The organism is Reyranella sp., from assembly GCF_036558665.1.
Lineage (GTDB): Bacteria > Pseudomonadota > Alphaproteobacteria > Reyranellales > Reyranellaceae > Reyranella.
Genome location: NZ_DATBFE010000063.1, coordinates 54,577 through 112,247 on the forward strand (window position 1 = coordinate 54,577; position 57,671 = coordinate 112,247).

The window sequence follows — 57,671 nt, forward strand, 5'->3', positions numbered from 1 at the left end:
GCGCCATAGAGCTTGCGCTGACGGTTCTCGCTCTGCCGCTGCTTCTGCCTGCGCTTGGCGCGGTCGCCCTCCTTGTCCGCCTCGACAGCGCGGGACCGATCTTCTTCCTGCAGCCGCGCGTCGGCCGTCGCGGCCGGGTCTTCCGGATGGTCAAGTTTCGCACGATGTACCACGGCGCCGCGGGTCCGAGCTTCACGAGCAGCGCCGATCCGCGCGTGACCCGCATCGGCGCCTTCCTGCGGCGCTGCCGGCTCGACGAGTTGCCGCAGCTCGTGAACGTCCTGCGCGGCGACATGAGCTGGGTCGGACCACGGCCGGAGGCTTTGGTTCTCGATCAGCAGTATGTGCGCGACATTCCGCACTTTGCGCTGCGTGGCATCGTACGGCCCGGCGTCACGGGATGGGCGCAGATAAACCAGGGATATGCCCATGACCACGACGAAATGCGCTCCAAACTGGAGTATGATCTCTTCTATCTGAAGCATTGCTCGCTATGGCTGGACATCGTGATCGTGCTCCGCACCTTCGCCGTGATCCTCGGCGGTGCCGGCGCCCGCTGACGGTCACCCTCGCTTTTCGTTTCGTGCCAGTTTCGCCTTCGACATGTGCGGTATAGCCGGCATTTTCGCCTATCTCGACGTGGCGCCTCCGGTCGATTGCGGCGAGCTCGCGCGCATCAGCGCCCGCCAGGCGGCGCGCGGCCCGGACGGCAGCGCGGACTGGGTATCGCCGGACCAGCGGGTGGCCTTTGCCCATCGTCGTCTCGCCATCATCGATCTCTCGGAGCGCGGTTCGCAGCCGATGCACAGCGCCGATGGCGTGCTCACCATCACCTTCAACGGCGAGATCTACAATTATCGCGAGCTGCGTGCGGAGCTGGAGCGTAAGGGATGCACGTTCCGCACCGAAAGCGACACCGAAGTGCTGCTCCAGCTCTATGCCGACCGCGGCCCGGCCATGGTCGGGGCGCTGCGCGGCATGTTCGCCTTCGGGCTTTGGGACGCGCGCGCGCGTACGCTGCTGCTGGCGCGCGATCCGCTCGGCATCAAGCCTCTGTACTATGCGGACGACGGCTGGACGCTGCGCTTTGCTTCGCAAGCCAAGGCCTTGCTGGCCGGCGGCGCCGTGTCGCGCGAGCCGGACCCGGCAGGCATCGTCGGCTTCCATCTTCTGGGCAGCGTGCCCGAACCCTTCACCGTCTGGCGGGGAATTCGTGCGCTTCCGGCCGGCACGACGCTCGAGGTCGATGCCGTCGGGCCGGACTCGCCTGCCCGCTACTATCAGGTGGCGAGCTCGCTCGAACGCCGGGCGGCGGAGGCAGGCGACCCGTCCGGCGCGCGAACAAGGCTCGGCACCGCCGTGCGCGACTCGGTCCGCTATCATCTGGTGGCGGACGTGCCGGTCGCGGTCTTCCTGTCGGCCGGCCTCGATTCGGGGGCCTTGCTCGGCACCATGGCGGAGCTCGGCGTCCGCGACATCTCGGCGCTCACGCTCTCGTTCGCGGAGTTCCGCGGCAAGCCGAACGACGAAGCGCCGCTGGCTGCCGAAGTAGCCGCGCGCTATGGCGCGCGGCATATCGTTCGTACCGTCGACCGCGCCGAATTCGAGCGCGATCTGCCCGCCATTCTCGAGGCGATGGACCTGCCCACGATCGACGGCATCAATACCTGGTTCGTTGCCAAGGCCGCGCGCGAAGCGGGCATCAAGGTGGCGCTGAGCGGGCTGGGTGCCGACGAGTGCTTCGGCGGCTACCCGTCGTTCGCCGAGCTGCCGCGGGCAGTGCGCCTGCTGCGGCCGTTCCACTTCGTGCCGGGAGCGGGCCGGCTGCTGCGCTGCGCCATGTCGGCGGCCATCGGGCTCGGAGCCGGTTGGCATCCCAAGGCCGCCGGTCTGTTCGAGTATGGCGGCCAATGGGCCGGCGCCTATCTGTTGCGCCGGGCCGTCTACATGCCGTGGGAACTTGCCGCTCTCCTCGACTCCGACCTCGTCGAGGAAGGGATGCGGCGGCTGGCCCCGGTCAGTCGCATCGCCGCCGAGTTGCGGGCCGGACGCCCGCTCGGCGCGTTCGACCGTGTGTCCACGCTCGAGACATCGCTCTACATGCGCAATCAGTTGCTGCGCGATGCCGATTGGGCGGGAATGGCGCACTCGGTCGAGATCCGCGTTCCCTACGTCGATCCGTTCTTCCTGTCGGCGTTGCCGCCGGGTGATGTCCTTGAGGCCATCGACGCAAAGGCAGCCGTGGCCGACATCCCGCGGCCACCGCTGCCCGATCCCGTGCGCGGCCGCGCCAAGACCGGTTTCACGACGCCGGTCGGCCAATGGCTTCGCGCCGCGGCGGGCGCGGCGGAGGACGTGTCGTTCTCGGCTGCATCGCGTGCCTGGTTGCGGCATGTCTGGCAGGCGGGCTGGACAGGCGTCGCGTTGGCTTGAATGACAGGGAGTCCTCGGCTCTTGGCCTTGTTGACCGATGGCTACGGCACGCGCGGCGGCATCGCGCGCTATAACCAGGACCTGTTCGATTCGCTGGCCGAAGGCGGGGCGCGTGCCTTCATCCTGCCGCGCCTGGGCGACGCCACGGGCCTCGCTCTGCCGCCGGGAGTAGAGCAGGCGCGCCCGACCTTGGGCCGCGTCCACTATTTCGTGCGCTCGATTCTGACGGCATGGCGACACGGCCCGTTCGACGTCGTGTTCTGCGGCCATGTCTACATGGCGGTGCTCGGCTGGACGATTGCCCGGCTGCTCGGCGCGCGCCTCTGGCTGCAGGCGCACGGCGCCGAAGTGTTCGAGGCCCCGGATCGCTGGACGCGGCGCGCGGTGGAGGCGGCCGACCTCGTGACCGTCGTGAGCCGGGCCACACGGCGCGCGTTGCTGGAATGGGCCGACGTCGCGCCCGAGCGCGTGCGCGTCCTGCCCGATACGGTCCGCGACATGTTCGTGCCGGGTCCACCGTCCGAGGCGCTGCGGACACGGCTCGATCTTGGCCCCGGGCCGATCCTGCTCACGGTGGGCCGCCTTGCCGCGAGCGAACGCTACAAGGGACACGAGCAGGTCTTCGCAGCGCTGCCGGCTTTGCGCGGCGAATTTCCCGGTCTTGTCCATGTCGTGGCCGGCGACGGCGACGACCGTGCCCGCCTCGAGGCGCGCGCTGCCGAGATTGCCGGCGACAGGGCGGCCGTGCGGTTCATCGGCTTCGTGCCGGAAGAAGATCTTCCCGACCTTTATCGCACGGCCGACCTCTACGTCATGCCGAGCAGCAAGGAAGGCTTCGGCATCGTCTATCTCGAAGCGGCGGCCTGCGGCCTGCGCGTGGTCGGCGGGCGGGGCGGCGGCAGCGCCGATGCCGTCGGCGGGCAGACCGGGATGCTTGTCGATCCCGACGACAGCGCGGCCTTGGCCCAGGCGATCAAACGTCTGCTGGGCGAGGGCAGGGGCGACCCCAGGACGATCGAGCCGTACCGGCGCAAGCATTTTGCCGTCGCCGCGCGCCGGCTCCTGGCTCGCCTGATGGCTGCCCCGCGGCACGCGAAGGACGCCGCATGAACTCCTCCGACCGCCCGTTCTCGACGCGCCTCGTGCTCGAGGCGGGCCGGGCCGACCGCCAGTACTGGCAGGATCTCTGGCGCTATCGCGAGCTGCTGCTGATTCTGGCCTGGCGCGACGTTTCCGTCCGTTACCGGCAGACGGTGGTGGGCATCGTCTGGGCCTTCATCCGGCCGTTCCTGACGATGGTGGTCTTCACGGTCGTCTTCGGCCACATTGCCAAGATCGCGACCGGCACGACGGTGCCCTATGCGATCGTGGTGATCGGCGGCCTGCTGCCGTGGACATTGTTCTCGTCCGTCCTGGGCGAGGCCTCGACGAGCGTGATCGCCAACGCCAACCTGATCAACAAGGTCTACTTCCCACGGCTCATCGTGCCGCTGGCGACGGTGCTCGTCGTCGTCATCGATTTCGCGGTGAGCCTGTCGATCCTCGCGGCCTTGATGATCTGGTACGGCGTCGTTCCGGGCTGGCAGATCCTGCTCCTGCCTCTGTTCGTGCTGCTCGCGCTGCTCGTGAGCCTGGGCCCGGCGATCTGGGCAGCCGCGATCGTGGTCAAGTACCGCGACTTCCGCTTCGTCATCCCCTTCGTGCTTCAGTTCGGGCTCTATGTATCGCCGGTCGGGTTCCCGAGCTCGGTCGTGCCCGAGCGCTGGCGGCTGCTCTACAATCTCAACCCGATGGTCGGCATCATCGACGGCTTCCGCTGGTGCATCGTCGGCGGCGACAGCCCGATCTATCTGCCCGGCTTCATCCTCAGCCTCGCGGTGGCCGCCTTCTTCCTCTGGTGGGGTGTCAGGACCTTCCGCCGCATCGAGCGCAGCTTCGCGGACGTGATCTGACATGACCGATACCGTCATCCGCGCCGAAGGACTCGGCAAGAGATTCATCATCGGTCACAAGGTCGAGCGCGACGGGCTGTTGCGCGAGGCCATGACGACCGGTGCCCGCTCGCTGTTTCGCAGGGGCGCGGAGTTCCTGAAGGGACGCGCAAGCAACACGCCCGGAGAGACCGAGGAGTTCTGGGCGCTGCGCGATCTCAACTTCGAGATCAGACGGGGAGAACTGGTCAGCATCATCGGCCATAACGGCGCGGGCAAGTCCACTCTTCTGAAGGTCCTGTCGCGGATCACGGAGCCGACGCGGGGGCGGGTGGAGATCAACGGTCGCGTCAACAGCCTGCTCGAGGTCGGCACCGGTTTCCACCCCGAGCTGACCGGCCGCGAGAACATCTTCCTCAACGGCGCCATCCTGGGCATGAGCCGCGCCGAGATGCGGCGCCGGTTCGACGAGATCGTCGCCTTCTCGGGGGTCGGCAAGTTCATCGACACGCCGGTGAAGCGCTATTCGGTCGGCATGTACGTCCGCCTTGCTTTCGCCGTGGCCGCCCATCTCGAGGCGGAGATCCTGGTTGTCGACGAGGTCCTCTCCGTGGGCGACGCCGAGTTCCAGTCGCGCTGCATCAACCGCATGTCCGAGGTCGCGGGCAGCGGGCGCACCGTGTTGTTCGTCAGCCACAACTTCGCGGCGGTGACGGCGCTCACACGCCGCAGCATCGTGCTCGAAGGCGGCGTGCTCACCTTCGACGGTCCCGTCGATGCCGGCCTCGCCCACTATACCGCGTCGCTCGGCAAGCCCGAGCGGATACGGCATTGGGGACGCGGCAAGGACGCGACGCTGATTTCCGCCAAGCTTGTCGATGCCGACGGCGCGGCCACCGAGAACTTCACGCCGGGCACGCCGTTGCGCCTGAAGGTGGTCGTCGAGACGACGGGCATGCCCGGAATGTCGCTGGTGGCGATACTGCGCGATCATCACAATCTGCCGGTCGGCCTCTACTCGTCGGCGAGCTTCAGCAACATCCCGTTGCCGACCACGGCAGGCCGCTATGAATGCCTGCTGTCGCTCGATCCGCTCTATCTGGCAGCGGGCGAGTACAATATCGATCTCCAGACGACCAGCACCGCGATCGTCGTCGATCATCGCGTCGACGGGGCGGTGCAATTCTTCGTCAACGCCTGCAACCCCGGGTCCGTCGGTTACGATTTCCGCCAGGATCAGGGCGCCGGTCATCTGGCGCTGCGGCTGAGCGCACCGCTGCACTTCGAGTCCTTGTCGACCGAGGAGGCGCCGAGCCTTCACTCCGACCGACGTCTCGGATAGCCGGATGCCGCGCAGGATATGCATCTTGAGCCCGGGCAATCTGTCGTCCAATCCGCGCCTGGTGAAAGAAGCCGACGCGTTGCAAGAGGCGGGCTACGACGTGACCGTGATCGCATGCGACTACACCGGCGCGTTGAAGGCGTTCGACGACGAGATCGCGGGGGACGCGCCGTGGACAGTCATTCGCCTGCCGCGACGGCGGAGCGAAAGGTACCTGAACGCCATCGCGCGGCCTGCTGCGCGGGCGCTGTCGGCTGCGCGCCTTCCGGTTCCGATTCCGGTTGCAGCCAACGCCTATGGCGGTCCGAGCGCGTCACTGACCGCCGCAGCGGCGGCCGTGCATGCCGATCTCTACATCGCACATTATGTGCCCGCGCTTCCCGCGGCCGCAGCGGCCGCGCGCCGGCATCGGGCCACGCTGGGCTTCGACGCCGAGGACTTTCATTCCGGGGAAGGCACGGACAGTCCGGCAACCAGCCTTCAGACGGAATTGGTGATGCGGATCGAGCGCGCTTGCCTGCCGCGATGCGCTTACATAACTGCGTCTTCCCCCCTGATAGCGGAGGCCTACGCCAAGCGGTATGGCGTCGCTCCGACGACGGTCCTGAACGTATTTCCAAAGACCATGGCGGCTTCCATCGAGGCTGTCGCCCCGCCGCGTCAGAACGACGGCCTCACTGCCTACTGGTTCTCGCAGACCATCGGACTGGATCGCGGCCTGCAGAGCTTCATCCAGGCCATGGCGCGCTCGCGCGCGCACGTCACGCTGGACATACGCGGCAGCAATCGCTGGGGCCACGGCGACAGGCTGGTCGAGATGGGCCGCCAGCTGGGCGTGGCGGAACGCATAAGATTGCTGCCGATGGCGCCACCCGGGGAGATGGTGAAGCTGGCGTCGCCCTACGATATCGGGCTGTCGCTGGAGACGGACGTCTCCGAGAACCGCCGCCTCTGCCTCACCAACAAGGTGTTCACCTATTTGCTGGCGGGCGTGCCGACGATGATGAGCGATACGCCGGCGCAACGGGCGCTGGCGCCCCAGCTCGGCGCCGCTGCCGCATTGGTCTCGCTCTCGGATCCGGACGCCATGGCGCGCACGCTCGACGAGCTGGCCTCATCGCCGCAAGCGCTCGCCGGTGCCAAGGCGACGGCGTTGGAACTCGGTCGCCGCCGCTACAACTGGGACGTGGAGAAGGGCATCCTCGTCGATGCGGTAACGGCCGCCCTCGATCGCGCCGCCGGAGGCAGCAGGTGTCGGCACTGAAGCAGCGGCTCGGCAAGTGGCTGATCCCGCGGCTGCCGGTCAGTCCCTGGGTGTTCGGCATCTTCCGGCGCGAGCTGAATGCGATGACCGTCCGCTTGCTTGGCCGCGTGCACCCCGGCTGGATTGCCAGGCGGCGGGCCATCGGGCGACAGCGAGGATTGCTGGTCAATATCGGCTGCGGGCCGTTCGGTCGGGAAGGCTGGATCAATCTCGATCTGTTCGCGGCTGCCCATGTGACGATGCGCGCCGATTGCCGCCGCCGCCTCCCGCTGGCCGACGCCTCGGCACGCGGGATCCATGTGGAACACTATTTCGAGCATCTCGAGCCGGCGACCGAACGCCCCCGCTTTCTCGCCGAGTGCCGGCGCTGCCTCGAGCCCGGCGGCGTGCTGCGCATCATCGTGCCGGACATGCGCAAGTATATCGACGCCTATATCGCGCCGGGTTGGGAAGCGATCGATGCCGTGGGCTGCGGCGGCGAGAAGCCGCAAGCCGTCTTCGCGACCAAGATGGAAGCGCTCAACCACGTGTTCGTGCAGGACGGCGAGCACTATGGCGGTTTCGACGCGGAGCATCTTCGCCGCACCCTTGTGCAGGGCGGCTTCTCCGAGGTCGAGAAGGTCGAATGGCGCCAGGGACGCTTTCCCGGCGATGCCATAGATCGCGATCAGCACAAGCCCTATTCGCTCTACATGGAAGCGATCCGCTGATGCGCATTCTTCTCACGGCCGACCCTGAGATAGAGGTCCCGCCAAGACTCTATGGCGGGATCGAGCGCATCGTCGATGGCCTGGCGCGGCGATTGCGCCACCGTGGCCACACGGTCTGCCTGGTGGCGAAGCCGGGATCGACCTGCCCGGTCGATGTTCTCCGCGGCTGGCCCGGCCGCAGATCCCAAGCGCGGCCGGATACGCTGCGCAACACCTGGGCACTGCGCCGAGCAGTTCGCTCGTTCCGGCCCGACGTCGTCCACAGCTTCTCGCGCATCGCCTACCTCACGCCGCACCTGCGCGGTCCGGTTCCGCTCGTCATGACGTATCAGCGCGATCCCACGCCACGGACCGTGGGACTTGCACTGAAGCTCGCGGCCCCCGGGATGCTCAGCTTCACGGGCTGCAGCGACTATGTTGCCGCCTGTGGACGCCGGGCCGGCGGCAACTGGCGGGGCATCCCGAATTTCGCCGACATGGAGGCGCTTCAATTCAGCCCGGCCGTCGCGCCCGACGCGCCGCTGGTGTTCCTGAGCCGGGTCGAGAGCATCAAGGGCGCGCATTGGGCGATCGAGATCGCACGGCGGACGAGGCGCCGTCTCCTCATCGCCGGCAATCATGCCGCGTCGGGGCCGGAGGCGGACTACTGGAAGCAGCAGATCGCGCCCCGGATCGGTCGCGAAGGCATCGAGTATGTCGGACCGGTCGACGACCTTCAGAAGAACCGCATCCTGGGCCAGGCCCGCGCCATGATCGTCCCGATCCAGTGGGACGAGCCGTTCGGCATCGTCTTCGCCGAGTCGCTGGCCTGCGGCACGCCCGTCATCTCCTGTCCGCGCGGATCCTTGCCCGAGATCGTGCGGCAGGGCGTCGATGGGTTTCTGATCCGGTCGATCGAGGAGGGATGCGCCGCGGTCGAGAAGGCGGGCGCGCTCGACCGGGCGAGCTGCCGGCGCAGGGCCGAAGAGCAGTATGCGCCCGATGTCGTGGTCGCCCGCTATCTCGATCTCTATGAAGAAGTCCGCCGCGGCGTGGGACGCCGGTGACCAAGACCGTCGCCCTGGTCAGTGGACACTTTCCGCCGAGCAACCTCGTCGGTGCGCATCGCGCGCGGCTCTGGTCGCGCTACCTGCCCGAATTCGGCTGGACGCCGATCGTCGTCACCGGCGATCCGGCCTGCTACGGAGAGAGGCCGGATCCCGATCTTGAACGGCTGGTAGCGGCAAACCTGCGGGTGATCCATGCGCCGACCTTGTCGAACCGGCGGCTTCGTCTCGTCAACGACATCGGCGTGCGCGCCTTCCTCGGCTGCTACCGCGTGCTGGCCGGACTTGCGGCGCGGCGCGAGATCGACTTCGTGCTGGTGACGATTCCCTCCAACTTCCTGGCTCCCGTCGGTCGGCTGATTCACCTTCGCCATGGCGTCCCGTTCGGAATCGACTACCAGGACCCCTGGATCAATCGCTGGCCCGGCGTTGACCGCCCGCTCACGAAGGCGTGGGCGTCTTATCGGCTGGCCGGCCTGCTGGAACCCTGGTCGGTGCGGGATGCAGCGCTGATCACCGGCATGGCGCCGGGCTATGCCGCCGGCATGCTCGATCGCAATCCCGATGTCGCACGGAGCGCCATCCTCGCCTTCATGCCGATGGGGAGCGCGCCCGAGGATTTCGATCTGGTGAGAACGTTGCACCGGCCGAGCTTCCTGTTCCAGCCGGACGACGGTCACTTCCACATGATCTATGCGGGAGCGCTCCTGCCGGCCGGACTCGACGTGCTCGACGCTTTTCTCGGCGCACTGAAAGAGCTGCAGAAGCTCGCACCCGGCGTCGCCAGCCGCCTTCGGGTCCACTTCGTCGGCACCGGGACATCGCCCGACGATCCGCAAGGCCATCGCGTGCTGCCGCGCGCACGGATGCTCGGCGTCCACGGCATGGTGACCGAGCATCCGCATCGCATCGGCTATGTCGACACTCTGAACCATCTCGACAAGAGCGACGCGATTCTGATCCTTGGATCGAGCGAGCGGCACTACACGCCGTCGAAGGTCTTCCAGGGGATGCTGTCGCGTCGGCGGATCTTCGCGATGCTGCATGCCGACAGCAGCGCCGTGGATATGATCCGCTCGGCAAGAGCGGGATGCGTCCTCTCCATGGTGCAAGCAGCTCCGCCGGCGCCGGCAGAAATCGCCCGCGAACTGGAAAAGTTCATCAAGGATACGTCCTGGGACCCGGATACCGTCGACACCGCGATCTGCGAGTCTCTGTCCGCAAGGGCCTCGACGCGCGCGCTGGCCGCCGCGCTCGACCGTGCCTGCGCCGGCAAGGCGCCGGCCTGATGACGCTTCGTATCGGCTTCCTGATCAGTCATCCGATCCAGTATTGGACGCCGATCCTGCGTGAGCTCGACAAGTTGTGCGAGCTCACCGTGTACTTCGCCCATCGCCAGACTGCCGAGCAGCAGGCGCACGCCGGGTTCGGCGTGCCCTTCGAGTGGGACACCGACATCATGTCGGGCTATCGCAGCGAGTTCCTGACGAATGTCTCGCGCCGCCCCTCGTCGGACAGCTTTTGGGGATGCAACACGCCCGGCATCGTCGAGAAGATCGCCCAGGGTCGCTTCGACGCTTTCGTCGTGCCGGGCTGGGCCTTGTGGAGCTACTGGCAGGCGGTGTTCGCCTGCAGGCGGAACGGTGTGCCGATCATGGTCCGGGGCGACTCTCAACTCATCGACGAGCGCCGGGGACCTCTGCGGGCGATCAAGCAGATCGTCTTTCCCTCGATATTGCGGTGCTTCGACGGGTTTCTCTATGTGGGCGAGCGCAACCGCGAATACCTGCTCCACTACGGGGTCGCGCCACGGCGCCTGTTCTTCTCGCCGCATTGCGTCGACAACGATGCCTTCCGGTCCGGCAGCGAGGCGGCACGGCAGTCGGGCGGGTCGACGCGGCAAACGCGCACCGCGCGCATCCTTTTCGCGGGCAAGCTCATTCCCCGCAAGCGTCCGCTGGACATCCTTCGCGCCGCCAAGCTCCTGCAGGATCGTGGCATGGATCTCGACATCACTTTCGCCGGTTCGGGCCAGCTCGGTGAGGAACTCGCAAGCTTTGCGCACTCGGCCGGCCTGTCCGTGAAATGGCGCGGCTTCGTCAATCAGAGCGAGATGCCCGCCATGTACGCGGCCGCTGATGTCGTCGTGCTGCCCTCGCAATCCGACACCTGGGGCCTCGTCGTGAACGAAGCCATGGCCTGCGGCGTGCCGGCGGTGGTGTCCGATATCGTCGGCTGCGGCCCGGACCTCGTTGTCCCGGGGCTGACGGGCGAAATCTTTCCGCTCGGGGATATCGCCGCCCTGAGCCGGGCGATCGAGGCCGTGCTGCGCGCCGCGCCGGAGGGGCAGCGCCGTGACATCGCCGCTCGAATCGCCGCGTATTCGCCGGCGGCCGCGGCCCGCGGCATCCTCGAAGGCGCCGTCCGTTTGCAAAAGTAATACTTTTGCAAAAGCCGACAAACCAGCGTAAACATTGATCTTTATGCCATGACCGCCACTACCGCCTCGACCATTCATCCACCCGCCCAACTGGATTTCAGGCTCGTCCTGAAAGGGGCCCGGCTGTTGGCGATCCTGTGCGCGATCATCGCGGTCTTCTCGCCCGATCCCATCGCCTTCGCCATCGGCGGCGCGATCCCGTGGCTGTGCCTGCGCATTCTTTACACGCGCGCGATGCCGGCTGCTCTGCTCTATCTGTTCATATGGCAATGGTTGCAGATCTTCGCCCGCATGGTGCAGTCCTGGGTCGACGGACAGACGCTGACGGCAAGCCTTTCCGGGCCCAATGTCGTCCGCGCCTATTGGTACATGATGGTGAGCCTGGTCGTCCTCGCCGTCGTCTTTCGCCTCGTTCTGACGAACGTCAAGCCCGCCACTTCCGCGCAGCGCACGGCCCACCTTCGATGGAGTGTCCGCCAGTTGGTGATCCTGTACGGGCTGGGATTCATCGTCTCCAGCGCGGCCGCCGTTCTCGGCCGCGGCGGTCTGGCCCAGCCGGCGGAGACGCTGGGGCAGGTCAAGGTCGTCGCCCTGTTCGTCCTCTTCGTCTACGTCATGTCGACCGGACGTGGCGGGGCGATCATGCTCGCTGTGGTGCTGTTCGAGATCGCAGCAGGCTTCACCGGGTTCCTGTCGGATTTCCGCAGCGTCTTCATCTTTCTCGCGATCGCGGCGGTGACGGCGCGGATCAGGCTGAGGTTCAGCACGGGCTTTCTGGCCGTCTGCGCGGTCGTTACCCTGACGATGCTCGCGCTGTTCTGGACATGGGTCAAAGCCGACTATCGGGAATATGCGTCGAAGTCGTCCGACTCGCAGACCATCGTCGTGCCGCTGTCGGATCGCCTCGCATATCTGGGCGACAAGATGCTCTCGGTCGGCGACATCGATCTCGGCCGGACGAGCTATCTGCTGCTGACCCGGTTTGCCTACGTCGACATTTTTGCCTCGGTCATCGACGTCCAGGAGGTGTCCGTCGAGCCGATTGTGATGCGACAGTGGAAAGAGGCGCTGGAGCATGTGTTCAAGCCGCGCGTGTTCTTTCCCGACAAGGCGGATCTCTCGGACACCGAGGTCTACGTGCGGCTCACCGGCCGGCTGTTGTTCGACGAGGTGTCCACGGGAACTTCGATCAGCGTCGGCTACATGGGCGAGAACTTCGCCGACCTCGGCTTCCCGGGCATGTTGCTCGGCATCGCAGTGCTTGGGCTCGGCCTCGCCGTTTGCGTGCGTGTCCTGATGTCCTTCGACCTGCCGATGGCGATGCGCGAGGGGGTCATCATGGCCTTCGCCTTCAGCATGGCGCGCGATGGCGTCGAGGTCTCCCTGCCCAAGATGATCGGTGCGGCCTTGATGTTCATGATCATATTTGTCCCGACCATCAAGTTTGTCGTCCCGCGCGTCATCCTGTGGCTCGACAGGCCGGCGCAGGGCGCGGCGCGGCGGAGGTCTCCGCAAGCGGCCCATCCGTGACGTCGCCGGTGGATCGAGAAGGGCCGGCGCCGACGGCAGCCGATTGGCACGGCAAAGCAGGACATCCTCGGTTTGCATGGCGGCTGGCCCAGCGATGAAGGTCGGACGACCGATCAACCTGTTCTACGAAGAGCCTGATCCCGACCGGTGGCTGCCGCTCGACCGTTACCCGCGACGTCTGATCCGGCACCTGGTGCGTGGTCCGACGCAGCCCGGCGGGGCGATGCGCGTGTTCCTCAACCTCAAGGCCGGCCTCGACCGGATCGGCGTTGCCCATCGCGTCAACGACTTCCGATACATGAGGAAGAATCCCGACGATCTGGCGTGCCTGATCGGCAAGCCGCATCTGTTGCAGAGGTTCCCGCCGCACACGCCGCTCTTGTTCGGCACTTCGATCTACAATCACCCGATCGACGACGAATGCCTTCCGAAACGGCATCTGGTCCGCCAGGTGCTCGTACCGAGCGAATGGGTCGGGCAGATGTTCTCGAAGGTCTGGCCTGGCCTCGTCAGCGTGTGGCCGGTCGGCATCGATACCGGCCGCTGGGAGCCTTCGCCGTCCCAACCCAAGGACGTCGACGTCCTGGTCTACGACAAGATCTACCGCCGGCGGGAGGACTATCGGACCGAACTGATCGAGCCGCTGATGGCCGAGCTGCGAGGCAATGGGCTCGCGGTCGAATATCTGCGCTACGGCTCCTATGCCGAATGGGAATTGTTTGCTCTCAGTCGCCGCGTACGTTCCATGGTCTATCTCAGCCATCACGAGACCCAGGGCATCGCCCTGCAGCAGATGCTGTCGGCAGACGTGCCGGTCTTCGCCTGGGATCCCGGCGGCGACTGGCAGGACCTCGAATATCTGCGGCGCGGTGTGCGCTACGGACCTGTCACGTCCGTGCCCTACTGGGATGAGCGATGCGGCATCAAGTTCGCCGGCGCGGCCGACTTGCGATCCGCCTTTGCCGACTTCTGGCACGGAGTGAAGACCAATGCCTTTAGTCCGCGCCGGCTCATCTTCGACAAGTGTCTGACGCTCGAGGCGGCCGCCGAAGCCTACGCGGCGCTCGCTGCTAGGTACGGGTGACCGCGCCGAGTTCGGCATCGGGCGGCAATTCCTTCCGCCAGTCCGTCAACTCGCCTTCGCGGCCGATGGTGCCGAGTTGCACGGGGAACAGGCGATCGACGACGCCTGCCGGCAATAGCCGTCGTGCGGCAAGCACGAAGCCCAGGTACGAGCCGCGAAGAGGGAAGGGGCGGGCCCTGCAGCGTGTCCGGTCCCAGCGCGCAAAACGGTCGGGATAGGCGCGGGTCGCCATGAGGGACGCGGCGTTTTGGCTCACGAAGGAGCCCAGCATGCGGCGCTTGCGATCGAGTTCGCGAGGATCGAGGCGGAACTTGACGATGGTCCGGTCATCGATGCCGTCGGGCGGTCCACAATAGGAGACGAGACCGAAGAGCCAGCGCGTGCAGAGGGCGATCACACGATGGGGCGTGTATCGCAAGGAAGTGCAGGGGCTGTACTCGGGCGCCTCGAACACCTCGAAGCGATCCTGCGGTGTCACGATCAGGCCGATCAGCGCCGCCACCATGTCGTGATGGATGTGGCCGCCCTCGAACATCGGCATCACGATCACGGAAGGACGGAATTCGTCGATGATCGACCTCAAGGCGAGGGCGGCGGCGCGAAGCCTCGCGGGATTGCGCTGGCGCAGCGGCGGCAGAAGGTCGAGATGCACGAGATCGCAGTCCTGCAGGCCGGCCTCACGCCATGCCGCGCGCGCTTCCCCGGTACGCCGCTCGGCCAGTCCGGGCGTCTCGTCAGGCGCCAGGTAGACGATGCGCGTGACGCCGCCCAGGCTGCGGTTTCGTGGCCCAATTGCGCCGGCGGCGATGACGCAATCGTCCTCGTGCGGTGCCAGGACGAGAAGACGGCAAGGCCTGTCCCAGGTCTCCCATCGCTCGATCGCGCGCAGGCGGGCGAGCGCCCAGCCCGATATCGCGAACAACAGCAGGTAGAACGCCGCGAAGGGCAGGAAGATGAGATCCAGCGGCCACGGGCTTGCCGAGACCGTCCACCACAAGACACCGGCGAGCCCACCGAGAAGGGCAACGGGAACCGATGGCGTGAAGAAGATGCGAAGCTTCATCCGATGCTCGTCCGCGCCTTCCCGGCCAGCGCCTCAACGGTTGATCGTTCCCGATGGCCCTACCTATGCTATTGCCACCGCGCTGCTCGCAAGCCCGACGTTGACGGACATATCTTTTGCGCCTTCTCCATATCGTTCCGACCTATTTGCCCGCGCTTCGATATGGTGGCCCCATTCGTTCGGTTCATGCTCTCTGTCGCGGCCTCGCAACATGCGGCCATGACGTCCATGTCTTCACCACCAATGTCGACGGGGACGGCGACACCGACGTACCGCTGGAAAGGGCCGTCGATCTCGACGGGGTGAAGGTCACGTACTTCCCGAGCCGCAGGCTGCGTCGCCTCTACTGGTCTCCGCCGATGCGCCGTGAGCTGTTGCAGGCCCTGCCGACTTTCGACCTCGTGCACCTGCATGCCATCTATCTCTGGCCGCTCTGGGCCGGCGCACGCATTGCCCGCAGGGTCCACGTTCCCTACGTATCGTCACCGCGCGGCATGCTGGCGCCCGAGCTCATCCGGCGAAAAAGCCGGTTCGTCAAGGAGGCCTGGCTCGGCCTGATCGAGCGCCGAAATCTCGAGAACGCCGCCGCCATCCATGCCACGTCGACTGCGGAGGCCGACGACATTCGCCGTCTCGGCTGGTCGTTGCCGCCGGTCCGGGTCGTGCCGCACGGAGTGGACGATCCCGAGCAGACATCCGGCAAGTCCGCGTCGGCCGACGTCACTGCGGCGATCGCCGGCGGCGGCTACGTCTTGTCCCTCGGCCGCATCAACTGGGAGAAGGGGCTCGATCGCCTGATCGGCGCCCTGCCGGCTTCGCCGACGGCGCGTGTCGTCATCGCCGGCGACGATCGCGAAGGCCATGCGGCCTCCCTGCGCGAGCTCGCACGGCAGCTCGATGCCAGTGATCGCGTGACCATACTCGCGCGCCACGTCGACGGCGCGGACAAGGAGGCGCTGTTCGCCGGAGCGGCATTGTTTGCCATGCCCTCGCTCGCCGAGAATTTCGGGCTTGCCGCCTTCGAGGCGATGCGGCGCGGTCTTTCGGTGCTGGTCACGCGAGAAGTCGGGATGTCGGAAATCGTGCGCGAGGCCAAGGCAGGCATCGTGGTCGAAGGTGCACCGGAAGCCGTCGCGGCCGGACTGAACATTCTCCTGGCGGATGCATCCAGGCGAATGGCAATGGGCGATGCGGGGCGCGCCCATGTCGTCGCCCGCTATGGATGGCCTGCGGTCGTCGGGCAGATGGAGGCGCTGTATCGATCGGCGCTCGCGGCGGACGCGAGGAAGAAGGCGCTGCGATGAGCGATCTCCTGTCCCTGAGCCCATTCGATCCCGCCAGCGAGCCGCGCATCGTCATCATTGCCGATTGGCTGCCGCCCGATTTCGGCGCCGTCGGCCAGTACATGCTGATGCGCGCCCGCTCGTTCGCCGAGCGCGGCCATCAGGTGACGTTGATCGGCCTGACCGCGGGACGCGGATCACGTCGCAGTGCCCGGCTCGGCCCCGGAACCCTGACTGAAACAAGATTGTCCGCCCAACCCGTCCCGCGGGCCTCGCTGCCGAGACGACTCCTCTGGACGATCTGGACCGACATGCGGCTGGTCTCCGCCGCCTTCGGTCCGATGCGGCGTGCCGACGGCATCCTGTTCACCGGCTCGCCGCCGTTCCTGATCCACTTCCTGGCGCCCCTCAAGCGTCTTTGGCGAGGCCGGCTCGTCTATCGGATCACCGACTTTCACCCCGAATGCCTGATCGCCGCCCGGGAGCGCTCGTCATTGATGCTGCGCGCCTTGCTGAGGCTCACGAACTTTTGGCGGCGAAGGGTCGATGGCTTCGAGGTTCTGGGTGACGACCAGTACCGACGCCTCGAGGCGACCGGGGTTGCCGCCGAGCGGATTGCGCTGGTGCGCGACGGGTCACCCATAGACTTCGCCGTGGACGCCCCGGCCGATCCCCTCCCGGCCGAGCTCGCCGGTCATTGCGTGCTGCTCTATGCGGGCAACTACGGCATTGCACATGAAGTCGAGACCGTGGCGGAGGGTTACCGGCTTCATCACCGTCGGGGATCGGGCAGGGTGCGCCTTTGGCTCAGCGCGTCGGGGGCCGGCGCGGAGGCCCTTGTCGGACGCTTTACCGACGACAGGCTGCCCTTTCACAGCACGCCGCCCGTGCCACTGGAACGGCTTCCCGGCCTGCTGCGCAGCCCCGACGGCCATCTCGTCACCCTCAAGGACCGCTTCGTGGGGTTCGTCATGCCGTCGAAGATCTATGGCTGCCTGGCGTCGAAGCGCCCGTTGATCTTCGTCGGCAGCGAGGAATCGGACGTCGACATGCTGGCGCGGCGCTCCCACCTGCCGTACTGGCGGGTCGCCTGCGCCGATGCCGCCGGTTTTGCCGCCGCCCTGGAGCGGTTTGCAGACTGGATCGAGAAGGATGACGCAGCCTGATCCTCTGAAATATTATTGCTCTTCGGACCGATGCGTTCAGCGTTCGATAAGGTATCGGAAGTTCCTGTTCGTCTTTCCCGACTTGGTTTTTGGTGGCTTTTTCGGTATCTTAGCGGAAGATTTGCAGGCTGAGGCTTAGGAAATCGACGGTGACGCGATCGTCGGGGTGTGAATGGGTGGTTTTCGATGCGGAAAATTGCATTCAAGACGCAGGGTCTGGTCGTTGCCGGATTGATTTGGTTCGGTTGGCTGGCCTTCGCGCAGGAGGCGTGGAACCAAAATCAGGGCCGGACTCAGGACGATGGAACCGCCTTCCTGCAGAGCAGCGATCTGCTCCAGGGAACAACCGTGCCGCAGGGTGCCGGCCCGTTGCAGAGCGCGGGTCCGCTTCTCGGCGCAAGTCCGCTTGAAGGCTCCGTGCCGTTGTCGGTTTCGACGCCGGCGGTTTTCGTCCGGCCGCAACTCCAGAGCGGCCCGCCGTTCCTGATCCTGCTGGCATCGTTGCCGCTCTCGGCTCTCACGACGACTCTGGTCGCACCGCCCGCCCCGCCGATCGTCAGCCTCCTGCCGCCACCAGCCGGTGTGGCGCAGACAGCGGGCAGCCCCACGACGACTTCCACGTCCACATCGGCGCCCCTCGCGTCGCCGTCTGGGAACTCATACATTGCGCCCGCGACGCCGACGCCGGTGGTCTCGCCGCAGAACATTTGCACGACCGCTAGCTGCACCTGACGTTCAGCCGTGCAGATCGTCGTTCAGCCCGTCATCGGACCTCTGCCCGGATGGCCGCAAACGCCCATGTCGATTAGCGTACGCCGTACCCGGTGGATTTGGACGCCGATCCTCGGATGGGCCTTGCTGTCCGGACAGGCGTCGACCGTCCTGGCGCAAGTCGGCAGCACGCCGGTGGTTGGTCCATCAGGCAGCGGACCGGGGACGGGGACGACGGCAATCGATCCCGGCGCCGGCACGGCGACGAACGACGGGACGGTTCCGAACGGGTCGCCGGGCGGGCAGCCGGACGCCAGCGGTGTGACGCTGAAGCCCGCCGTCACGACCGACAAGGCCATCAGTCCGGCGACGGCGCTGCCCGCGATTACACCCCCGGCCGGTGCCGCTTCCTCGACCACCGGCCCCAGCGTCAATGCGCCGACAGCCGCCGTCGGCGCGAACGATGTGACGGCGCTGCCGTCCTACGGGACGACCATCGTCAACGCGCCGTTCGGCGCCAGCCTTCCCATCGAGCCGGCGATCGGAGGAACCGAGAGTGCGGTCAACAGTGAACTGGGCATATCGGTCGGCTCGTTCCGCCTCTCTCCCCAGATCGAAGTCAATGTCGGCACCGACAGCAACGTCTTCGCACAGGCGCAGTCGCTGGGAACAGTAGGCTCCCTTTATACGACCATCGCGCCGACGCTCGATTTGCGGTCGGACTGGCTCAATCACGACTTGCATATCCTGGCGAGCGGCATCACGGGCTTTTACGCCAGTGCACCGACGCAGAATTATCTCAATTACACGCTGCAGGCCGACGGCAAGATCGACATCTACACCGATTTCTATGCCACCTGGTCGGCCGCCTTCAAGCAGACCACCGAGGCGCTCGGCACGCCGAACGTGGCCTTCGCGCAGGCGCCGACGGTCGTGGACTCGATCCCCCTCAATGTCGGCCTTTATCAGCGCTTCAACCGGCTCTTCTACCAGCTGAAGGGTTCGCTAACCCGCTTCACCTACTACGACTACAGCGCCATCATCGTGAACGGCCTGCCGGCCTCCAGCCGTGACCGCACCGAGTATGTCGAGTCGCTGCGCATCGGCTACGATGTCTTCGACGAACTGGCGTTGTTCGTTCAGCCCGAGCTCAATCAGCGCCGCTACCTCAATCCGGTCAACTCGGTCGATCAGGACCGCGATTCCAACGGACAGCTCATGAATGTCGGCGCGACGTGGTCGCCTTCGCCGGCAACCAAGCTCGAGGCGACGGTCGGCTATCAGAACCAGGTGTACCAGACCTTCGGCGGCGCGACCTCGGCGTTCACTTTCAGCTTGTCCGGAAGCTGGAACGGCTATGAGCCGCTGACGCTGCGTCCCTCGATCCAGCGGTCGATCGCCGAAACAGCGCTCACGAACTACAAGAACTACGTGGCGACGACCTACGGTGTCGATTTCAACTACCTGATCCACGATGCCTGGACGGCGGTCGGAGGCGTCGCCCTCGTCACCGCGGACTATACGCCGGTCGAGGGGTCTGGCGCTGCCCCGCGTACGGACACCATCTTCCGCGGCCAGATCGGCCTCCTTTATTCGCTGAGGCCCCAGGTGCAGATCGGCCCCTTCTTCGAATACACCACGGGAAGTTCGACCGATCCGACCACGGGGCCGTCGTACGATCGCGAAGTCATTTCCGTGCGGCTGATCGCAAGACGGTGACGGTGTGCTGAACAAGTTCGACATCCGGCGTCGCGTGGACGCCTCCTCTCTCTGGAAGGCGGTGTTGGCGGTCCTCGCGGCCGGCGCCTTCCTGTCGGCCGCGGCGTGCGAAACCCGCACCACCGGCGTCACGCAACTTCCGGTTCCTCCGGCCAGAGATGTGGCGTCGTTCAGCACTCCGCCTCCCACCAGCGGTCCGCCGTACCAGCCGAGCAGCGAGTGCCGGGCCGGCACCGGCAGCTACCGACTGGGAGCTGGCGACAAGATCCGTGTGGTCGCTCTTCAGGACGCGGAATTTTCCGGCGACTACGAGGTCAGCGCCACGGGAGGCATATCGCCCCGCATGCTGGGCTCGGTCCAGGTCGTCGGAAAGACCTTGAACGAGGTCGAGGAGCTGTTGCGCGAGCGCTACAGGGCAAGCGGCTACCTGATCTCGCCACGTCTCAGTGTCGAACTCGTGGCCACTCGTCCATTCTACGTGCTGGGCGAGGTGGCCCGGTCCGGGGCGTTCGCGTATGTGAATTGCCTGCGCGTCATCCAGGCCGTAGCGATTGCCGGAGGGTTTACCCGCCGAGCCGCCAAGACCCGGATCACCATCAAGAGATTTTACTCGCAGGCCGCCGAGGAAGAATATGTAACCGAGGACACGCTGGTCGAGCCGGGCGACGTGATCCGGGTGCCCGAGAGATATTTTTAATAGCATCGGCTATGCAACTTTGCTATATGTCATGGCCGAAGTTTTGGATGAGCTGAATTCGATTACGTATTGTCATACTTAAGAGATTTCGCGCCTTCGAGGCGCAGGATGGATTTAATGGGACCGCTGCGTAAGATTGAGCATATGGGGGACGACGATCAGGGCAACCTGCCTGCCGGTCCCGACTCGCTGGGTTCGGCTGGTCCCGCCGGTGACACGTCGAACGAGCTCTGGGAATGGCTGCGGCTTCTCAACCGGCGCAAGGCCCTCATCGTCGGCGCCGGCCTGGTGGCCGTCGCGATCATGGCGCTGATCATTGCCCAGCAGACGCCGCTCTACAAAGCATCGTCGCGGGTCATGCTGGATACCCGCACCTTCAAGGTGATCAACTCCGAAGCGGCGCTGTCCGGAGTCGACACCCTCAACCTCGGTGCGATCCAAAGCGAACTGGAAGTCATCCAGTCGGAGTTCCTGATCGGCCGTGTCGTCGACCGTCTCGGCCTTGCCTCCAATCCGGACTTCAACGGCTCCAGGCCGCCGGGCTTTCTCGATGCGACGATGGCACCGATCCGGGATCTGTGGCAGTCCGGCATTTCATCGCTCCTGGCGCCGCCGCCACCGCAGCGTAGCGCACCGGCCGCTCCGGCGCGGCAGGCGCGCAACGAGGACAACGATCCTGCCCGGCGCGCCGCCATCGCCACGGTGGCGGGCCATCTCACCGTTTCCCTGCTCGGCCGCACCTTCGTCATCATCGTGACGGTCGAAAGCCCCAACGGCACGATGTCGGCGCGCATCGCCAATGCCATCGCCGAGGTCTATCTCGCCGACCAGGTCGACAACAAGAACGAGGCCAACCGGCGGGCGACGGAATGGCTGGAAGAGCGGCTGGCCGAGCTGCGCCGCAATCTGCAGGCCGCCGACGAGGCGGTCGCCACCTATCGCCGCGACAAGGGTCTCGCGGGCAGTCCCGAGGGCGTCGTCTCGACGCAGACGCTCTCCGATCTCAATTCCAAGTACCTGTTGGCCAAGACACGCCGCATCGAGAAGGAGGCCCGGCTCGTCGCCCTCAGCAAGGCGAGCCTGAACCCGGCCGAGCTTGCGGGCATTGCCGAGGTCACGAGCAATGCGACCCTGAACGCGTTGCGCACGCAGGAGCTGGATCTCAATCGCAAGATCGCCGAGCTTTCCACCCAGTTCGGGCCCAACCATCCGCGACTGGTCCAGGCCCGCAGCGAACTCGCGGCCGTCCACGCGCGCTTCCTGCAGCAGACGCAGAGCATCACGAACGGCATCCGCGCCGAGCTCGAGGCGGCCAAGGCCGAGGAGGCAGAGCTGAAGGCGCAAGTTGAGCGCGCCTCGGTGATGTCCGGCACGGCGAGCCAGTACGAGGCCGAGCTCAAGCAGCTCGAGCGCGAAGCACAATCGAACCGTACGCTCTATGAAAGCTTCCTCAACCGCTTCAAGGAGCTGCGCGAGCAGCAGGACATCCAGCGCGCCGATGCGCGCATTCTTGCCTATGCCTGGCCGTCGAATGCACCGTCCTCGCCGCAATACAAGACCGGCCTGTTCGCCGCCTTCATCGTCGGCTGCCTGCTCGGTATGGCGGGGGCCATTGCGGCGGAGAAGCTCGACCGCGTCTTCCGCTCGGCGTCGCAGGTCGAGAAGGCCACCGGCGTCGCCGTGCTCGGCATGATTCCGCTGGTCAAGAGCACGCTCGGGCAGCGCGCCAACATGGTTACCCAGGTTGTCGATCGAACGACTTCCTCGGCGGCGGAGGCGATGCGCGCGGTGTTCACGGCCATCAGCCTCAGCAACCTCGACCGGCCAGCCCGCATCATTGCGGTCACGTCTTCCACGCCGGGCGAGGGCAAGACCACCTTCTCGGCGGCGCTGGGTGGACTGCTCACCAAGATGAACGCCTCGCGTCGGGTGCTGCTGGTCGATCTCGACCTGCGCCAGGCGAAGCTCGCCATCGCCCTCGGCATGAAGGATCGGACGGGCACGATCGACGAGTACCTGATGGGCACGCGGACGCTGGACGAGTGCATCCACCGCCACGAGCCGTCGGGCGTCGACTATATCTGCGCCCGGTCCGATACGCCGAATGCGCCGGAAGTCCTCGAATCGCATGCCATGAAGGCGGCGCTCGCCACATTCGCCGACCGCTACGACCTCGTCATCCTGGACAGCCCGCCGGTCATGGCGGTGTCCGATGCCCGCATCGTGTCGCAGCTCGCCGACTACACGATCTTCATCGTGCACTGGGCGAAGACGCCGCGCGACGTGGTGAAGAGCGCGGTGGCGGCGCTGATGAGCGTCACCGATCGGATCGGCATCGTCATCAACAAGGTGAATCTCGCCAAGCATGCGATGTACGAGTACGGCGATTACGGCGACTACTATTCGCGCTACCGCGGCTACTACGGTACCGCCTATGGCGGAGGCGGCGCCGCTGCTGCGCCGCCGACCAAGGCGGGTACGGCCGAGGAAACCAGCGGCATCGCCAAGCTGACGCGCATCGTGCCCAGGATGAAGTAGACCCCGATATTTCCGGGGTGAACTGAGACCCATGATCTTTCGTCGGTTGTTCGGACGCGGGCCCACCGGCCGGCCGGGCGCAATCCCGGCGGGCGAAGCGGTGTACGCCGTGGGCGACATCCATGGACGTTTCGATCTCTTGCAGGACTTGCTGGCGCGCATCTTCGATGATGCCGACCGTCATCGGACCGATGCCCGGCGCAGCCTGATCTTTCTCGGCGACTACGTCGACCGCGGCCCGGAGAGCCGCAGTGTCGTCGACGCGCTTCTGCAGGATCCGTTGCCGGGCTTCACTACCATCCGTCTGATGGGCAACCACGAGGAGGCTCTTCTCTCCTTCCTCGATGGCCTGACCGACGGCCTCGACTGGCTGGCGTTCGGCGGCCTCGAAACCCTGCTGTCCTACGGCGTCTCGCTGCGCCACCTGCCGCGGACGGACGACGCCGTGGGAGCACTTCGCCGGTCGGTCGCGACCGCCGTTCCGACAGATCATGTCGAGCTGCTGCGCCGCTGCAGCCTGCACCACAGCGTCGGGGACTACCTGTTCGTGCATGCCGGCGTCCGGCCGGGCGTGCCGCTGGAGAAGCAGACGCCGACCGATCTCATGTGGATCAGGGATGATTTCCTGCGCAGCAGAGTCCCGATGCCAGAACGTGTCGTGGTGCACGGCCATACGATCTGCGACTTCCCGCAGGATCGACCGCATCGCATCAACATCGATACCGGCGCGTTCGCCAGCGGCCGGCTGACGTGTCTTGTCCTGCGCGCGGCGAACCGGCGGTTCATTTCCACCTCCGACCGCTGAGCGCATCGCTTGCCGTTCTCGACACACCTCATCTTGGTCCACGAGCCTGATCGGCCGATCGAGTCGAATGCAGTCATCGGACCGAGCTGCGGGGCAATCACGCAGCATGCAGGTGGGCGTGATATGTCGCGACGAAAAAGGCGAGAGGCAGATCCGAAATGACGGGCGTCCAGCGCGCGGCCGTAGGTTCGATACCCCTCGGTGTCCTGTTCCTTCAGGTACTCGGCCTGGCCGTCCCTCAGGCGCTGCCGTCGAGCTTGCTGGTGAGCTCCGTCAACTCGCCGCTTTTCACGAGCACCGCGCTCGCAATCTCCGTCCTTGCCTTTCGTCGTGGCGCGGTCGGCCAACTGTTGTCGATCGGTGCCGCCATTGTGATCGTCCTGATGACTCTGCTGGTCGCGACCGGCACCGGCCTCCGGGACTCCTGGGCATTCGCCCTGCTTGGATTTTGGTTTGCCGCGCTGTTCGTATCGGGCACCAGGATTGCCAAGGCCGACCGTCCAGGAGGGCTTCGCGAATTCGATCGGGTGCTTGTCATGTTCGCCTTGCCGTTCGCGATCCCGCTGACGCTCGCGGGCCTCTGGATCACCGGCCACATTCTCCAGACCACCTACGACAACTATTTCTATGCATTCGACGGGCTCCTGCCGGTTCCAGTGGCTCGCGGTCTCGCCCGATTTTGCGCCGACCATCAATGGGCATGGCAGGCCTGCAGCATCGTCTACTATGATTTCCTGCTCGTCCTCTGTGCCTTCGTCGTTCTCCGATGGCGCCAGGACGGCGAAGCCGCCGGCCAGCTCCTGGCCCGTTGGGTTTTCGCCACGCTTGTCGGCTATGCCCTGTACTACTGGCTGCCGGGCGTGGGACCGGACGTCGCCTTCTATGGAGGCGGATCAAATCTCGACTCGTTGCCAAGCCCCGGACAGGTCGAGTTGACCCTGCTCAGCGGCTTCGAGGGGCGGCCTCGCAACGCGATGCCGTCGCTCCATGTCACCTGGGCCCTGCTCATCGCCTTCACGTCCATTGAGCTCGCGACGTTGGTACGTGCTTTCGGTGCCCTCTATGCGCTCGCAACCGTCGTGGCGACGCTCGGTTTGCGCGAGCACTACTTGATCGACCTTGTCGTTGCCGTTCCGTTTGCCGTCGCGGTGCATGCGAGCGTGAGCCCGATCGGGCAAAGGGCAGACACGAGAGCGAAGCTCGTAGCCGTTCTCGGCGGCGCGGCAATGACCGGCGCATGGTTGCTCACCATTCGCTATGGCACGGCGTCGTTGCGCGGTGCTCCTTCGATCGCAAGCTTGCTCGTAATCGCCACGATACTGGCCTCGGGCTGGTTGCTCTTCCGGAGCGAAGGGAGAGCGGATCTGAAGGTGCGCAGCGCGGCGCGCGCCGTGACATGACGAGACCGACGAACGCGCCTATAGCCTCCAGAGCGTGACATCCGCGGGGGCGGAGGCACGGTCGAGGAGGGCGGGTACGTCGGCGACGAATCCGTCCGGTTTCAGCAAGCCCCTGACCAACGACCAACCGCCTTCCCGGTAGGGGCGGTGGGCGACCGCGAGGACCACCGCGTCGGCAGGTTCGAGCGCGTTCAGGTCTTTCAGCGCGAGGCCGTACTCCTCGCGCAAGAGGTCGCCGTCGGCCATCGGATCGTGCAGCTGCACACTGATGCCGAAGTCTTCCAGTTCGCGCACGATATCCACCACGCGGGTATTGCGGATGTCGGGCACGTTCTCCTTGAAGGTGACCCCGAGGACCGTCACCAGCGGCCGGCCATCGCGGGCACGCCGCATGATGCTGCGGGCGACGCGATTGGCCACATAGACCCCCATGCCGTCGTTTACGCGCCGCCCGGAATGGATGACGTGCGGGTGGTAGCCCACTTCCTCCGCCTTGTGGGCGATGTAGAAGGGGTCGACGCCGATGCAGTGGCCCCCGACCAGGCCCGGCCGGAAGGGCAGGAAATTCCATTTGGTGCCTGCGGCCCTCAGGACGTCCCGGGTGTCGACGCCGAGCCTGTCGCAGATCAGGGCAATCTCGTTGATCAAGGCGACGTTGATGTCGCGCTGGGTGTTCTCCAGCACCTTTGCGAATTCCGCGATCTTGATCGATGCGGCCCGATGGGTGCCGGCGCTGACGACGCTGCGGTACACGGCGTCGACAATGTCGAGCGCCTCGGGCGTGTCCGCCGAGACGATCTTCAGGATATTGTCGAAGCGCCGCTCCCTGTCGCCGGGGTTGATGCGCTCGGGCGAATAGCCGACGTTGAAGTCCAGCTTCCACGTGAGGCCTGACGCCCGCTCGAGAAGCGGGATGCAGACATCCTCCGTCACCCCCGGATAGACGGTCGATTCGTAGACGACGATGTCGCCTTTCTTCAGGCAACGGCCGATCGCCTCGGAAGCCTTGCGCAACGGCTCCAGGTCCGGCTGCTTGCTGGCGTCGATCGGCGTGGGCACCGTGACGATGTGAAAATCGGCGCGCCGCAGGTCGTCGACATTGGCTGTGAAATTCAGCGTCGGGGCGCGCAAGTCGGACGATTGGACCTCGCCGGTGCGATCGTGACCCTTGGACAGTTCGGCAATGCGCCGACCGTCGATGTCGAAGGCCACGACGGACACGCCTGTCCTGGCGAACGTCGTCGCCACGGGCAGGCCGACATAGCCCAGGCCGATCACGGAAATATGCCGCCTCTCGCGCCCGGACATTCTCATCGGCGCCAGTTGGGCACGGAAAGTCGCGACATCTTTCGTGAAAGCATACTCTATTTTGCACCGAAAGTCACGGAATCCACGAGCCGTGCCGGCAAGGTACCACTTGGGCCAGCGAGCGGCGTCAAAGCAGTTCTCTTTGGCTCGTGTCCATATTAAAGTCTTTGCACGCTACCAACTGCAAGGAACTGTTGATGCGCGAGCAGAGGTCCACAAATCGTCCCTCGCCCTTCCCCCGCGGGCAGAGGGACAGGTCTTTGAGTCGGTTGGCGAGACGTTTTCTACGCTGGGAAGTGATCGCTTTCGTCGCTGCCGGCTGGAGCGGGAGCGCGCTGGCCCAAGCCCCGACGGCGTATGGCACCGCGGCGCCGCAGCAACGATACGCCCCTCCGCCCGGGCAAGACTTTTTGAACCCGCGCGAGCAAGCGGCCGAAAGCTATGCGCCACAGGGCGTAAAGGTGGGATCGTTCCTGTTGTTTCCCTCGCTCGAACTCGACGAGGCCTACAACGACAACATCTATGCGTCGTCGTCCGGAAAGGTCGGAAGCTTTGTCCAGGTCGTAAGCCCGAGCGTGCAACTGCGCTCGCAATGGGGACAGCACGCGCTGAATTTCTTCGCGCGAGGCAACTTCGGCTTCTACAGCGCCGACGCCACGCAGAATTATCAGGATATCAATGCCGGCTTCGAAGGTCGGTATGACATCAGCCGCGAGTCCAACTTTTATGGCGGTGCGGCCTACACCCGCGCGCACTATTTCCCGGGCACTCCGAACGCCGTGAGCGGTTCCTTTCCGATCGCCATGTACAATCAGTACACGACGAACGCCGGTTACTATCAGCAGTTCGGGCGTTTCCGGGCCCGCCTGGACGGCCGCTTCGACGCCTACGACTACCTCAACAACGGACAGAACATCAATCAGGGGTTTGCCCCCAACAGCGACCTCAATCGCATCGAGCTCAGGGAAAGCCTGCGGGTAGGCTACGAATTCCTGCCGGGCGCCGAGATCTGGACGAGAGGGGCCTTAAACCAGCGGGACTACCAGAACAGTCCGGACTCGTCCGGTCTCTTCCGCAATTCTTCCGGCTACGAGGTCGTCGGCGGCTTCGCTTTCCTGCTCAGCACGATCACGTCGTTCGAGGTGTTCGCGGGCTACATCCAGCAAAACTATGTGGACCCTGCCTTCCCCACGATCAGTGTCCCGACCTTCGGCCTGACCGGCTACTGGAGCCCAACCCGTCAGATCCTCGTGAAACCGTATATCCTCCGCACCATCGACGACTCCTCGCTCTCGGACGCGGCCGCCTACATCAATACGACCGGCGGCCTGGACGTGAACTACAGTTTCCGGCCGAACATCCGTCTCGACGGTCACGCCGACTATACGGTGGCCAACTATCAGACGGCGCAGGGCACGGCGGGCCGATATGACCAATACGTCACGGTCCGCGCCGGCGTCATGTACCTGCCCACGCCCAACTTCTTCGTCGGACCGACCTATCAATTCGTGCATCGCACATCCAATCAGGTCGGATTCGACTACGACGACAATCAGATCCTGCTTCGCCTCGGCGCGCAGCTCTGAGCCAAGGCAGCCCGCCGGCGAACCGACGGTCCTGATATGATGAACCCTGGCGCCGCCATGGCGCCAGGCTGGCCGCGTGGTATGCCCTGTGATCGTCCCAAGGCGATCACTCCGTGCCCGCACGTTCAGCTGCGACTCGGCCGATGCGATAGCACCTCTCTCGCCGATCCCGCTACGCTATGATGTGAAACGGCCCGCTTTGCGTTGCCGCGCCCGACTGCGCCACCGGCAGACAATACGAACGTTGAGTCCCGAGGTTGTCATGTCCCATCCAAGCCCGCTCACTTTCCATGTGCCGGAACCGGCCGTGCGGCCCGGCGGCACGCCGGACTTCAGTGAAGTGCCCATCTCCCGAGCGGGCGAGGTACGGCGGCCTGACGTGACTGCCGCACCTGAAGACATTCGCGATCTCGCCTTCGCCATTATCCGGGTCCTCAATCGCGACAGCGAGGCGATCGGCCCGTGGGCAGGTCTCTTGAATGACGCCGAGCTCCTCGAAGGCTTGCGCCACATGATGACCCTGCGTGCCTTCGACGCGCGGATGCAGATGGCGCAGCGCCAGGGCAAGACGTCCTTCTACATGCAGCATATGGGCGAGGAGGCGGTGAGCTGCGCCTTCCGCAAGGCACTCGAGCCGGGCGACATGAACTTTCCGACCTACCGGCAGGCTGGGCTGTTGATTGCCGGCGGCTATCCCATGCTCGACATGATGTGCCAGATCTACTCCAACGAGCTCGATCCCCTGAAGGGCCGCCAGTTGCCGGTCCTGTACTCGTCCCGGGAGCACGGCTTCTTTTCGGTCTCGGGCAATCTTGCCACCCAGTACATCCAGGCGGTCGGCTGGGCGATGGCGTCGGCCATGAAGCGCGACACCAGGGTCGCAGCCGGCTGGATCGGCGACGGTTCGACCGCCGAGTCCGACTTTCACGCCGCCCTTGTCTTCGCCTCCACCTACAAGGCGCCGGTCGTGCTCAACATCGTCAACAATCAGTGGGCGATCTCGACCTTCCAGGGAATCGCCCGGGGCGGCGCGGGCACCTTCGCGGCGCGCGGCCTGGGCTTCGGCATTCCGTCGCTGCGCGTCGACGGCAACGACTATCTCGCCGTCCATGCGGTCGCCAGATGGGCGGTCGAACGCGCGCGCCGCAATCTGGGGCCGACGCTGATCGAGTACGTGACCTATCGGGTCGGCGCGCATTCCACCTCGGACGACCCGTCGGTCTACCGACCGAAGGCCGAGTCGGACGCCTGGCCGCTGGGCGACCCCGTGCTGCGCCTCAAGAACTGCCTGATCCGCCGCGGCGCCTGGTCGGAAGAGCGACACAAGCAGGCCGAGGCGGAGATCATGGCGTCGGTCATTGCCGCCCAGAAGGAGGCGGAAGGACATGGCACGCTCCATTCGGGGCCGCATCCCTCGGCCCGCGACATGTTCGAGGGCGTGTTCGAGGAGATGCCGCCGCATCTCCGTCGGCAGCGGCAACAGGGAGGAATCTAGCCGATGCCGCGCAAGACAATGGTCGAGGCGATTCGTGACGCCATGGACGTCTCCATGCAACGCGACGACAACGTCGTCGTGTTCGGCGAGGATGTCGGCTATTTCGGCGGCGTGTTCCGGTGCACCCAGGGGCTGCAGCAGAAATTCGGCTCGAGCCGCTGCTTCGACGCGCCGATCAGCGAGTCGGGCATTATCGGCGCTGCGGTCGGCATGGCGGCCTACGGGCTTCGGCCCTGCGTCGAGATCCAGTTCGCCGACTATATGTATCCGGCCTACGACCAGATCGTGTCGGAAGCGGCGCGAATCCGCTACCGCTCGAACGGCCAGTTCACCGTGCCTATGGTGGTGCGCATGCCGACGGGCGGCGGCATCTTCGGCGGCCAGACCCACAGCCAGAGCCCGGAGGCGTTGTTCACCCACGTCTCGGGCCTCAAGACCGTCGTGCCCTCCAATCCGTACGATGCCAAGGGGCTGCTGATCGCCGCCATCGAGGACAACGATCCGGTGATCTTTCTCGAACCGAAGCGGCTCTACAACGGCCCGTTCGACGGCCATCACGACCGGCCGGTGACCCCGTGGGCCAGGCATCCCCAAGGTGAGGTGCCCGACGGCCACTATACGATTCCCCTGGGCAAGGCGGTAATCCGTCGCGAAGGCGCCGCGGTGACCGTGTTGGCCTATGGCACCATGGTGTTCGTGGCCGAGGCGGCGACCAGGGAAGCAGGCATCGATGCCGAGATCATCGATCTGCGCACGCTGGTGCCGTACGACCTCGACATGATCGTCGCCTCGGTGAAGAAAACCGGCAGATGCGTCGTCGTGCACGAGGCGACCCTGACGTCCGGGTTCGGCGCCGAGCTCAGTGCGCTGGTGCAGGAGACTTGCTTCTATCATCTCGAGGCGCCGGTCGTGCGCGTCGCCGGCTGGGATACGCCCTATCCGCATGCCCAGGAGTGGGACTATTTCCCGGGGCCGGCACGGGTCGGGCGTGCCCTGAAGGCCGTGATGGAGGCCTGAGATGGGGATTCGCATCGTCAAGCTTCCCGATGTCGGCGAGGGCGTTGCCGAGGCTGAACTCGTCGAATGGCATGTCGCGATCGGCCAGTCGGTGCTGGAGGATCAGCTCCTCGCTGCGGTGATGACCGACAAGGCCACGGTGGAGATCCCGTCGCCGGTCGCCGGCACTGTGCTGGCGTTGGGCGCGGAGGTAGGCGGCGTTCTGGCAGTCGGCGCCGAGCTGGTCCGTCTGGAGGTTGCGGGCGAAGGCGACAAGGAGGTTGCAGCCGCGCCGCGCGAAGCGGCCAGGCCCGAGCCTGCGCCATCTGCGGCCGCCATGCCGTCGCCCGCGCCAGCAAAGTCGCCCGCTCTCGAGCGCGCCCACGTTCCCGAGCCGCCGCGTCCGACAACGCAAGGGTCGTTGGGGCCGCCGCGGGCGCCAGGCGAGAAACCGATTGCGTCGCCTGCCGTGCGGCGGCGGGCGCGCGATGCCGGCGTGGATCTTCGCCAGGTGCGCGGCAGCGGGCCGGCCGGGCGGATCGGGCACGAGGATCTCGACGCCTTCCTGCGCGGCGGTGCACCGGCCGCGACCATCAGCGCGCGCGTGCCCAAGACGGACGTCGACACCGTCAAGGTGATCGGCCTGCGCCGGCGCATCGCCCAGAAGATGGCGGACTCCAAGCGCCGGGCGGCGCATTTCGCCTATGTCGAGGAGGTCGACGTCACTGCGCTCGAGGATTTGCGCACCGCCTTGAATGCGGAAAGCCGTCAGGATCGCCCGCGGCTCACCTTGATGCCGTTCCTCATGCAGGCGCTGGTCAGGGCGGTGGCGGATTTTCCCGAGATGAACGCGCTCTATGACGACGAGGCCGAGACCATCGAGCGGCACGGCGGCGTCCATATCGGCATCGCGACGCAGACGCCGTCGGGCTTGATGGTTCCGGTGGTCCGTCACTGCGAAACACGTGGGCTGTGGGACATGGCCGCCGAGGTGCGGCGTCTCGCCGAAGCAGCGCGGGAAGGGCGCGCGACGCGTGCCGAGCTGACGGGCTCGACCATCACCATCACGAGCCTGGGACCGCTCGGCGGCATCGTCACCACGCCGGTGATCAACCGACCGGAAGTGGCGATTGTCGGCGTCAACAAGGAGGCCGTGCGGCCGGTGTGGCAAGGCAGCCAGTTCGTGCCGCGGACCATGATGAACCTGTCGTCGTCCTTCGACCATCGGGTCATCGACGGCTATGTCGCGGCCCGCTTCATCCAGCGCATCAAAGGCCTCGTCGAAGCACCGGCGACGCTTTTCATAGAGGAGTGAGATGGCCGATATCGCTGCAAAGGTGCTGGTCGTAGGGGGCGGTCCCGGCGGCTATGTCTGCGCAATTCGCGCCGGCCAGCTCGGTCTCGACGTCGTGCTGGTGGAGCAGGGAGGCCTGAACGGCGGGCTGGGCGGCACCTGCCTGAACGTCGGCTGCATCCCCTCGAAGGCCATGATCCACGCCGCAGACGCCTTCCATCACGCGGTGAGGCAGGCGGCCTCGGCGCCGTTCGGCTTGCGGGTCGAGCGCCCGACGATCGACCTCGCGCGCACGATCGAGTGGAAGGACGGGATTGTCGGACGTCTGACGAGCGGCGTCGGCACGCTCTTGAAGCGGCACCGGGTCAAGATCGTGCACGGCCACGCCGGCATGCTGGACGGCAAGACCTGCCGGGTCGAGACCGACACCGGCCCCCAAGTCATCAGAGCCGAGCATGTCGTCCTGGCAACGGGTTCGGAGGCGGCGCCACTGGCCGCATTGCCGTTCGGCGGCAAGGTCATTTCATCGACGGAGGCCTTGTCGCTGCACACGGTTCCCGAACGCCTCGCCGTGATCGGTGCCGGATATATCGGACTCGAGCTCGGGACCGCATTCGCGAAGCTCGGGGCAAAAGTCACCGTGATCGAAGCCGCGGACCGCATCTTGCCTGTCTACGATGCAGAGCTCGCGCGACCGGTCGCACGACGTCTGCAGGCGCTGCGTGTCGACGTTCTGACTCGGGCCAAGGCCGTCGGACTGGCTGATGAAGGCGGAGCGGTCCAGGTCGACCAGGAGGGCGCGCCGAAATGCACCGTTGCGGCCGATCGGATCCTTGTCGCGACCGGCAGGCGCGCCCGGCTGGCGGGCTTTGGGCTCGAGCGCCTCGACCTCACCATGAACGGCCCGTTCGTCCACGTCGACGAGCGTTGCGCGACATCGATGCGCAACGTGTGGGCGGTCGGTGATCTCACGGGAGAGCCGATGCTCGCCCACCGCGCGATGGCCCAGGGCGTCGTGGTCGCCGAGGTGATCGCGGGCCATCGCCGTGTCTTCGATGGCGCGGTGATTCCGGCCGTGTGCTTCACCGATCCGGAGGTCGTCACCGTGGGCCTGTCCCCCGACGAGGCGCGCCGGGCCGGCCGCGAGGTGCATGTCGGCACCTTCCCGTTCCAGGCCAATGGGCGCGCCCTGACCCTGGGGGCGGAAGAGGGATTCGTGCGGGTGACGGCACGCGCCGACAACCATCTGGTGCTCGGTGTGGCCGCGGTCGGTGCCGGCGTGTCCGAACTCGCCGGCGCCTTCGCGCTGGCGCTCGAGATGGGCGCGACGCTGGAAGACATCGGCGGTACGATCCACGCCCATCCGACACTGGGCGAGGCATTCCACGAGGCCGCATTGCGCGGATTGGGAGAAGCCCTCCATGTCTAGGCAGGCGGCTCTCCCATCGCGCCGGATCTTGCCATGAAGATCGCTCTCGTCTCGGACCTTCACCTGTCCGTCGCGCCGCTGCCGTTCCCGCACGTTGCCGCGGACGTATTGGTGATTGCAGGCGATGTCGCGCGCCCGCGGCGCGCGATGGAATGGGCGAAGGCGACGCGCGTCCCGACCATCTATGTCGCGGGCAATCACGAGTTCTACAAGAACGACCTCGCCACGACTTACGCAGAGCTGCGGCAACACGCCGTGGGCACTCCCATCCGCGTGCTGGAACGATCGGAGTGGGTGTACCGCGGCGTCCGCTTCCTGGGATGCACGCTCTGGTCCGACTACCGGCTCTTTCCCTCGGAGGAGGCCAGGGCGCGCGGCCTCGCCGACGCCACGAAGTTTCTCTACGACTTCTCCATCATAAAGGTCGCACCGGACTTCGACCAAACCTTCAGTCCGGCCGTCTGCCGGCTCCTGTTCGAGCAGTCGGTCGCCTGGCTCGAGGAGTGCTTCGAGCGGGCGCATGACGGGCCGACGGTCGTCGTCACGCACTTTGCCCCGACGCCTCGAAGCATCGCAGCGCGCTTCAAGGAGTCCTCGATCAACGCTTCGTTCGTCTCGGACCTCACCGACCGTATCTTGCGCTGGCAGCCCGCACTCTGGCTTCACGGCCACACCCACGACAGCTTCGACTATGCAGTCGGCCGCACGCGAGTCATCTGCAACGCCCGCGGCTATGCGAAAGACGACATCAACGAGAACGCCGTTTTCGATCCTGCATTCACGATAGATCTGGCGCGCTAGATTCAACACCTGACGTCCGCGGCGCGGATGCGGGAGTTCGCACAAGAGCGAGGTCGAGAGGCGGACTGACGCGTGTGGGCGGCCGGCGGTTGGATTCGGACCTGCCATGTCAGCGCGCGCGCAACCGCCGCGGGACTGCGAAACCGACGAAACACATCAAATGGGGACGCCCGGAAGCAAAGCCGTGTAGTACTCCGTTCGCTCGCCTGACCGCGCCGACAGGCGTTTTCTGTTGGCGCGGGCCGGCAAGCATGATGGAGTAGCCATCGACGTGACCCAATCTGGGGACGGTGGGTTGCCTTGACGCCTGGAATCGAACCGATCGGTGGAACTTCGCACTTGCGGCCGTGCGGGGTCCGATGATGCGCGCGCTCCTGATCGGCATCCTGATCGGCGCCGCCATTGCCGGCGGAGGCATGCAAGCGACGGGCGCCGAGCCGCCTCGCATCGCCCTCGTCATTGCCAATGGTCAGTACGCGAGCATGCCGCAGCTGGCGATGTGCCGGCCCTCCGCGGCGGTCGTGCGCGACGCTCTGCAAAGCAAAGGGTTCGAGGTGATCGAACGGAACGACCTGGGGCGCGGCGAATTCGACAGCGCCATCGGCAGTCTGGCACGCCGCGCCGCCGCTTCACCCTCGGCCCTGGTCGTTCTGTACTATTGCGGATATGCCCTGGAGTTCAACGGGCGGTCGTTCCTGTTGCCCGTCTCGGCCAGCCTTGCGCGCGACTACGACGTGCTCACGCAAGGGATCATCTCGAAGAGCCTGTTGGACAGCCTGGCGCGCGCCAAGGAGAGCGGGGGCTTCGTCCTGCTGGACGTGTCGCGCGCGCCAAATGCTCCGGGAGCGGGTCTGGCGCGCCTCGTCGACCATGCAACCCCTTCGACCTACGCCGTGATCGGTGTCAGCAACGATGTCACGCCCGGCGGGCCTACCGCGGCATCATGGGCGTTGCGCGATCAGGTTGCCGAGATCGAGCCCAACCTCGAGAAGTTCGCCAAAGGCATGCGCGGCCAGCTTTCCAAGAATGTATCCGTAACGGCGCAATTCCTTCCCGCGGTCGCCCGCCCGTCACCGCCACCACCACCGCCATCGCCACCGCCCGCTGCCGCTTCGGCAGCACCCGCCACGCCTGCCGCAGAGGCCCCCGCCGCCCCAGCGGCGCCGTCGCCGCCACCTCAACCGGCAGTCGCTGCCCCTTCGTCCGCGCCGCCGCCGCCGCCTCGCCAGGTCATGGCCGACGAGGAGCAGATGTCCGAGCAGGACCGCCGCCTGGTCCAGGTGAAGCTGGCGACGCTGGGATACTACGTCGGCCGCATCGACGCGAACTTCGGCCCCGAAACGCGGGCGGCCATCCGCCGCTACCAGTTCGAGATCAAGGCCGAGATGACCGGGCGCCTGACGGCTGAACAGGCGACGAAGCTGGTGAACAGCGTACGGTAGGAGAAGGACATGGGCCTCCGGACCAAGTTCAACCTGGTGATGATCACAGCCTTCCTGATCGGGTTGGCCGCCGCGACGTTTCTTGCGCGCGAGATCACGACCGAGGAAGCCAAGCGCCAGATGCTGAGCGAGGCGACGCTCCTCATGCGAAGCGGAACCGCCGTCCGCAGCTACACCCAGAACGAGATCAGGCCGCTGATCCTGGACCAGCTGTCGGTGCGCTTCCTGCCGCATTCCGTCCCGTCCTGGTCGGCGCAGACCGTGCTCCATCTGGTGCACAAGGACTTTCCCGACTACTCCTACAAGGAGGCGGCACTCAACCCGACCAATCCTTCCGACCGGGCGACGACCTGGGAAGCCGACATCATCAACGAGTTCAAGCGCAACGGCGACCTCAACGAGTTCGTCGCCACCCGCGACACGCCCACCGGACAGTTCCTGACCTTCGCCCGTCCGTTCCGACTGACCGATCGCGCATGCCTTGCCTGCCACTCCACGCCAGCGGCCGCGCCTGCGACCATGGTCGACCTCTATGGCAACAGCAACGGCTTCGGCTGGGTGCTGAACGACGTGATCGGAGCCCAGATCGTCTCCGTTCCGATGAGCGTTGCGCTCGCTCGCGCAAACAAGTCGTTGCTGGCCTTCGTGGCGGCGCTGAGTGCGGTGTTTGTCGGCATGCTGATCATCCTGAACGTGCTGATGCACTTCTTCATCCTGCGGCCGATGCAGGAAATCACCACGCTGGCGCGTGACGTGAGCGCGGGCAAACCCGACGTTCCGGAGTACAAGGTGAAGGGACGCGACGAGATCGCGTCGCTGGGACGTTCGTTCAACCTGATGCATCGCAGCTTGCAGAATGCGATCAGGATGCTGGAGGGCGTCTGATGGCTTTGCCCACCGGGAGGTAATCGTGGCGGAGCCGCTTCCGGCCACCATCGGCCGCTATGTCGTCGAGAATCTGGTCGGCATCGGGGGCATGGGCCAGATCTTCAAGGCGCACGATCCCGAAATCCGCAGATCGGTCGCCATCAAGCTGATCTCGACCAGGTTGATGAGCGGTGCCGACTCCGAGGAATACATCAGGCGCTTCCGGCGCGAGGCACAGGCCGCCGCCCGCTGCGCACATCCCAATATCGTCGCCATCTACGACTTCGCCCTGCACGAGGGACAGCCCTTCATGGCCATGGAGTTCGTCTATGGCGTGAGCCTGCGACAGGCGCTCGACGCCGCGCCGGTGATGGCGGTTCCGGATGCCATCGGCATCATCCTGCAGGTGCTGGACGCGCTCGCGAGCGCCCACGATCTCGGCGTGATCCACCAGGATATCAAGCCGGCCAATATCATGCTGACGCCCGAGATGAGGGTGAAGGTGGCCGATTTCGGCATCTCTCGCTTCGTGAACGCGGAAGTCACGAGCATCTCCTCGTCGATGGGTACGCCGAACTACATGTCGCCCGAGCAGTGCCATGGCGAATCGGTGGACGGCCGCTCGGATATCTTCTCGGCCGGCGCGACCCTGTTCGAGATGGTGGCGGGCGTGCGCGCGTTCCCCGGTCACAATCTGGCGGACGTCACCCACCGCATCCGGTTCGAGCGACTGCCGTTGCTGCCGGCTCCCATTCGCGCGGCGGCGCCCAGACTGCAGCTCGTGCTCGAGCGTGCCATGGAGAAGCAGCCGGAGGATCGCTTCCACACCGGCAAGGAGATGGCCGAGGCCCTGCGCCAGGTGCTTGGGGGTTTCGGCGATCAGAAAGAGGAGAAGACCCGCATCTCGTCGGTCGGCTCGCCGGTCGTGAGCTCGATGACGATCCCACCCGATCTTCAGAATGCCATGCGCTCGGACACGGGGTCCGGCCAGCTGCCGTCAGGGTCGCAGATCGATCCGGAAACGCTGCGGGCGCTGGAAGAAAAGCTCGTGGGCTATGTCGGCCCGATTGCCCGCGTCCTCGTACGCACGACGGCCGGTCGCAGCCGGTCCGTAAGCGACCTTTGCTCGCAGCTCGCGCTGTCGGTCACCGACCAGGCGGAGCGCGAGCGCTTCCGTCGTGAGGTGGACTCCCTGATCCGGGGGCGACCGTCCGCGCCGTCCGGCCCCCCGTCGCGAGGCGATCGCAGCGGCCCCCGCGATCGCCTGTCCGAGGACGAGCTGGACCGGGTGCAGGCGGCGCTCATCCAGTATGTCGGCCCGATTGCCCGCGTCCTGGTGCGACGCGCGACGGCGGACGCAACTTCGGTCGAGGCCCTTTGGCTCAGTCTTTCCAATCACATCGAGTCGCCGGCCGAGCGATCTGCATTCCTGAGACAGCGGCCAAAGTAATTGAAGCTGCAGGGCGACCACTGCGGCAACCGAGTCCAAGCTCGGCATTGACATCCTCGTGGCGCGCGTCCGACTGTTCCCGGGGGCGTCCCGGACCAGGGCCGGCCGTCGTGCCCAACATCAGACGGAGCTTGCGACGTGGCGCAGACCGGATTCCTCGCAGTTCGCTCATGATATGGTCCAGCACGATCGGGTGGCAGCGACGGGATCGCGTGGCAATCGAAGGCGGCACGGCGGATGCTGCGCACCGCATGAGCGGCCCATGAAGCGCATTCTTCTGTCGGTCGTGGCCGCCGCAATCGCAGTGCCGACTGCGGCATGGGCAGAGGGCGACGACAAAGCCTACTGCGCGCAGCTCACAGATCTCTATCGCAAATACGTTCAGAATTCACCCGGACGCGGTCTGGACCTCGACGCGGCGAGGGCGCTCGAAGATTGCAGCAAGGGCAATGCCGCAGCAGCCATTCCCGTGCTGGAGAGGAAACTGCGCGAAAACCGGATATCGGTGCCGGGCGGCGAGTTCAAGCCGTAGCGGGCGAAGGTTGCGATCCTTAGCTTCCCGATCCTCGCGACGATGCGGCGCCAGATGATCGGGATCGAGCTGCGCGGTTCGCGGGCCTTGCAACTTCAGGTACGGAGATGGGGATGTCGACGCTCTGGGAAGACAGCATCAGGAACCGCAAGAACAAGCAGCTTACCATTTTCATAGCGCCCACACTCAGCAAGCCGTGGCGCAGGGCGTTCGACGAGGCACTGAAGACGTTCAACCAGTTGTCGACTACCAACAAGCTCGGCGTAACGATGGCCGCGCCGTCGGATGCGAAGCAGCCGGACCCCGATGGTGAGGGCGGAGCCGACGTGCAGTTCGACATGGGAAAGGGTGACATTACCTTCACCGCGCTCGGTCAGGACTTTGCGATCAAGAGCTTTTCCGGCACGGCCATGCATGGCAAAACCGAACTCATTCGACGGCAGACCGGGAGTCAATCCGACCGGATCGGCAAGGCCTTCGTGTTCGTGCCTGAAACTCCCATGATCACCGCGCAAATGCGAATTGGCCGGGACAAATTCAAGGACGTGCAGCGGGAGGTGGGCCCGGCGATCAAGCATTTCATCGCAGCACACGAGCTCATTCACGTTTGCGGGTTGCACAATGCCGACCACACGAGATACGGACCGGACGCAGACTTGTTCATTGAACAACCGCAACCCTTCTCAGGTGCGTTCGACAAGCCCGACGAGGACAGGTTCGTGCTCCACATACCGGGGCACTCGAAGCCCAACGTCGTCTCGCCGCCGATCTTCTTGAAGAAGGCGACCGTGGACAAGATCAGGGACAACTGGAAATAGGCATCATGTCGATCCGGTCGGCGGTCAGTGCTGGCGCATTTCGCATTCCGCTCGTCGCCAGCATGCTCCTTGCGGCGTTCACGTTCGCGCCTGCCAGGGCCGATGCCCAAAGCGACGACAAGGCCTACTGCGCCGAGCTCGTCGATCTCTATGGCCGCTACATCCAGAACTCACCGGGCCACCGCTTCGACGTCGAGGCGCTGGCGGCGATCGACCAATGCCGGAGCGGCAACGTCGAGGCAGGCATCCCGGTATTGGAAAGGAAGTTGCGCCAGGGCCAGATCTCGCTGCCCGGCAACTTCAGGCCATAGTCGCGAGGTTCACGACACTACGCCGTCAACCCCCGCCCGCCGGGCCTGAATCGTACTCTTTCAGGTGATAGTTCTCCATGACCCATCTCAGCGTCGTGCCATATTGCGGATCGGTGGCATAGACGCCGGTAAGCGCGTCGGCAAAGCGATCCGGATCCCTGACCAGCTCCATGGCTGCGCGATAAGGCGCCGCGGTGGACAGCAGCTTGCCGTGCAGCTCGAAGGCCTCCGCGAGGCTATCGAAGCGCCGGAATCGGGCCGTCGTGATCACCACCTTGCCGTCGATCACCTCGCGGGTCGCGCTCTCGACCGCAGGCTGCGTCTCCAGCGCCTTGATGCCAAAGGGGTTGTTGCTGTCGGGCGGCATCGCCGAGCCCCACGCGCTCTCGACGATCCATTGCGCCAGGGTAATGGAAGCCGGCACCGCCCACCGACGCTGCGAGGCCTTGGCGGCCTCGATCACGTCCGGCGGAACGATTCCGACATGGCCGAACGGGGTCGCAGGGGCGGGTTCCCGGTTCACCAGAGGACGGGCGGCCAACGCGTAGTAGGTGGGGCTACCGGGGGCCACGTTCCCGGTCGGCGGATTCATGCCCATCATCACCGCTTGGAACGCCTTGATCGCCAGGATCGTGCCGGGATCGGCGATGCCGGTGACAGGGACATCCGTGTGAGGCCTGGGCAACCTCTTGTTCAGGAGCGACTGGATGACGAACACGTCGCCCGGACCGTTTACGGCGTCCTGTCCCACAGAAGTGAAGATGGGCGGCGCGACACTGCCTACCTCGTCCGTGCTCAGGATGGTGGAGGAAGGAGCAAGGCACATCGCGACAGATTCTTTCGACCGTCGAGTGACTTTCCAGAAGGATGGCCGGCGCCATTCGGGCCGTCAACTTTGGCGGCCAAGTGGCGACGTGGCTTTTGAATACGACCTGCGATAGTATGGTCGTAGCTTCGAGTGGAACCAGAGAATAGCGGCGCAACCGGCAACAAAGTCAAATGCGATTGCTCTGCGGAGGGTTCCCCGACTAGAATCTTCGCGATCGGGGGCTATCGCTCGGAGGGCGACATTTTGGGGGATGGTCCTGCGCTGCGGTTCGTCTTCCATCAGCAGTGAGCCTTCATGTGACCCTGAAGCTCGTAATGATCCGCTGTCCCGACAACGTGGCGCCGCAGAGACGCGAGGTCCGCGGCGGGGAGCTTTCCATAGGGCGCGGCCAGGACAACGACTGGATCATTCCGGACCCCGAGCGCCATCTGTCGAAAAGGCACTGCCGGCTGACATATGGCCTGGGCGACTGGGAACTGCACGATCTCAGCACCAACGGCACGTTCCTCAACCAGGCCAGCGAGCCCGTTGGCCGCGGCACAGCCCAGAAGCTGCGCAACGGCGACCGGATCAAGTTCGGCCTGTACGAGATCGAAGTCACAATCGATGACGAGGGAGAGGGCGCGGCGTTCGACGATGGCCGTGTGCCGGCGGGCGGCCGCAGCGAAGTTGCCATGCGCGACGCCGATCTTCGTTCGTACAGCGACGGCGGGTTGCCTGGCACCGGCTCGATGTCGGACGACTCCAACTCGCCGATCCTGCCGGCCGACTTCGACCCCCTGGCGGCCAATCAGGAACCTTTTCGAGGGCCAACCCAACCGGATCATGCGCACGCCCTCGAAAGCGCGTTCCGTCCGCCTCCAGCTCCGGCTGCCATCATTCCGGATGACTGGGATGTCGATCTGCCGGGCACGTCACGTCCTCGGGTTGCCCAATCACCACCGCCACTGCCGCCATCGCAACCGCAGGAGCATGCTGCCCCTCCACAACCGAGGCAGGAGCATTTGCCGGTCGCACAGGCAGGATTCGAGGCAGGACTGGCCGCGGCCTTTCTGCGCGGCGTGGGGCTCAAGGATGCGGCGCTGACGGAGCCGGAGAAGACGCTCGAGCGGATCGGGGCGGCCATGCGGGCGACCGTCAATGGACTTCGACAAACATTGATGGCGCGCGCCAGCGTCAAGGATGTCTTTCGTATCGAGCAGACGATGATTCGCGCCAGCGGCAACAACCCGCTGAAGTTTTCGCTCGACGACGACGATGCCTTGGCGACCCTTCTCGGAACCGGCAGGCGCGGCGGGATGGCCCCCGAGGAGGCAATCGCCGAAGCCTTCGACGACCTGCGGATGCACGAGCTGGCGACCGTTTCGGCGATGCAGGAGGCTGTCCGCGTCCTTCTCGCCCAATTTGAACCGGACTCCGTCGAGCGCAAGGCGGCGAGCAACGCCCTGCAAATTCATCCTGCGCAAAGAAAGGCAAGGGCGTGGGATGCTTTCGTGCAGCTGCACAAGTCGGTAACCCAGGCCCTTTCGGACGATTTCGACAGCGTGTTCGGAAAGGCTTTTGCCCGCGCCTACGAGCAGGCGATCGACAAGCTCGGCGGGGACAGGAAGGGGTCATGATCGGCCGTCGTCTGCTGCTGGCAGCGCCGGCTCTGGCGCTGGTCACGGGCTGCGGCCCGCCCGCCCCGCCCGCAGTGGACCTGACCGTGAAGGCGAGCCCCGACCTGAACCGCAGCGAGGCTGGAACGCCGCTGTCCGTGGCCGTGCGGCTTTACTCACTCAACGAAAGGGGCCGGTTCGCGTCGGCCGATGCCTACGCCCTGATGGACCATGAGCGGGCGGTACTCGGACCGGATGGCGCGCGTTCGGAGGAAATCGTGCTGCGCCCCGGCGAGACCCGCAAGCTCGTGCTGGCGCCCAAACCCGGCTCCCGCTATCTCGGCGTCGCCGTGCTGTTTCACGATATCGACCGCGCGCAGTGGCGGGCCGTCGCCCCGATCGCTGCGAGCGGATCAACCCGCCTTGTGCTCGCCATTGGCAGCAACAGGGCCGAACTGGAAGCAGCATGACCTGGTCCAATCGCGTCGTCTGGCTGGAAGGAATGTTCCTGCGTGCACAGCACTTCCAGCAGCAGGATCGCTGGCTCGAGGCGCTGGTGCGCGACCGCACTGCCTCCCTGCGGCCGCATGGCTGGGGCCTCACCGAGGCGGCGATCAACCGCAACCTCCTTGGCGTCGGCCAGTTTGCCTTGGCGAGCGCCAGTGGCGTGTTCGAGGACGGCACGCCTTTCACCTTGCCCGGGGAGACCGACCAGCCGGTGCCGCTGGATCTGCCCGAGACGACACGCAACGCCATTGTCTATCTGGTGCTGCCGACGCGGCAGGCCGGCTCGGTGGAGGTTTCGGCCAACGGCTCCGCCGAAGGTCGGTACGATCAACGCGGCTTCGAGGCCTACGATACGCATTCGGGTTCGCCGCAACCCGCCGAGGTGCAGGTCGGAAGGCTGCGGCTGCGCTACATGCTCGAGAGCGAAAACCGGGCCGGCTATCACGGCATCGGTCTCGCCCGCGTCATCGAGGTCGGGGCGGACCGCCGGGTGGTCCTCGACGATCAGTGGGTGCCGCCGGTCCTCACCTGCGCGGCGGCGGCACCGTTGGCCGGCCTGATCGCCGAACTCACAGGCATGCTCAACCAGCGTGGCGAAGTGCTGGCGGCGCGGCTGACTGCGCCCGGCTCGCGCGGCGTGGCGGACGTCTCCGACTTCCTGCTGCTGCAATCGGTCAACCGGGCGCAGAAGCTGCTGGCCCATTGGGCCAGCGACGCCAACGTCCATCCGGTCGATCTCTACGCCGCCCTCGTCCAGATGGCCGGCGATTTCGCGACATTCACCGAGGCGACCCGGCGTCCGTCGGAGTACCCGCCGTATCGGCACACCGACCTGCAGCGCAGCTTCGCGCCGGTCGTCGCCGATCTGCGCCGCTCACTTTCCGCGGTGATCGAGCAGACCGCCATCCAGATCCCGCTGCAGAAGCGTGCCTATGGGGTACAGGTCGGTCCTATCGTCGATCGAGGGATCCTGCGTTCGTCGAGCTTCGTCCTGGCCGTGCAGGCCGAAGTGCCGACGGAAACGTTGCGGCGGCTGTTTCCGTCGCAGGTGAAGATCGGCGCCGTGGAGCATATCCGCGAACTGGTGAACGTCGCCTTGCCTGGAATCGCCGTGCGGCCGCTGCCGGTGGCCCCGCGACAACTTCCGTTCTATGCTGGCGCCACCTATTTCGAACTGGACCGCAATTCGGCACACTGGAAGGAACTGCAGTCCTCGGGCGGGTTCGCAGTGCATGTCTCCGGCGATTTCCCAAATCTCAATATCGAGCTTTGGGCGATCCGCGGCTGACGACAGCGGGGCGAATATGAGCGACAATCCCTTCGCCGAACCTGACGACGACAATCGAACAGTCATTCGCCCCAATCCCGGAAGGCGGCGGGCGCAGCCGGCAGGCACCTCCGACAGTGGCGGCAGTGGACAGCCGGCGCGGCAAGACGCGCCACCACCGCGATCCGTCGCGATGGCCGAGGGAACGGAGAACATCTCCATCGGCGGCGACGCACTCGCAGCCGCCGCTGCGCCGCTCCTCCAGCTCATGGCCCGGCTGCGCAACACGGCAAGTCCGCCGGATTCGGGCGACTTGCGCGAGCGTACCGTCAGGCAGATCAAGATCTTCGAACGCCAATCGCGCGACAACGGCGTCCCGCTGGAGCAGCTTCGACCTGCACATTATGCCTTGTGCGCCAGCCTCGACGACGTCGTGCTCAACACGCCGTGGGGCAGCAGCGGAACCTGGAGCGAGCGGTCCCTCGTCTCGACCTTTCATCAGGAAGTGCGCAGCGGCGAGCGTTTCTTCGACGTCCTGAAGCAGATGTGCGACAACCCCGGCCGGTTCCTGCCGGTCGTCAAGTTGATGTATCTGTGCATGTCGCTCGGCTTTATCGGCCAGTACCGGCTCTCCCGCCGTGGCGTCGGCGACATCAACCGAATTCGCGAGGAGACCTATGCCGTCATCGCCCGCCAGCAGCAGGCGGCGGCCGATCCGGAGCTCGCGCCGCATACCAGGGGCGTCGACGCTCCCTACCGGCCGGCGCGAATCCGCGTGCCGCTGTGGGTTGCCGCCAGCGCCGGCCTCGGGATCGTCGCGGCGCTCTTCGTCTGGTTCTCGATGGGCCTCAATGCGGCGTCCGACGAGGTCTACGCGCGCTTGCAGGCCGCGGCGCCCGCGCACATGCCGACGATCACGCGCGCGCCCATCGTCGAGCCGCAGCAGGCGCCGACGCCGCCACCACCGCCGCCCGAGCCGACGGTGCTGGACCGGCTGCGCAAGTTCCTGCAACCGGAAATCGAGCAGGGTCTCGTCGAGGTAACCGGCACTGTCGGCCAGCCGCTGGTCCGGATCACCGGCCGCGGCATGTTTGCTTCGGGCAGCGCCACGGTCGAGCCCGGCTTCAAGCCGCTGCTGGACCGTATCGGGCTGGCTCTGAAGGAGGAGCGCGGAACGGTACGGGTGATCGGCTATACCGACGATCAACCGATCCGGACCATCGCCTTCCCGTCGAATTTCCAACTCTCGGCGGCGCGGGCGCTGGCGGCCGGCAAGATCATGGCCGCCAACATCGGCGATGCCTCCCGGCTCAGCGCCGAGGGCAGGGCGGACGCCGACCCGATCGCCTCGAACTCCACGCCGGAGGGCCGCGAACGCAACAGGCGCATCGAAGTCGTGCTCAATCGGCAAGGCGACTAGCCATGCGCCAGGCATTGCGATTCCTGACCTCCCGTTGGGCGCTGACTTTCGTCGGCGTCGCCATCCTGGTGCTGGTGCTGTGGTTGTTCGGGCCGCTTGTCGGATTCCTCGAGGGGTGGATGCCGCGTCTGGCCATCGTGGTCGGTCTGCTGCTGGTCTGGGTGGCGTCGAACCTGCTGCTCGACTGGCATCGCCGGCGCCGCGAACAAAGGCTGGAAAGCGGTGTCGCCGAGCAGACGCCGGCGAGCGCCGAGAGCGGCGCCGGCGAAGAAGCAGCGGCACTCAGGGAACGGATGGCCACGGCGCTGACGCTTCTCAAGCGGGCACGCGGTACGCGCGGCTATCTCTACGAGCAGCCGTGGTACGCCATTATCGGGCCGCCGGGAGCGGGCAAGACGACGGCCTTGCTGAACAGCGGGCTGAAGTTCCCACTCGCCGCGGAGATGGGCCAGGGGGCGGTAGCAGGCGTCGGTGGCACCAGACTGTGCGACTGGTGGTTCACCGACAATGCCGTGCTGATCGACACTGCTGGCCGCTATACCACCCAGGACTCCAACACGGTCGTCGATCGAGCGGGCTGGGAGGCCTTCCTCGATCTCTTGCGCAAGACGCGGCCGCGCCAGCCGCTGAACGGCGTGATCGTCGCGATCGCGCTCAGCGACGTCGCCGTCGCCCGGGCAGACGAACGCGTCGCTCATGCCCGCGCCGTCCGTCGACGGATCAAGGAACTCGAGGAGCGGCTTGGCATTCGCATGCCTGTCTACGCGCTGTTCACCAAGGCGGATCTGATCTCGGGCTTCACCGAATTCTTCGATGATCTCGACCGCGAGCGGCGCAACCAGGTCTGGGGCGTTACCTTCCCGCTCGCCAAATCCCAGGCGGGTCCGGTGGCCGAGTATCCGGGCGAACTGCAACTGCTCGTCGATCGCCTCAATGATCGCCTGTTCGACCGTCTGCAGGCCGAGCAGAGTCCCGATCGCCGCGCCCTGATAGCCGGCTTTCCGACGCAGATGGGCACCCTGGCGCAACCCCTTCAGGCCTTCCTCGCGGAAGCCTTTGGCGGCTCCCGGCTCGACCCGGCGCCTTTGCTGCGCGGCGTTTATTTCACCTCCGGCACCCAGGAGGGCACTCCGATCGACCGGTTGACCGGGGCCATGGCGCGCGCCTTCGGGCTCGATCAGCGTCGCGCGGCGAGCCTGCGCCCGCAGCATGGGCGCAGCTATTTCCTCGGACAGCTCGTCTCCCGGGTGATCATGGGCGAGGCCATGTTGGTGAGCGAGCCACCCGCGGCACGGGTGCGGCGAGTCGCCGTGCGTGCCGCCTCGTTTGCCGCTGTCGCTTTGGCGACGCTTGGCGTCGGGGCCTGGCTTGTCGCCGGCCGGTCGGCCGGCGAACGCGAGATCGACGGCATGTCATCGGCGTTGGCCGCCTACGAGGCGATCGCCAAGGAAACGAAATTCGATCCGGTCAATGATTCGGATCTGCCTCGCCTGCTGCCGTTGCTGGATGCCGCCCGCAATCTCCAGAAGGTCGCCGGCAGCGGCGGCGGCATCCTGTCGGGCTTCGATCTCTCGCAGGCGGCCAAGTTGCGGGCCGGCGCGACCGCGGTCTACCGGCATGCCTTGGGCTACGCCCTGCTGCCGCGGCTGGTCTGGCGGCTGGAAGCTCAGATGCGCGGCAACTTCACCCACGCCGACTTCCTCTACGAAGCGACCCGCGTATACCTGATGCTGGGCGGGCAGGGGCCGCTCGACCGGTCCCTGGTCAAGGAATGGATGACCTACGACTGGCAGGCTGCCTACTCCAACGCATTCAATGCGACGGTGCTGACCGGCCTGGAAAGCCATCTCGATGCGCTCCTGGCGCAGCCATTGCCCCCGGTGAAGCTGGACGACGCGCTCGTCGCCCAGGCGCGCACGACGTTCAGCCGGGTTCCGTTGGCAGCCCGCGTCTATTCCCGCATCAAGCCTTCCGCCGCGGCCCAGGCCCTCCCGGCGTGGAAGCCGAGCGATGTTCTCGGACCGGCAGGACTGCGCGTCTTCGTGCGGGCATCAGGGCGGAAGATGACCGACGGCATACCGGGCTTCCTGACCGTCGATGGCTTCCACAAGGTCCTGCTGCCTGCCTTGCCGCTGGCGACGCGCGAGGTCTCGGCGGAAAGCTGGGTGATTGGACGCGCAGCGGCGGTGAGCCTGAACGACACCCAGCAAAGGGATCTCGCCAATGCCGTGGTCGCGCTCTACATGGCGGACTATGCCAAGGCGTGGGACGGCCTGCTGCAGGACCTCGATGTCGTGCCGTTGCGCAGTCTCCCGCAGGCCGCCCAGGATCTTTACATCCTGGCCTCGCCGCAATCGCCCATGAAGGAGCTGCTCACTGCAGTCGCGCGTCAGCTCACCCTGTCGGAGCCGCCGAAGGCTGCTCCTGCTGCGGCGGCGGCAGCCGAGGCGGTGGCCAAGGGGCAGGCGGCCGCGGCCGCCAAGACGACGAGCACGCCTGCCCTGATTTCCTCGCTGTTCGGCGGCCAGCCGGGCGCCGCGCCGGCATTGCCGCCTGGCCACGAGATCGACGAACGCTACAAGCAATTGCGCGAGCTGGTCGTGCCGAGCGGCGGCGCCCCGATCGACCAGGTGTTGAAGCTGCTCAACGACCTGCAGCAGCAGATGGCGAAGATGGCGGCGACGCCCGTGGGCAGCGCCCCGCTTGCCGCCGCCTCGCCTGGCAACGACCCGTCGCTCGCGCTCCGGGCCGAGGCGCAGCGCCAGCCCCAACCGCTTGCCCGCTGGCTGCTGGCCATGGCCGAATCGAGTACGGCCCTGCGCGGGGGAGGGGCGCGTCAGCAGGTGGTCGCGGCGTACAACGGCGCCGGCGGGCCGGCGGCGCTGTGTCCGCTCGCAGTGAACGGACGCTTCCCGTTCGTGCCCGGCAGTTCGCTCGAGACACCGCTGGACGATTTTGCCAAGCTGTTTGCGCCGGGCGGCCTGATCGATGGCTTCTTCAACACCCAGCTTCGGCCCTACGTCGACACCACCGGGACCACCTGGAAACCGCGATCCGTCGAGGGTGTGCCGGCCCCGGTCTCGCCGGCAGACATTGCCCAGTTCCAGCGTGCCTCTGTCATCCGCGACCTGTTCTTTGCGCCGGGTTCCACGACGATCGCCGTGCGCTTCGACATCATGCCGGTCGACCTCGATCCGGGTGCGTCCCAAGTCAGCCTCGACTTCGACGGCACATCGGTCACCTACGCCCACGGTCCGTCGCGAGCGACCCAGATCACCTGGCCGGGGCCCAACCACATCCAGAATGTACGGCTCGTGTTCGACCCGCCGCCTGCGGGCGGGACCGGCGTATTGTCGGAGACCGGTCCGTGGGCGATGTTCCGCCTTTTCGCGCGCGGAACACTCCGTCCCGCCGGCTCGCCCGAGCGCTATACGTTGTCCTTCGCGCTCGGCAATCGCACGGCGACATTCGAACTCCGCGCCGCCTCGGTCCTCAATCCCTTCGCGCCGGGCGTCTTGCAGGACTTCCGCTGCCCATCGGTGCGCGACTAGGCGGACCATGCCAGCGCTTCCCCCCGACGCGACCGTTGGCCTGTTCGGCAAGCTGCCGGCGCGCGGCGACTTCGTGCGCGAAAATCTGCCGCGTGATTTCACCGACAGCTGGGATGCATGGTGGCAGCGCGGTCTGGCCGACGCACAGCGCCTGCATCCCGAGGAGTGGCGCGCCGCGTGGCTGGAAGCTCCGGTCTGGTGCTTCTTGCTGCCCCCCGGACTGTGCGGCAAAAATGGCGTGCTCGGACTCTGGATGCCAAGCGTGGACAAGGCCGGACGCTATTCTCCCTTGACGATCGCCGCCCTGACAGCCGGCGATTGGGCGCCGCTTGGAGGGGCGATGACATCGTTCCTGGCATCCGCGGAGCAAGCCGGCCGCGATGCGCTGGAACAGGATCTCTCGCCGGCCGAGCTGCAGCAGCGCATTCGCGACAGCTTCATTGCCGAAGATGCGCCGACGCCAGGACCGGACTTCGTGCGGGGCCGGGCTGCGTGGTGGACCGAAGGTGGTCCGCGAGTCGCTGCGCGTCTGGAGGGCGGAAGCGCGCTGCCCGAGGGAAGCGCTTTCGCCGCCCTGATCGACGACGGCTGGACCGTCGCCGATCTCGCGCCCTCGTCGTCGATCGCTCCGGCGCGGGATGCCTTGTGATGGCCGACCAGGGGATCGATCAGGACCTCGCGCGTTCCGGCAGCTATCGCTCCTGTGCGGCAACGCATGCCGGCACGGCGAACAGGCTCAACGAGGACGCCTACGTCAACCGGCCCGACCTCGGCCTTTGGGCGGTTGCCGACGGCGCCGGCGGCCACGAGGCCGGTGAAGTCGCGTCGGCCGAAGTCACTCGCCTGCTGCAGACGATCGACGGCGACCTTTCCGCCGGCGAGATGCTTGTGGGGGTACGATCGCGTCTCGAGGCCGCACATGTGCGCCTGCACACGGAGGCGGCGCGACATGGGACCGGCGCCTTGGTCGCCACGACGGTGGTCGTCGTATTGGCACGCGACGACCATTTCGCCTGCCTGTGGGCCGGAGATTCCCGTGCCTACCTGTTACGCGGCCATGCTCTCACGATGATCACGCGCGATCACAGCCTGGTCCAGGCGCTGGTCGAGAACGGCACGATCAGTGAAGCGGAAGCCGTCAACCATCCGCAAGCCAACGTCATTACCCGCGCGGTCGGCGCCGATAGCGACGTGCTCGAGTTGGACAAGCGAACCGGGCAACTGATGGCCGGCGATCGGCTGCTGCTCTGCAGCGACGGCCTGAGCAAGACACTTCCCGACGAGCGGCTGGCAGAATTGCTATCCGGCGATCACGACACCGGCGCCGAGCGCCTCATCATGGCCGCTCTGGCAGCCGGGGCGACTGACAACGTCACGGTCGTGACGATCGAGTTCGGCGCGGGCCACGGATCGGCCGCAGTGGCGAAAGGTGCTGCCACTGCTGCGTCGGCGGCATCGGAGGTGGAAGCCGAGCCAGGGTTGGCGTGACGGGCTCGCCGGTCAACCGATCAGGACGGTGGGACAGCCGACCACGACGGTCCCGCCATGCGCGCACAAGCTTCCCATCTGGGCTGCCGGCATGCCGCCGATCAGGACCGTGAAAGACCCCATCGCGATCACATCGGGCGGTCCGGCACAGACCAGCATGTCTCCCACGCGGGCGGCCGGCAGGCCGCCGATCAGCACGGTCGGGCATCCGGGGCCGGCGATCGGGCCGCCGACATGCGGGACGAGGACAGTGACCATCGGGCAGACATGCATGTCGGTCAGGCGCGCGGCTGGCAGACCCATCAGTCGGTCTCCGCTTCGATGGGGCCGGCGCCACCGCCGGCGATGTCCCGGGCCGAAACCAGGAAACGATGCAGCCTCGCCTCGCGCCGCGAGGCCGCACCACGCGCCGCGGCCAGCGCCACTGCGCCAGCCACGGCCAGTCCCTTGAAATGCGGCTGGGGCGGCACCTTCGGCGCCTCCGGAGGCGCCATCGAGTCGCCGCTCCAGAATGCGGCGACGGCTGCCCACGATTCGGGGCTGGCGAATCCCGCTTTTTCGGCCTCCTTCATCGCCGCGCGGCGGTGCTCGTCGGTCGGCCGGCGGACCCATGCCTCGGCTGCCTCGCGGACCGTCGTCTCGAGCGCCGGTCTTGCTCCGGACGGGGCGGTATGGCGCGAACACGCGCACGCCCACCACACCGCTTCGCGCGCGGGCAGCGCATGTGCGACGAGCCGCGTCGCTTCGACCAGGAGGCCTGCCTGTTCGAGCCGTTCCAGCGCCTCGAGAGAATCGTCGCAGCCGCCGAGCGCCGCCGCGCCGCGCGCATCGAGCTGGAGGTACGGCAGCACGCGTGACAGTTCGGTGCTGAGCTTGTTGGCAGCTTTCGCGGAGGATTGAGAAGGCATCGCTCGCGGCCTAGTTGATCATGGTGATGCCGCCCTTGAGCGTCAGCATCGCCGCACCCTCGACCGTCACCATCGTGCCCTTGACCTCGGTCTGGATCTGTCCGTCGATCGTGATCATCATGCCTTTCACTTCGACACCAGTCTGGGAAAGCGTCACCGAACTCTGTCCGACCTTGAGGGTAATCGTCTGCATCGCTTCCAGGGTGATGGAACCGACATCCGCCTTGACCGAGATGTCGCCGAGCTTCACGTCGGTGGTCTGGTCGCCCTCCTTTACCGTCACCTTCTCGTTTCCCTTGACGGTGACCGTACGATCGTTGTCGACGCGCAGCTTCTGGTCGTTCTCGACTTCGGTCGTCATGTCCTTCTGGGCATGCAGAAAGACCATTTCCTTGCCCTTGTCGTCGTCGAAGGAGAGCTCGTTGAAGGCGTCGGTGCCGCCCTTGGTCACAGAGCGCGAGCGGAAGCCGAGCTTGGTCTTTTCGGCCACCGGGAAGATCGGCTTGTCGTTGCCGTTGTAGAACCCGCCGACCGCGATCGGGCGGTCCACGTCGGCATCCATGAAGGCGACGGCGACCTCGGTGCCGACGCGGGGGATGAACTGGCCGCCCCACTGGTTGCCGGCCCAGGGCTGGACCACGCGCACCCAGTCGCTGCTGTCGGCCGTGGCGTCTTCTCGCCAATCCCACCAGAAGCGGATCTTGATGCGTCCGAGGTCGTCCGTGTGAATATCCTCGCCCGCCGGACCCAGGACGACGGCCGTATGCAGTCCTTCCATACGCGGGCGCGCGGTGATCATCGGCTGTCGCCAGGGCACCGTGTTGGCGAAGGCCGTTAAACTGTTCGAATAGCTGCTGGGCCGCTCGCCACGCCGCGAGCCGCTGTCGTCCTCGGCGAAATGGGTGATCTCCCGGACGACGTGCAGAGTTTCCGCGCCGGACTTGTCCTTCAGCTTGAACTTCCCGCCGGCAACAAGGCTCGCCATGTCCCCGCCGGCAGCGATCAGCGAGACGGCAGCTTCGGCCGCTTCCATCCGCCACTTTGCCCGATCTTTCGCCTGCGCGGTCTCGCGGGTGAGCGCCGGCCAGTGGAACACCGAACGGTTGGCCACGCCGCCATGTTTGAGAACCGTATTCTGGTCGACCTTCAGATTCTTGCTGGGGACCTCGAAGTCGTAGTCGCGCAGGCTCACCTTGCCGACTGTTAACGCCTCGGACTTACGAAATTCGGTCACCTGGTCCGCGGTGGTACCGACTCCAAGATGAACAGTGGCGCCTGGAATGGTGGTGAAGCCGTTGTTGTCGTTGGTCACCACGAGCGTGTGGCCGTCGGAGGCATGCTCGAAGAAATAGAACCACCCTTCCTCCTCCATCAGCCGGGTTATGAAGTGCAGCGACGTCTCGTTGTACTGCGCGGTCGCCTTGCGCGGCGCGGGCTGGGAGTAAAGGCGGAACGCGGATTTGGTCACACCCGCGTCGTTCAGGATCGTCTTCAGAATGTCTTCGGCGCTCTTGTTGAAGAACAACCGACAGTCGCTGCGAATGCCGGCTTGGGCCAATTGCGGCACCAGGATCATCCGGTAAAGCGTGTCCACCACGCCGCTTTGTTCGATGGGCCCGAACTCGGCGACGATGCCGTGAAAATACCGCGTCGCCTTGTCGCCATGGTTGACGGAAACGCACGCCGGTTTGTTGAGCATGCCGCGAGCATCGATCGCGCCGGTGGCAACCGCCTCGACTTCGAAGCGGAACAGTTCGCTGATCGTCTCGTGCGCCGTCAGGCGCACCGGCGTCAACTCGTGCTCCGCGGTGCTGGTGAGCGACAGCAATGATTTCTTGTCACTGGCCATCAGGATGCGGCGCGGCGTCGGTAGGGTGCCCCAGAAGCCAAGTCACGGTCGGTTCTCCTGTGGATCGCCACGGTAACCCAGCCGGGATCGAAAGGAAACACGGTCCGGGCGCCGACACCGTTGCGACGGGCGAGTCTCGGGTTCATTTCCTCCTCGGAGCCGCCATTCTAGTCGGGGACGATTCGCAGTTGCCGCAGGATCGGCACGCGCTGCTCGATGGCGGCGCATACGACCGATCGCACGGTATCGTGCTTCTCCGGCACGACATCCGCGCTCAAGGCTTCGATCCAGCTCTCGACGTTGTCTTCGCGCTCCCCGCCGAGGAGGCGGGCTGCGATGAACTGCACGAGCGGCGGTGCCGTAAGGCCGGTCCCGAGCTGCGATGAGGCGAGGCCGCCGGTGGTCCTTGCTTCGGCAATCGAATGTACGCGCGAGCCGAGCACGCGGTTCAAGCGATCGGCGGTATCGGCCCGCGCACCGTCCTGCCGCATCGCGATCTGACACTGATGGGATCCCACCAGCACGCTCACCAGTTCGGCGGGGTTGCTCCGCCCGTCATGCAGCGCCAGCAGATCACCGATCTTCGCCGGTCCGCGCATTGCAGTGGCCATCATGGTCTTCAAAGGATCTCCCATCTCGGCCATGCCCGCGGGCACTCGTATCTTCGTCTGCAATTCGTCGGGACTGACTACCGGCACCACGGTGAGCTGCGCAATTGCTGCGTCGCGCTCGCTGTTGCTCAGGCGTCTCGCGCCACGGACAAAGACATCGTGGCGCAACTGCCGCGGCAGGCACATGTCCTTGATCAGTTCGCGCATGATCGGATCCTTGTAACGATCCATCACCGTGCGTTGCTCGGCGGTCAGCATCAACTCGGGAAAGTTCTCCAGCGGATTGGCTGACGCCACCCAATCGAGCTTGGCCTGTGCCATCGCGGCCGCGACATCGGCATGGAAAGCCGGCGCCCAGTCGGCAGCCATGTATTCGTGCGACAGGTATTCGTGCGACATCCCGGCGGTCGCGTCGACGAGGTCGCGAGCCAGCGAACTCTCGGTGAGATATCTGCCCTCCGCCTGCTTGATCTCGCGCGCCAGCGCCAGGCCGGCCTGGGCCTGCAGGTCGCTGCGGCCGGGGGACCGGATGCCGGCTTCGTAGATCAGTCGTTGCAGACCGATCCCGCCTTGCCAGGCCGGCAGGGCGTTGTAGCTGACATGCACCATTCCGCCGGGTCGTGTCTTGGCGGCCAGCAGGCGGATGATGCCGGCACGCACGTCGGCTCCGACCCACGACCAGAGACCGTGCATGCTGACGAAGTCCGCCGTCGGAATCGTCGCGGCCGCTGCACTCCCCGCCAGCTGCGCGAGGTCCGCTTCGATGAAGCGAATATTGTCGATGCGCGCCGCCCGCGCGAGGCCGGCGCCGATTGCGATGTGGGCGGGGTTGTAGTCGACCGCGACCACCTGCCATGCCGGGTTGGACGCGGCGATCAGGAGAGCGCCCATGCCGCAACCGCAGCCCAGCTCGAGATAACAGGCGCTATCGTCCGGCTCGGGCAGATCGATCGCGACATTGCCGCAGAGGCAGGCCAACGCCATCCGGGCCGGCGACTGCTGCACATAGAAGCCTTCGATATAGGCGATGTCGGCAACGTAGCCGTTGCTCCACGACCGGGTCATGCGCGTCCTTCGACCAGCTCTCCTTCGAAGAGCGCATCGTTCGCGTCCGCGCGTCGGGGAAGGGCGGCAGAAGTCGGCAGCCATGTATTCCAGCCCAGTAGCGGACCCGCACCGCCCGCATGCGCTTCGTCCGGCCGGGACATGACCAGGGGTGGGACGGCGTCGCGGGCTAGAACCGGATTGACCGCAAATCCGACTTCGAAGCCGACAAAGCTGCGCACCAGCGAGACCAGTTTGCGCAGGAGCGGCCGGTCAGGCAGCAGCCGCTCGAAATAGGCAAGATCGAGCGGTCCGATCCGCAGCACGATCCGCGCCTGTTGATCCCAGGCGCGCACGCCGACGGCGGCATCGAGAGCGAGCTGGCCGAAGGCGCCAGGAGAGACGCCCACGGGCAGGCGCGTACGTTGGTCGACCGGCAGCGCCAGCCAGGCTCCGGCAAATTGTTCGACCCTGACCGGGCGTCCCAGCCAGTCGGAGGCCAAAGCCTCCAGCCGGTCCGCCGAGCGCGGGTGAGCGGAAAAGAAGCCGGCGTAGTGGCGCAACGACGCCGCTCCTGCAGGCAGGCGGTCGGCAAGGCGGGGAGTGGCGTAGCCGGTCAATGCCAGCAGTACGTCGGCCATCGAATCGCCGCGCTCCCGGCCCGACGCCAGAGCGCCGACATCGGCGGCTCGATGGGGCCGGTACTTTGCGCCGGCGGCGGCGAACGCCGCGATCATGCGATGCGAAATCAGGTCGAGGAAGTCCGTGAGCGAGAACGAGCGTGTCCGTTGATCGGCCACCACCGCATCGGAATAGTGTCTCGGCAGGACGCCGGCGGGCCCGGTCAGGCTGATCACGCCGACCGCCACTCGGGGACTGGATGCCGTGGCGTCAGCCCGCACTTCGGTGACTTCCGCAGCGAGATAGGAAGACCCCGGGACGCTCGTGAATCGCGCGGCATCGGCAGGATCGGCGCGCCGGCGACTGAACGTCAGAAGCCTCACGGCCGCGTCGAAGCTGAATCGCTGCGGTTCGGCCGTCAGCCGCGCCAACGGCGCTCGCCTGTGTCGTGCGGAGGGAGGTCCGCTCATAGCAACACCTGGCTGCCGGCTCGCGCGGGCCAACTGGCGACCGCCTCGGAGCGGCCGCGCAAGACCACTCGGGTCCGCACGAACGAATTCACCGTCGCATGGAGGGCCAGGAAGCGATCGAGGACCGATGCCAGGACGTACAAGCCGCCCGTGGTCCATGCCTGGTCGTCGAACGTGAGAGTGACGTCAAGACCTCGGCAGAAGCCGCCGCTGCGTGCACCGGGGCCACGCAGGCCCGGAATACGAGCCGTACCGGGCCGCGACGTGACATGGAGGAGTGCCCGGATCGCGGCCCGCGATTCGGAGGAGTCGCGGCAGTCATAGAGGCGCAGCACCTCGCGCAGGGCATCGGCCGCGGCATCGCCGCCGACCACGCTGAGGTGACCGAGCGTCAAATGCGAGATGAGCCGCCAGAAGAGGTGATCGCGCTGCGGGAGACGCAGCGTCGGCGTCGGCGCGGTCAAGCATGCGAGCCCGGTGACGGCGGCGGCACCTTCGACCAGTCGGAGCGCAGGCCGTCCGCCGCCGAACGGCAGCGAGGCCGGCAGATCGCGGTTGCAGCACAGCGCGTCGATCGACAGCACACCGGCGCTCTCCTGTTCGGGATCGAAGCCGGCGTCGTGTGGCAGCAGATAGAGATCGGTGCCCCGTATGTCGCCCGTCGTCTCGCGCCGGGTCGTGCCGTAGAACCCGCCGGCCGAACCGTCGGCGGCATCGCCGGCATGGTTATGCGTGAGCCGATGGAAAGGCTGCCATGTCCGGAATTCGCCGCCCGGCAGGCCTTCGCGTACGCGCTCGACCGACCAGATCTCCAGACTGGCGGGGCGGCGCACGTCCGGCTCGATCCGGTACTCGATAGTCGTGTGATCGAGCGGGACCGGCTCACAACGCTGATCGAACAGATTGACCATCGGCGTGCAGCCCAGCGTCAGGCTGGTCGCCTGCACGGACCGTTCGAGATCCGGCATCGCGCGGTCGAGATAGACGAAGACGTCCATGCGGTTGCCCGCCGAGACGAGCGTCTTGGCATCGAGCCGGCAGACGTCGACGAACAGGAACTTCTCGCGGGCGCAGAAGTATTCGCTCAAGAGGCGAAAGCCGGAGAATGAACGTGCCGGCCAGGGAAAGAGCGCCTCATCCGGCGCGAAACCGACGGCCTGCAGGGCGTCAGGTGGCAGGATCACCGGGCGTGCGTCGGTATGATCGTCGGCAAGCGCAACCGAAATACTGTGAGCGAGCAGCAATTCCAGCAGCGCCGAACCCTGCTCGCCGCCGAGAAAGAAGCGCAGCCGGTCCACGCCGAGACCAGTGAAGGTCATCGCGGGATTGGCGCAACGCAGGCTGATGCGCAGGCAGGAAACAGCGCCTGCGGCGGCTGGATTGGCCGGCGCCGACAGGGGCATGCCCGACAGCCGGACCGCGTCGACCTCCACCGGCCAGAGCGTCAGCGGATAGGCCGTGCGAAACAGGCATGGCTCGCCACCGACCGGTTCGGTTTCGATCGCGAGGCCGGCCGGCAGGTGCGCCGGTCCCGGCATTCCCGGATCCGCCGCAAAGCGGGTAATCGCCACCGACGGCATGGGCGCGAGGTAGTGAGGATAGAGCACCGAGAGCAGCGCGTCGGTGAGTTCCGGGAACTCATCATCGAGCCGGTGCTGCACGCGCGCTCCGAGAAAGGCAACTCCCTCGAGCAGACGGCCGACGTGCGGATCGTCGACAGTATCCTTCGTCAGCCGGAGGCGGCCGGCAATCTTCGGGTGGCGCTCCGCGAACTCGCCGGCCAGTCCGCGCAACGCCTCGAGTTCCCGGTTGAAATGGGCGAGCAAGGACTCCGACACCGGTCACGTCTCCTTTTCGAGAATTGTCACATTCTTGGTCAGGAGATCCACGACCGTGTCGAATGCGATCGGCTCGGGCGCCGGTTCGGCCCGCAGCAGCGCGTCGATTCGCAGTCGCAACGTGCCGCTGACCCTGTCCGCTGCCTCGAGCAATGTGACCCGGAGGCCGGCAATGCGCG

Annotated in this window: 48 protein-coding genes (2 of these 48 only partly in view); 38 read left to right on the forward strand and 10 right to left on the reverse strand. The window is 66.1% G+C overall.

Features of this window, described 5'->3' with window-relative positions; all coding sequences use genetic code 11:
- The 12 genes from VH499_RS09210 to VH499_RS09265 all read left to right on the forward strand — a co-directional run.
- Positions 1–560: the 3' end of a sugar transferase gene (locus VH499_RS09210; RefSeq protein WP_332052417.1), read on the forward strand. The gene continues 706 nt to the left of window position 1, outside the view; 560 of the gene's 1,266 nt are visible here — the last part of the coding sequence; its start codon lies off the left edge, out of view; it ends in the stop codon at positions 558–560.
- Between the two features lie 43 nt (positions 561–603).
- A complete protein-coding gene (asnB, locus tag VH499_RS09215; protein WP_332052418.1) occupies positions 604–2,433 on the forward strand; it encodes an asparagine synthase (glutamine-hydrolyzing) in 1,830 nt (609 codons plus the stop codon).
- Between the two features lie 21 nt (positions 2,434–2,454).
- Positions 2,455–3,543, forward strand: a complete 1,089-nt coding sequence (locus VH499_RS09220) for a glycosyltransferase family 4 protein (protein ID WP_332052419.1) — start codon at positions 2,455–2,457, stop codon at positions 3,541–3,543.
- Positions 3,540–4,385 carry an ABC transporter permease gene (locus VH499_RS09225; protein WP_332052420.1) on the forward strand — a complete coding sequence of 282 codons (846 nt, stop codon included), beginning with the start codon at positions 3,540–3,542 and terminating at the stop codon, positions 4,383–4,385. The genes VH499_RS09220 and VH499_RS09225 overlap by 4 nt, the downstream gene beginning before the upstream one ends.
- Position 4,386: 1 nt before the next feature.
- Complete coding sequence (locus VH499_RS09230; protein WP_332052421.1) at positions 4,387–5,706, forward strand: ABC transporter ATP-binding protein; 1,320 nt, start codon at positions 4,387–4,389, stop codon at positions 5,704–5,706.
- Between the two features lie 25 nt (positions 5,707–5,731).
- Positions 5,732–6,970, forward strand: coding sequence for a glycosyltransferase (locus VH499_RS09235; RefSeq protein ID WP_332052422.1), 1,239 nt, complete (start codon positions 5,732–5,734; stop codon positions 6,968–6,970).
- Complete coding sequence (locus VH499_RS09240) at positions 6,958–7,680, forward strand: class I SAM-dependent methyltransferase (protein WP_332052423.1); 723 nt, start codon at positions 6,958–6,960, stop codon at positions 7,678–7,680. Before VH499_RS09235 ends, VH499_RS09240 begins: the two co-directional genes overlap by 13 nt.
- A complete protein-coding gene (locus VH499_RS09245; RefSeq protein WP_332052424.1) occupies positions 7,680–8,726 on the forward strand; it encodes a glycosyltransferase in 1,047 nt (348 codons plus the stop codon). The genes VH499_RS09240 and VH499_RS09245 overlap by 1 nt, the downstream gene beginning before the upstream one ends.
- Entirely contained in the window at positions 8,723–10,015 is a 1,293-nt protein-coding gene (locus VH499_RS09250; RefSeq protein WP_332052425.1) for a hypothetical protein, read from the forward strand. The genes VH499_RS09245 and VH499_RS09250 overlap by 4 nt, the downstream gene beginning before the upstream one ends.
- Positions 10,015–11,166, forward strand: a complete 1,152-nt coding sequence (locus VH499_RS09255; protein ID WP_332052426.1) for a glycosyltransferase family 4 protein — start codon at positions 10,015–10,017, stop codon at positions 11,164–11,166. The genes VH499_RS09250 and VH499_RS09255 overlap by 1 nt, the downstream gene beginning before the upstream one ends.
- A 48-nt stretch (positions 11,167–11,214) precedes the next feature.
- Positions 11,215–12,696, forward strand: coding sequence for a hypothetical protein (locus VH499_RS09260; RefSeq protein WP_332052427.1), 1,482 nt, complete (start codon positions 11,215–11,217; stop codon positions 12,694–12,696).
- 76 nt (positions 12,697–12,772) lie between these two features.
- Complete coding sequence (locus VH499_RS09265) at positions 12,773–13,780, forward strand: glycosyltransferase family 1 protein (RefSeq protein WP_332052428.1); 1,008 nt, start codon at positions 12,773–12,775, stop codon at positions 13,778–13,780.
- Here the strand turns inward: VH499_RS09265 and VH499_RS09270 are convergent.
- The gene (locus VH499_RS09270; RefSeq protein ID WP_332052429.1) at positions 13,767–14,843 is read right to left on the reverse strand and encodes a PIG-L deacetylase family protein; all 1,077 of its coding nucleotides are present in this window, start codon (positions 14,841–14,843) and stop codon (positions 13,767–13,769) included. The two genes, VH499_RS09265 and VH499_RS09270, sit on opposite strands and share 14 nt — an antisense overlap.
- Positions 14,844–14,989: 146 nt before the next feature.
- Here VH499_RS09270 and VH499_RS09275 point away from each other — a divergent pair, with 146 nt between their 5' ends.
- The 7 genes from VH499_RS09275 (at position 14,990) to VH499_RS09305 (ending at position 25,162) form a co-directional block, all read left to right on the forward strand.
- Positions 14,990–16,147, forward strand: coding sequence for a glycosyltransferase (locus VH499_RS09275; protein WP_332052430.1), 1,158 nt, complete (start codon positions 14,990–14,992; stop codon positions 16,145–16,147).
- On the forward strand, positions 16,144–17,292 hold the full coding sequence (locus VH499_RS09280) for a hypothetical protein (RefSeq protein ID WP_332052431.1): 1,149 nt from the start codon (positions 16,144–16,146) through the stop codon (positions 17,290–17,292). Before VH499_RS09275 ends, VH499_RS09280 begins: the two co-directional genes overlap by 4 nt.
- An 855-nt stretch (positions 17,293–18,147) precedes the next feature.
- Positions 18,148–19,722, forward strand: coding sequence for an outer membrane beta-barrel protein (locus tag VH499_RS09285; protein ID WP_332052432.1), 1,575 nt, complete (start codon positions 18,148–18,150; stop codon positions 19,720–19,722).
- A 4-nt stretch (positions 19,723–19,726) separates the two neighbouring features.
- Positions 19,727–20,419 (forward strand): polysaccharide biosynthesis/export family protein, encoded by a 693-nt coding sequence (locus VH499_RS09290; protein WP_332052433.1) that lies wholly within the window; start codon positions 19,727–19,729, stop codon positions 20,417–20,419.
- A 144-nt stretch (positions 20,420–20,563) separates the two neighbouring features.
- Positions 20,564–22,957: a GumC family protein gene (locus VH499_RS09295; RefSeq protein ID WP_332052434.1), complete on the forward strand. Its 2,394-nt coding sequence runs from the start codon at positions 20,564–20,566 to the stop codon at positions 22,955–22,957.
- 31 nt (positions 22,958–22,988) lie between these two features.
- Positions 22,989–23,762, forward strand: a complete 774-nt coding sequence (locus VH499_RS09300) for a metallophosphoesterase family protein (protein ID WP_332052435.1) — start codon at positions 22,989–22,991, stop codon at positions 23,760–23,762.
- Between the two features lie 158 nt (positions 23,763–23,920).
- A complete protein-coding gene (locus VH499_RS09305; RefSeq protein WP_332052436.1) occupies positions 23,921–25,162 on the forward strand; it encodes a phosphatase PAP2 family protein in 1,242 nt (413 codons plus the stop codon).
- Positions 25,163–25,180: 18 nt separating this feature from the next.
- Here VH499_RS09305 and VH499_RS09310 read toward each other — a convergent pair whose 3' ends face one another.
- Complete coding sequence (locus VH499_RS09310) at positions 25,181–26,470, reverse strand: nucleotide sugar dehydrogenase (protein WP_332052437.1); 1,290 nt, start codon at positions 26,468–26,470, stop codon at positions 25,181–25,183.
- Between the two features lie 197 nt (positions 26,471–26,667).
- On the opposite strand from VH499_RS09310, the gene VH499_RS09315 reads away from it, so the two are divergent.
- From VH499_RS09315 to VH499_RS09370, 12 genes are all read left to right on the forward strand, one after another.
- Entirely contained in the window at positions 26,668–28,056 is a 1,389-nt protein-coding gene (locus VH499_RS09315) for an outer membrane beta-barrel protein (RefSeq protein ID WP_332052471.1), read from the forward strand.
- A gap of 262 nt (positions 28,057–28,318) precedes the next feature.
- On the forward strand, positions 28,319–29,551 hold the full coding sequence (locus VH499_RS09320; RefSeq protein WP_332052438.1) for a 3-methyl-2-oxobutanoate dehydrogenase (2-methylpropanoyl-transferring) subunit alpha: 1,233 nt from the start codon (positions 28,319–28,321) through the stop codon (positions 29,549–29,551).
- 3 nt (positions 29,552–29,554) lie between these two features.
- Entirely contained in the window at positions 29,555–30,568 is a 1,014-nt protein-coding gene (locus VH499_RS09325; protein ID WP_332052439.1) for an alpha-ketoacid dehydrogenase subunit beta, read from the forward strand.
- A 1-nt stretch (position 30,569) separates the two neighbouring features.
- Positions 30,570–31,862: a dihydrolipoamide acetyltransferase family protein gene (locus tag VH499_RS09330; protein WP_332052440.1), complete on the forward strand. Its 1,293-nt coding sequence runs from the start codon at positions 30,570–30,572 to the stop codon at positions 31,860–31,862.
- Between the two features lies 1 nt (position 31,863).
- A complete protein-coding gene (gene lpdA / locus VH499_RS09335) occupies positions 31,864–33,270 on the forward strand; it encodes a dihydrolipoyl dehydrogenase (RefSeq protein WP_332052441.1) in 1,407 nt (468 codons plus the stop codon).
- A gap of 33 nt (positions 33,271–33,303) precedes the next feature.
- On the forward strand, positions 33,304–34,071 hold the full coding sequence (locus tag VH499_RS09340; protein WP_332052442.1) for a metallophosphoesterase: 768 nt from the start codon (positions 33,304–33,306) through the stop codon (positions 34,069–34,071).
- Positions 34,072–34,430: 359 nt separating this feature from the next.
- Entirely contained in the window at positions 34,431–35,513 is a 1,083-nt protein-coding gene (locus tag VH499_RS09345; protein WP_332052443.1) for a caspase family protein, read from the forward strand.
- 9 nt (positions 35,514–35,522) lie between these two features.
- Positions 35,523–36,398 (forward strand): c-type heme family protein, encoded by an 876-nt coding sequence (locus tag VH499_RS09350; RefSeq protein WP_332052444.1) that lies wholly within the window; start codon positions 35,523–35,525, stop codon positions 36,396–36,398.
- A 25-nt stretch (positions 36,399–36,423) separates the two neighbouring features.
- A complete protein-coding gene (locus VH499_RS09355) occupies positions 36,424–37,830 on the forward strand; it encodes a serine/threonine-protein kinase (RefSeq protein ID WP_332052445.1) in 1,407 nt (468 codons plus the stop codon).
- 262 nt (positions 37,831–38,092) lie between these two features.
- Positions 38,093–38,362: a hypothetical protein gene (locus tag VH499_RS09360; RefSeq protein ID WP_332052446.1), complete on the forward strand. Its 270-nt coding sequence runs from the start codon at positions 38,093–38,095 to the stop codon at positions 38,360–38,362.
- 113 nt (positions 38,363–38,475) lie between these two features.
- Entirely contained in the window at positions 38,476–39,180 is a 705-nt protein-coding gene (locus VH499_RS09365) for a hypothetical protein (RefSeq protein ID WP_332052447.1), read from the forward strand.
- Between the two features lie 5 nt (positions 39,181–39,185).
- Entirely contained in the window at positions 39,186–39,491 is a 306-nt protein-coding gene (locus tag VH499_RS09370) for a hypothetical protein (protein ID WP_332052448.1), read from the forward strand.
- A gap of 25 nt (positions 39,492–39,516) precedes the next feature.
- On the opposite strand, the gene VH499_RS09375 is transcribed toward VH499_RS09370, so the two are convergent.
- A complete protein-coding gene (locus tag VH499_RS09375) occupies positions 39,517–40,242 on the reverse strand; it encodes a glucosaminidase domain-containing protein (protein WP_332052449.1) in 726 nt (241 codons plus the stop codon).
- A 392-nt stretch (positions 40,243–40,634) separates the two neighbouring features.
- Between VH499_RS09375 and tagH the strand changes: the two genes are divergently transcribed.
- From tagH to VH499_RS09410, 7 genes are all read left to right on the forward strand, one after another.
- Complete coding sequence (gene tagH, locus VH499_RS09380) at positions 40,635–41,939, forward strand: type VI secretion system-associated FHA domain protein TagH (protein ID WP_332052472.1); 1,305 nt, start codon at positions 40,635–40,637, stop codon at positions 41,937–41,939.
- The gene (tssJ, locus tag VH499_RS09385) at positions 41,936–42,388 is read left to right on the forward strand and encodes a type VI secretion system lipoprotein TssJ (RefSeq protein WP_332052450.1); all 453 of its coding nucleotides are present in this window, start codon (positions 41,936–41,938) and stop codon (positions 42,386–42,388) included. The genes tagH and tssJ overlap by 4 nt, the downstream gene beginning before the upstream one ends.
- On the forward strand, positions 42,385–43,713 hold the full coding sequence (gene tssK / locus VH499_RS09390) for a type VI secretion system baseplate subunit TssK (RefSeq protein ID WP_332052451.1): 1,329 nt from the start codon (positions 42,385–42,387) through the stop codon (positions 43,711–43,713). The genes tssJ and tssK overlap by 4 nt, the downstream gene beginning before the upstream one ends.
- 172 nt (positions 43,714–43,885) lie before the next feature.
- Complete coding sequence (gene tssL / locus VH499_RS09395; RefSeq protein ID WP_332052452.1) at positions 43,886–45,112, forward strand: type VI secretion system protein TssL, long form; 1,227 nt, start codon at positions 43,886–43,888, stop codon at positions 45,110–45,112.
- Between the two features lie 2 nt (positions 45,113–45,114).
- Positions 45,115–48,663 carry a type VI secretion system membrane subunit TssM gene (tssM, locus tag VH499_RS09400; RefSeq protein ID WP_332052453.1) on the forward strand — a complete coding sequence of 1,183 codons (3,549 nt, stop codon included), beginning with the start codon at positions 45,115–45,117 and terminating at the stop codon, positions 48,661–48,663.
- Between the two features lie 7 nt (positions 48,664–48,670).
- A complete protein-coding gene (gene tagF / locus VH499_RS09405; protein ID WP_332052454.1) occupies positions 48,671–49,312 on the forward strand; it encodes a type VI secretion system-associated protein TagF in 642 nt (213 codons plus the stop codon).
- The gene (locus VH499_RS09410; protein WP_332052455.1) at positions 49,312–50,151 is read left to right on the forward strand and encodes a PP2C family protein-serine/threonine phosphatase; all 840 of its coding nucleotides are present in this window, start codon (positions 49,312–49,314) and stop codon (positions 50,149–50,151) included. The genes tagF and VH499_RS09410 overlap by 1 nt, the downstream gene beginning before the upstream one ends.
- Positions 50,152–50,163: 12 nt before the next feature.
- Here the strand turns inward: VH499_RS09410 and VH499_RS09415 are convergent, their stop codons facing one another.
- From VH499_RS09415 to tssE, 7 genes are all read right to left on the reverse strand, one after another.
- Positions 50,164–50,454, reverse strand: coding sequence for a PAAR domain-containing protein (locus VH499_RS09415; RefSeq protein WP_332052456.1), 291 nt, complete (start codon positions 50,452–50,454; stop codon positions 50,164–50,166).
- Positions 50,454–51,059, reverse strand: coding sequence for a DUF6931 family protein (locus tag VH499_RS09420; RefSeq protein ID WP_332052457.1), 606 nt, complete (start codon positions 51,057–51,059; stop codon positions 50,454–50,456). Before VH499_RS09420 ends, VH499_RS09415 begins: the two co-directional genes overlap by 1 nt.
- A gap of 10 nt (positions 51,060–51,069) precedes the next feature.
- Positions 51,070–52,908, reverse strand: a complete 1,839-nt coding sequence (locus tag VH499_RS09425) for a type VI secretion system Vgr family protein (RefSeq protein ID WP_332052458.1) — start codon at positions 52,906–52,908, stop codon at positions 51,070–51,072.
- A 167-nt stretch (positions 52,909–53,075) separates the two neighbouring features.
- Positions 53,076–54,584, reverse strand: coding sequence for a class I SAM-dependent methyltransferase (locus VH499_RS09430; RefSeq protein WP_332052459.1), 1,509 nt, complete (start codon positions 54,582–54,584; stop codon positions 53,076–53,078).
- Positions 54,581–55,615, reverse strand: a complete 1,035-nt coding sequence (gene tssG, locus VH499_RS09435) for a type VI secretion system baseplate subunit TssG (protein WP_332052460.1) — start codon at positions 55,613–55,615, stop codon at positions 54,581–54,583. The genes VH499_RS09430 and tssG overlap by 4 nt, the downstream gene beginning before the upstream one ends.
- 35 nt (positions 55,616–55,650) lie before the next feature.
- Positions 55,651–57,492 carry a type VI secretion system baseplate subunit TssF gene (gene tssF / locus VH499_RS09440; protein ID WP_332052461.1) on the reverse strand — a complete coding sequence of 614 codons (1,842 nt, stop codon included), beginning with the start codon at positions 57,490–57,492 and terminating at the stop codon, positions 55,651–55,653.
- 3 nt (positions 57,493–57,495) lie between these two features.
- Positions 57,496–57,671: the end of a type VI secretion system baseplate subunit TssE gene (gene tssE / locus VH499_RS09445; RefSeq protein ID WP_332052462.1), read on the reverse strand. The gene runs 352 nt beyond the window's last position; the window shows 176 of its 528 coding nt (coding positions 353–528); the start codon falls outside the window, past its right edge; the stop codon is at positions 57,496–57,498.

What these genes read in the sequence shown, in the direction of transcription:
- VH499_RS09305 (WP_332052436.1), top strand. Translation starts at nt 23,921, where the DNA reads ATGACGGGCGTCCAGCGCGCGGCCGTAGGTTCGATACCCCTCGGTGTC.
- VH499_RS09410 (WP_332052455.1), top strand. Translation starts at nt 49,312, where the DNA reads ATGGCCGACCAGGGGATCGATCAGGACCTCGCGCGTTCCGGCAGCTAT.
- tagF (WP_332052454.1), top strand. Translation starts at nt 48,671, where the DNA reads ATGCCAGCGCTTCCCCCCGACGCGACCGTTGGCCTGTTCGGCAAGCTG.
- VH499_RS09325 (WP_332052439.1), top strand. Translation starts at nt 29,555, where the DNA reads ATGCCGCGCAAGACAATGGTCGAGGCGATTCGTGACGCCATGGACGTC.
- tagH (WP_332052472.1), top strand. Translation starts at nt 40,635, where the DNA reads ATGATCCGCTGTCCCGACAACGTGGCGCCGCAGAGACGCGAGGTCCGC.
- VH499_RS09300 (WP_332052435.1), top strand. Translation starts at nt 22,989, where the DNA reads ATGATCTTTCGTCGGTTGTTCGGACGCGGGCCCACCGGCCGGCCGGGC.
- VH499_RS09225 (WP_332052420.1), top strand. Translation starts at nt 3,540, where the DNA reads ATGAACTCCTCCGACCGCCCGTTCTCGACGCGCCTCGTGCTCGAGGCG.
- VH499_RS09310 (WP_332052437.1), bottom strand. Translation starts at nt 26,470, where the DNA reads ATGTCCGGGCGCGAGAGGCGGCATATTTCCGTGATCGGCCTGGGCTAT.
- VH499_RS09415 (WP_332052456.1), bottom strand. Translation starts at nt 50,454, where the DNA reads ATGGGTCTGCCAGCCGCGCGCCTGACCGACATGCATGTCTGCCCGATG.
- tssJ (WP_332052450.1), top strand. Translation starts at nt 41,936, where the DNA reads ATGATCGGCCGTCGTCTGCTGCTGGCAGCGCCGGCTCTGGCGCTGGTC.
- VH499_RS09345 (WP_332052443.1), top strand. Translation starts at nt 34,431, where the DNA reads ATGATGCGCGCGCTCCTGATCGGCATCCTGATCGGCGCCGCCATTGCC.
- VH499_RS09260 (WP_332052427.1), top strand. Translation starts at nt 11,215, where the DNA reads ATGACCGCCACTACCGCCTCGACCATTCATCCACCCGCCCAACTGGAT.
- VH499_RS09330 (WP_332052440.1), top strand. Translation starts at nt 30,570, where the DNA reads ATGGGGATTCGCATCGTCAAGCTTCCCGATGTCGGCGAGGGCGTTGCC.
- tssK (WP_332052451.1), top strand. Translation starts at nt 42,385, where the DNA reads ATGACCTGGTCCAATCGCGTCGTCTGGCTGGAAGGAATGTTCCTGCGT.
- VH499_RS09320 (WP_332052438.1), top strand. Translation starts at nt 28,319, where the DNA reads ATGTCCCATCCAAGCCCGCTCACTTTCCATGTGCCGGAACCGGCCGTG.
- VH499_RS09270 (WP_332052429.1), bottom strand. Translation starts at nt 14,843, where the DNA reads ATGAAGCTTCGCATCTTCTTCACGCCATCGGTTCCCGTTGCCCTTCTC.
- VH499_RS09245 (WP_332052424.1), top strand. Translation starts at nt 7,680, where the DNA reads ATGCGCATTCTTCTCACGGCCGACCCTGAGATAGAGGTCCCGCCAAGA.
- VH499_RS09230 (WP_332052421.1), top strand. Translation starts at nt 4,387, where the DNA reads ATGACCGATACCGTCATCCGCGCCGAAGGACTCGGCAAGAGATTCATC.
- VH499_RS09340 (WP_332052442.1), top strand. Translation starts at nt 33,304, where the DNA reads ATGAAGATCGCTCTCGTCTCGGACCTTCACCTGTCCGTCGCGCCGCTG.
- VH499_RS09420 (WP_332052457.1), bottom strand. Translation starts at nt 51,059, where the DNA reads ATGCCTTCTCAATCCTCCGCGAAAGCTGCCAACAAGCTCAGCACCGAA.
- tssM (WP_332052453.1), top strand. Translation starts at nt 45,115, where the DNA reads ATGCGCCAGGCATTGCGATTCCTGACCTCCCGTTGGGCGCTGACTTTC.
- tssL (WP_332052452.1), top strand. Translation starts at nt 43,886, where the DNA reads ATGGCCGAGGGAACGGAGAACATCTCCATCGGCGGCGACGCACTCGCA.
- lpdA (WP_332052441.1), top strand. Translation starts at nt 31,864, where the DNA reads ATGGCCGATATCGCTGCAAAGGTGCTGGTCGTAGGGGGCGGTCCCGGC.
- VH499_RS09370 (WP_332052448.1), top strand. Translation starts at nt 39,186, where the DNA reads ATGTCGATCCGGTCGGCGGTCAGTGCTGGCGCATTTCGCATTCCGCTC.
- VH499_RS09315 (WP_332052471.1), top strand. Translation starts at nt 26,668, where the DNA reads ATGCGCGAGCAGAGGTCCACAAATCGTCCCTCGCCCTTCCCCCGCGGG.
- VH499_RS09265 (WP_332052428.1), top strand. Translation starts at nt 12,773, where the DNA reads ATGGCGGCTGGCCCAGCGATGAAGGTCGGACGACCGATCAACCTGTTC.
- asnB (WP_332052418.1), top strand. Translation starts at nt 604, where the DNA reads ATGTGCGGTATAGCCGGCATTTTCGCCTATCTCGACGTGGCGCCTCCG.
- VH499_RS09360 (WP_332052446.1), top strand. Translation starts at nt 38,093, where the DNA reads ATGAAGCGCATTCTTCTGTCGGTCGTGGCCGCCGCAATCGCAGTGCCG.
- VH499_RS09255 (WP_332052426.1), top strand. Translation starts at nt 10,015, where the DNA reads ATGACGCTTCGTATCGGCTTCCTGATCAGTCATCCGATCCAGTATTGG.
- VH499_RS09425 (WP_332052458.1), bottom strand. Translation starts at nt 52,908, where the DNA reads ATGGCCAGTGACAAGAAATCATTGCTGTCGCTCACCAGCACCGCGGAG.
- VH499_RS09350 (WP_332052444.1), top strand. Translation starts at nt 35,523, where the DNA reads ATGGGCCTCCGGACCAAGTTCAACCTGGTGATGATCACAGCCTTCCTG.
- VH499_RS09365 (WP_332052447.1), top strand. Translation starts at nt 38,476, where the DNA reads ATGTCGACGCTCTGGGAAGACAGCATCAGGAACCGCAAGAACAAGCAG.
- VH499_RS09430 (WP_332052459.1), bottom strand. Translation starts at nt 54,584, where the DNA reads ATGACCCGGTCGTGGAGCAACGGCTACGTTGCCGACATCGCCTATATC.
- VH499_RS09295 (WP_332052434.1), top strand. Translation starts at nt 20,564, where the DNA reads ATGGGGGACGACGATCAGGGCAACCTGCCTGCCGGTCCCGACTCGCTG.
- VH499_RS09280 (WP_332052431.1), top strand. Translation starts at nt 16,144, where the DNA reads ATGAGCGATCTCCTGTCCCTGAGCCCATTCGATCCCGCCAGCGAGCCG.